The following is a 56768-nucleotide window of genomic DNA, read 5'->3' on the forward strand; positions in this document are numbered from 1 at the left end:
CAAGGGCGATCTCATCGAGGTCAAACTGGTCAACCACGATATCGACGACGGGGTGACCTTGCACTGGCACGGCTACGACGTGCCGTGCGGGGAGGACGGTGCGGCGGGAGTAACCCAGGACGTGGTGGTACCCGGTGGCGAATTCGTCTACCGGTTCCGCGCCGACCAAGTGGGAACCTACTGGTATCACACTCATCACGCGTCGCACATCGGCGTACGCCGGGGGCTCTACGGCACCCTCGTCGTGAAACCTCGCGAGGAACACGACACCGGACAACTGGATCTGACGTTGTCCGTGCACACCTTCGACGGCATCGCCACGATCGCGGGCGGCGCCGAACGCATCGCGCCGCCAGGCACTGCGGTACGGCTGCGGCTGATCAACACCGACTCCGATCCGCACCGGTTCGCGTTGGTGGGCACCTCGTTCCGGGTCGCTGCCGTCGACGGCCGCGACCTCGAGCAGCCCGGCGAGATCAGCCGGACCGGGTTGCGTCTGCCCGCAGCCGGGCGCTACGACCTCGTGTTCGTCATGCCGAGCACATCCGTGGCACTGGCACTCGACGACGACCGCGCCGCCACAGTGCGGTTGCGGCCCCGGGCTGGTGCCGCCACCGGCGAGCCGTCCACGCAGGACTCCTCGGGATGGCCCGAACTCGACCTGCTGACGTACGGAACCTCGGCCCCGGTCAGGTTGCGCACCGACGCTGCCGACCGGCACTTCACCATGGTGCTCGACCGTGGGGTGGCCATGGTCGACGGATCACCGGCGTACGCGCACACCGTCAACGGCCGCGGACACCCTTCGATCCCCGATCAGTTGGTCGCCGAAGGCGACATCGTCCGGTTCACCGTGGTCAACCGGAGCCGCGAGACCCACCCCTGGCATCTGCACGGCCATCCGGTGCTGATCCTGTCCAGGGACGGGACGCCGTCGTCGGGCAGCCCACTGTGGGTCGACACCTTCGACGTTCGCCCCGGCGAAGTATGGGAGGTGGCGTTCCGTGCCTCGAATCCGGGCATCTGGATGAATCACTGCCACAACCTGCCACACGCCCATCAGGGGATGATGCTGCAGCTGCGCTACGACGGTGTCACCACTCCATTCGGCGGTATGCACACCGTCGGCTCAGGCCACAACCACTGACGACCGCGCGACCTAGGCGCGCCGTCGACGACGCGAACCACCGCCCGGCGCGTAGTTCAGGCTGCCCGGCTGGGCGGGCGGCGCGCGGGATGGGACTGCGGTGACGCGGGTCCACGACCGAAGGCCCCGAACGGTGTTCGGTTCGGGGCCTTGGTGTTACGTCATCCGGCCGCCCTGGCGGGAGAGCCGTACCTGACCCGGCACGCCGTGTCACGGGGTCCGGAGAGGACCCCGGGACCAGCTGTGGCTGCGCGGGTCGACATCCCATCAAGCGGCGTCGAGGGCTGCGGTGATCTTGCGGGCCATCTCGGCCGTGGTGGGGCTGGGCTGGGCTTGGTGGGGGCGGGTGGTTCCTTCTACGGCGACCAGGACGGTGCTGCGGAAGTTGTCGGCCTCGGCAGGATCCTGCTTCTGAAGCAGGCTCATGGCTGCGGTCAGGGCGGGCAGTACGTGGTCGGCAAGTTCGGGTACGGACTTGCCGTTCAGGGTGATGTCCTTCGACTTTGCGGCGAGCACGTGGCCGACCAGGCCGGTCGCGGTGTACAGGGCGGTGGAGCCTTCGATGGCGGCCTTGTGGGGCGAGTTACCGGCGGCGGCCATCAGCGAGATGGCGCCGTAGGCGGCGGTGCGGAGGATGCTCTTGTCCTGGTCGGTGAGGGTGGTGGACATGGTGGTGCGCTCCTTGAAATCTGTTGTGGTGAACGGTGATTGAATGGATGGGCGGCGGAATGCGGTCGGGTTGATGGCCGGGTGGCGTCTGGATTGCTTATGGCTGGTCATTGGTCGCTGCTGTCTCGCGCACGGCCACGGCGATGGCGCGGAAGTCCTTGCGCAGCATGTGGGAGTGGTTGCTGGGGACCTTGGCGCTCACCGTGATGTTCGGGTTGCCGGCGAGCACGGGATCGAGTGAGGCCCGCACCGCGGCCATCACCTCCTCGCTGCCGCCGAGGTTGGAACCCGTGGCCAGGACGTAGCGCACCGGGCGGGTCGCGCGGTGCAGGACCGGGGCGAGGGCGGCGTGGAGTTCGTTGGCCTCGATGTTGATATCGGCATGCTGGTCGGCGGTCATCCGCGCGGCCATGCCAAGCGGGCGCGCCACCGGCATCAGAAACCGCAGCCGGCGGAACAGCTTCCGGATCTGCTCACGACCCTCCTCGCCGGTCAAGCCATAGGGCATGGCGCCGTCCACGGACACCACGCCCACTACGCGGTCCGGATTCCGGTCGGCCCAGTGCACCGCGAGCAGCGCACCGTAGGACCAGCCCACGACAATCGGGCGCTCGACGCCGGTCGCCTCGAGGACGGCATCGATGTCTCGCAGGCACGCCTCGAAGGAGTAGTCCGCTGACTTCTTCGACTTGCCGCGGGCCCGCTCGTCGAAGGTGATGTGCCGGAAGCCGGGGCCGAGTTCGGCGATCACGCGCTGCCAGTGCTTCTGGTCGGCGTAGGAGCCGTTCAGATAGATGACGGGCTGGCCCGGCCCGCCGGTGTCGGTCACGGCCAGCTCCGTGTCGTCGACGGAAACCACGCCGGTCCAGGGCGCATTGGTCGGGTTCGAGGTGGTCGTCATCTTGAATCTCCTTGCGTGCGGTGTTCGATCTGCGAGCCCCCCGTCTATGTTCGGGAATCTCTGAACAAGTACGACAGTACATTGCGTTTATAGATCGGTCAACATGCAATCTTCAGATATATGTCCAGCTAGAAGCAGTGAACGAGATCGGCTTTGCAATGATAGTGATGATAAATGCAATGAATGATCCTGTTCTTGCTTTGCAATGGACTGCGTGTGAATGCATACTGAGCAGCGGGTGCGCGGGCGCTGAGCTGCGCGCATGTCGACAGAGAGGAGACCGGCGCCGATGCCCGGAGGCAGACTCACCAATGAGGACCGTCAGCACATCGCTACGGGGCTGGCCGAGGGACTCGGATACGCGGAAATCGGGCGGCGTTTGGAGCGGCCCGCCTCGACCATCATGCGGGAGGTCACCCGCAACGGCGGGCCCGGTGATTACCGGGCGGACCGGGCGCAGAAGGACACCAGGCAGCGTGCGCGTCGGCGCAAGCAGGCTCAGCCGCCGGCGCCGCCGATTCCCGACAGCGGCTATGGGCGCGATCCCCAAGCGGTCCAGGACGTCTCGGAATCCTTCACCGACCTCCTCGTCGCGCAGGGGCTGCCCAAGATGGAGGCCAGGGTGCTGGCCTGCCTGCACATCACCGACTCAGGCGCTCTCACCGCCGCGGACCTGGTCCAGCGGCTTCGCGTCAGCCCGGCGTCGGTCTCGCACGCCGTCGCCTTCCTCGAACAGCAGGGAATAGTCAGGCGCGAGCGAGTTCCCGGCGGGCGGCGCGAACGCTACGTCATCGACGATGAGATCTGGCTCCGCAACCTTCAAGCGTCCGTGCAGATGAACTACGCCCAAGCGGCCGAATCACGGCGCGCCGCAAAGATTCTCGGGGCCGCGACCCCGGCGGGCGTCCGCTTCGAATCCTCCGCCGAACTCCTTATCCTCGTGAGCGAAGCCCTCGAGCAGGCCATGGAACAGTGGCGGCAGAACCTGGCCGCCCGCAGCGGCCGGGGGTTGCTCCCGTAAGGCATCGCGAGGGGATCCGTCGAACAGGACTGTCGAAGCCATTCGTCGGCGCGAAATCCGCAGCAGTGCAGCTACGTTGCGTCGACCGGATGGACGGCGCCAGGGGCTATGCCCGCGTGGCTCCGCCGCAATGAAGCGATCGGGATCGAAGACGCAGGGCCATACACGCGAGGAGCAGAACTACGGTCTCGGCGGTCACCGCCGCGATGGGCAGGTCGACCCGACCGACGAGTTCAGCGCCGACAAGGATTGCGCCGAGCAACCCAAGCGCACCCGCCACGCGCGCGCCCATGGCAATCGCGGGCCGGACACCGCCACCAAGAGCATTATCACGATGATCCGGATCATCGGGGCGGCATCGCGAACATGTAGGCCATAAACGCCTGGTGAAGTCGGCAGTTGGTGGTGAACCAGCGATCCAACCGTCGAGTCAGGGTTGAGACTCACCACGGCGGAGAGAAACGCAAGTACAGCTCCGGCGAATTCGCGGTGAAGTATTGCCCCATATATTCGATTGCCATTGGGGCGTAGATAAGGCACGCAACACCGATCGCCGCCCATGCTGCAACACGACCGATTTCGAAGACACCTTCATGTGAACCTGCCTTGCCTCAATCGGGGGCGTCCAGCAGCAGCTGCCAGGTGCCATCGAAGGTCCACAGTCGTAGCTGCTCATGCGCGGTCCCGCCGTCGGCCTGGCTGCCGCGTTTCCGCGGCACTGAGTGAACTCCCGCTACGGCCCAAACACCGCTAGCCGCGATAGATCTCGACGTAAGCGTTGGTGGTCACGGCGATGACGCCGGGACCCATACCCGTGCAGCCTGTGGTGATGCGCTGGCCTGCCGGCGTGAATGGGTAGCTGAGTACAGAATAGGAACCGACACCGTACAGCGGGAACGGCCCGCTTGCATACAGGCCGAAGCAGTCGACGTGCAAGACGTAGCTGCTTCCCCCGTCGGGTTGGCACGTCGCCGACGCACCGGAAAGATCTCGCTCGACTGTGCAATCCTGCGGCGCCGCTTGGGCGGCGCCGGAGCCGATAATTGCTACAGCGGCCAGACCCGAAAAGCCAGCGGTCGCGACTCGTGCGGCGGCAACAATTGTTTTTTTCATGGAACTCCTTCGGTGTCAGGTGATCTTCGGTTGAGAGCCGCTGAATGTTACGTTTCGTACGGCATGTCGACGTTCCAACGTCGCGTGAAGCCGGTCAGGTGTGGAGGATTCGGGAGAATTGCCAGGCCGCACCGAAGCCCAGCCAGTGAGAGGCGGGCTCAGGTCGAGCCGTCGGGGTCCGGAAACCCGGGCCGAGTGGGGATTTCAGTGCTAGATCCCACGGTCGCGCCCTCGAGCAGGGTGTGGCGACGACCGCACGTGCGTCATAGACCATAGCCCACCCTCAACCAAGGCCCCGCGAATTGCGGGTAGCCCTTGATGTCTCGTAGCCAGCGATAGGTGAGTCGGCGCACAGCGATCTGCGCGCGCCACCCCGAACGGTTGCAGACCCCCACGCAACGGGTTGTGGTACCGCCCGGGTGGTGTGGACGCTCCGAGTGAGTGCTGAGCCGCATCCAGCAACCACGGCCGAACATTATGGGGCGCAACTATTTCCGACGCCCGTGAATGCGGCACATCGACGTGAGACACAGTTTTGGCCGTGAAGTGCCTGCGCTGTCCGCCTTTCGGGTACACATCGGTCACGCACGACGGTTGGCGATCGACTGTCGATCTGCCCGTGTGAGACCCACAGGATGTATTCGGATTCATTGAGGAATCCGGGCTGTGGTCTGGCGTTGGTCTCGTGTGTCAGACCACAGCTCCGCGCCCATCGCCTACCCGCTGGCCTGCCCTAGCTGTCGGCGCGGCTAACCTAGGCCACCTGCGACAGCGTAGGTCGTGATAATCGCGCCCGTGCTGGTCACCTGGCTGTGAGTCAATTGCAGCGGTCGAAGCACACCGTCGTCGCGGAAGAGACGCTTGCCGCCACCCGCCACCACCGGGTCGATCATCAGCCGGAGCTCATCCACCAGGCCCAGGACCAACAGGCTCTGGACGAGCCCGGGACTGCCGATTACATGGAGGTCCTTGCCCTCCTCCGCCTTCAGTGCGCGCACGGCCGCACCGATATCGCCTTGCAGCAGTTTCGAATTCTGCCAGCCGAGCGGCCCGTCGAGAGTCGTCGAGGCGACATACTTCGGCAACGCGTTCAGGGGCTCGGCGAGCACCTGCTGATCCTGCGGCGCGTTCGGCCAATGAGCAGCGAAGATCTCATACGTACCGCGCCCCAGCAGGTAGCCACCCGCGCCGCGCACGTTCTCGATCACCCAGTTCATGGACGGGTCATCGAAGTAGCGAGCATGCCAGCCACCGTGCTCGAAGCCACCGGTCACGTCTTCATCGGCATAGCTGGGAGCCTGCACCACCCCATCCAACGTCATCCACTCGTTCGCGATCAGTTTCCGCATCCTTGGCCTCCATCTGGTCGTTGTCCACCGCTCCGCGTTCGCGTCGCGGAACAGCTCTGTCACTCACTGGGACGGAGCCAGGCGCCCATCTTCGACATGACTTGCGGACCGGTCGGAGCCAGACACCACCGACACCAAGCCAGGGCGTTGTCATCTGTGGAGCGAATGGGTCTCAGCTGTGCAGTGGAACGCCTTGGCCAAGTGGCCATCGAAGGGCTCAACTCGGCGGAATGATCCTGATGTTCGCCGCCCATCGGGGGCTCCAGGCGCTGTCTATGCGCCGGATTGGTTGTGTGAGTTGGTAATCCAGGTCCCGTCCGAGTAGCAATTCCAGCTCCTCGGGCCGGCTCGAGATGCCGCCCAGATAGATCCCCGGCGTTCCCGGGGGCACATCGAACGTCGCGGTTACATTCCGACTATCCAGATTCTGTATCACTTCTATACCATCACGGTGCATGGCCGTGCTCACGAAGTCGGGAAGTTTTCCGGTGTAGCCAGGGGTGATATCAGCGATGTTCCGGCCCGGAAACAGTCGGCTGGGCTGGATGGCTTTGGTGACCTGAACCCATTCGGGTACTGGCTTTTTCCGCAATATTTCGTCCAGCGCGAATACGCGCTCCTGCACAGAGGGCATAGACGGGAGCTGGCCGCGCAACATGCCGTTTATCATGCTGTAGTCGGACTCCGTGTATGTGCGCAGCAGCCTGATTTCGTCAGGATCGAGACGTTCGACCGTCTCGCCCCACACTCGTGTGCCGTAGGTGTGTGCCAGGCGTCCGGTGGCGAATGTCTTCGGTTCCGGCCGTGACTGCGCCGCAGACAGCTCACGATCCTTTTTCCCGGTCGCGTCGATTACTTCCTTGATTTCTTCGTCTTTGGCTCCAAATGTATGAGCCGCCTGCTCTGCATGGCTGCTGCCAGCCGTTCGAGACATCTTTGATGCGGCCTCACTGGCTTTTTCGATCTTCCCCGACAGAGAATCGCAAACTTCCTTCCATGCATCGCTGGCTGCGCTCACGTGGAATCCCGTCTGAACCGAATTCAGGCAATCGTGCCCTGTGCGTCTGCGGCCAGGTCGTCGCCGATCGCGCGCGTGTCGGGGACGGATCGGGCGAGCCGGTCGCGTTTCGGCACGACAAGGGTGTTGCCGGCAGGTACCGCCGCGAGGGCCTGATCAAACGCCGGGCGTTTGCGGGTGATGCCGGGCAGTCCGTGGTCGAGGTAGATGCGTTCCTCGGTGACACCGAGCTCGCGCAGCAGGTCGCGTCGGGCGGTGAGATCTCGGGTGCGGCGAGCGTAGCCGATCAACGTGCCGGACATGGCGGAAGCGTAACGGACAGCATCCCTTCGTTGAAGGAGCATGGCCAAGGTGATGTGCCGAACGGATCTCCTTCCGATCCTCGGGCCAGTGTGAGGCGACACGAAGTTGGCAGTGGCTGCGCGACATCGGAGTGTCATGTGGCTCTATCTCAGTGGAGTCAGCTGTGTTGGTGAGATCTGTCCGTGCCCGCGACTTTTTGCCCGGAATTGTCGATACTGAGAGACAGAAGTCCGCCAACTTCACAGCGCTACGTACGCCACGTGCGGCGGGGGGTGGCAGTCGGACCCCGTGCCGCAATTGATCGCGATGGCGTTGCCTAGGCCGATATCGACGCGAATTTCATCTTCGTGGGCATCACTCGGTAGCTACCGGCAGTGCATGCTGAATACAGGAACAGAGAGGCGATGTGATGGCGCAATTATCAGAAATGCTGTTCTACTACAAGGCGTCCCTCGGTGGCGGAGTATTCGGTACCGTCGATGAAGACAACAACCTCGCTGACTTCAAGAAGATCTCGCGTGGGAGTTTGGCCGTCGACTGGACGCAAATCACACCGGTGGGCTTCGATAACTACTTGTTTTACAGCGCGTCCAGCGGCCGCGGGTGCATCTGTAAAATCCAAGGTGACGACGACTCTCTCGCCATGGGGGATCGTAAGGTATTTCCCCCCGGGACTTTCTCGCGAGACTGGAACGTAATCGTACGTTTGAGCGGCGGTCGTAACCTGTACTATCGCCGGGCCACCGGCGAGGGTCTTGTCGGTACCGCTAACTCCGATGGCATGTTTGGGAATTTTACGTTCATCCCCCCAGGAAGCTTCGCCAACGACTGGACGGAGATCATCTCCCTGGACTCTGATCGCATCCTGTTCTACAGCGGGTCCGACGGCCGCGTGGCCATCGGTGCGATCGACGACAACAACTTCATCTCGGAAATATACGTTCCTCCTCCCGGGACTTTCGGTAACGACTGGACACAAATCACGAGGCTGAAGTTCGGCCGGTGGTTTTTCTACAGCGCGCCCACCGGCCGCGCGTGCATCGGCACCATCGACGATGACTTCAACTTCGGCGAGGACAAGGTCTTCCCTCCCGGAATTTTGTCCCCTAACTGGACACAAATCACGAGAGTGCGCGCGGCGATCACAGGAGATGGTTTGTGATCGAAGACGATCCATTCGTAGAACCGCTGCTCCGCGCCGTTCTCTCCGGGCCGTAGGACCCGGCGGCCTGACGCCCAAACGGCGGGGAAGCTGCGCCTATCCGCGGGCCATATCCACAAACCGGCTCAGGTGCAGCTGGTGCGCGACGGTGATGGTTGCGGTCGGGCCGTTACGGTGCTTACCGAGAATTAGATCGGCTTCGCCGCCGCGTGGGTCGTCGCGTTCGATTGCGTCGGGGCGATGTAGCAGGATGACCATATCGGCATCCTGTTCGAGCGAGCCGGATTCGCGCAGGTCGGAGACCATGGGGCGCTTGTCGGTTCGCTGTTCGGGACCACGGTTCAGCTGACTGATGGCGACGACGGGGACTTCGAGTTCTTTGGCGAGGAGCTTCAGATTTCGCGAGAAATCCGAGACCTCTTGCTGTCGGGATTCGACCTTCTTACCGGACGTCATCAGCTGGAGGTAGTCGACGACAACGAGTTTCAGGTCGTGGCGTTGCTTGAGTCGACGCGCCTTGGCTCGAATTTCCATCATGGTCAGGTTGGGTGAATCGTCGACGAACAACGGCGCCTCACTGATCTCACTCATTCGCCGCGCCAATTTGGTCCAGTCGTCATCACTCATCCGACCGGAACGCATATCACCCAACTTGATCTTCGCTTCGGCCGAGAGCAGACGCATCACAATCTCGGTCCGGCTCATCTCCAAGGAAAAGATGACACTTGGCAGCCCATGCTTGATAGAGCAGCTGCGCATAAAATCCATTCCCAGGGTCGATTTACCGACGCCGGGTCGAGCCGCGACGATGATCATCTGGCCCGGGTGGAGGCCGTTGGTGACCTCGTCCAGTTCGGTGAAGCCGGTGGGGACGCCGAGGGAGATGCCGCCGCGGCTTGCGATGGAGTCGATTTCGTCCATCGTGGGCTGGAGGAGCTCTTCGAGGGGGAGGAAGTCTTCGGTGGTGCGGCGTTCGGTGACTTCGTAGACCTCGGCCTGCGCGCGGTCGACCACTTCGGCGATGTCCTGGCCGTCGGCGCCCGCGTAGCCGTATTGGACGATGCGGGTGCCCGCCTCGACGAGGCGGCGCAGGATGGCCTTCTCGGCGACGATCTCGGCGTAGTAGCCGGCGTTGGCGGCGGTCGGGACAGTCTGGGTGAGTGTGACGATGTAGGGGGCGCCACCGATGCGTTTGAGTTCGCCGCGGCGGTCGAGGCCCGCGGCGACAGTCACGGGGTCGGCGGGCTCACCGCGACCGTAGAGATCGAGGATCGTGTCGAAGATGGCCTGGTGGGCGGGACGGTAGAAGTCACCTGGCCGCAGCGCCTCGATGACGTCGGCGATGGCGTCTTTGCTGAGCAGCATGCCGCCGAGCACCGACTGTTCGGCCGCCAGGTCGTGTGGAGGCTGCCTGCCGAAGTCCTCGCCAGGCGGTTCGGAATATTCCGCGTGTCCGCGGTCGTCGACGACTGCCACCAGACTCGACCGTCCTTTCCCCACGACCGGGATTCACACTATCGATGACTCGTTGTACTCCCGGGTACCGACACGTTCGGCATGCAGCAGCGAGTGCGGCTGACACCGTTCGCGGGCGCCGTCAGCGGGTTCCAGCAACCGTTTCGGCAGGTACCGAATCATGACGTTCCCGCTGGTTCGTCCATGACTTTGCGATGAACCTAGGCGACCGGTAGGGCGGTCACCAAACCGTACTGTGCACACACCTGTGGATAAGTTGGGGACTGTTTACCTAACGATGTGCACCCCCTGTGTACTACTTGGGGAAAACCCAGGTCACTGCATTCAAACGCGCTGATAGATATCGATTTCTGAATCTGTCCACGTGTGGATGAATGTCGTGACGGCGTGTCGGTCAAGTTGAACAGCCGGGCGTGTTGGGTAAAACAGTGTGGATTACCGATATGGCCTGCATCACATTTCGGGCGGTCGGTTTTCTCGATGATCCACAAGCGGAATAACCAGAGGTAGAACCGTTGCGGCGACTTGCCGAGCATGACCCAGATCACCATTTGCGTCAGGGGCAAATACTTAGCTATTACAGTCGAAGGCCACTCTCGTGCCGAACACGAGAGTGGCCTTCGGAGCGAACTCAGTTCGCGGCGACCTGAAGGTCGAACTTGGCGATCACGTCGGGGTGCAGGTGCACCACAACGTCGTGCTTGCCGATCGTCTTGATGTGCGACTTCGGCAGCTCGATGCTGCGCTTGTCGACAACGGGGCCGCCCGCCGACTTGATGGCCGCGGCGACATCCGCCTGGGTCACCGAGCCGAACAGCTTGCCGGTGCCGGCGGTCTTCACCGACAGCGACACGGCCTCGAGGCCTTCGATGGCCTGCTTCAGCTCGTTGGCGTGATCGAGGTTGCGCACCTTGCGGGCGTCCTGCGCCCGGCGGATGCCCTCGACCTGCTTCTGAGCGCCACGGCTGGCAACGATCGCCAGGCCGCGGGGCAGCAGGTAGTTGCGGCCGTAGCCATCCTTGACTTCCACGGTGTCGCCGGGAGCACCGAGGTTGTCCACATCAGCAGTCAGAATCAACTTCATTGCGATGCCTCCCTGTCTCAGCGAGCCGTGGACACGTAAGGCAGCAGTGCGACCTCACGCGAGTTCTTCACGGCAACGGCGACGTCGCGCTGGTGCTGCACGCAGTTACCGGTCACCCGGCGAGCGCGGATCTTGCCGCGATCACTGACGTACTTACGCAGCAGCTGCGTGTCCTTGTAATCGATATTGACGGTGCCGGTCTTGGCTTCCTTGCAGAAGGTGCAAGCCTTCTTCTTCAGCACCTTCTCGCGCGCTGGCGCTTTAGGCATGTCTTACTCCGTAATCATTGATGGCCCAAGTGAATCCGGGCCGATGAATGCCGTTCTCAGAACGGCGGTTCGTCGTCTACGCGGCTGTTGCCCCCGAAGGAACCTGCCGCAGGTGCGCTGCCCCAAGGGTCGTCCTCGGCGCCGCCGGAACGCGCTGCGCCACCACTGCCACCGGCAGGAGCGAAGTTGCCACCGCCGCCACCGCTGCCGCCGGAACCGAATCCGCCGCCACCGCCGCGGTTGGCCTTGGCGACCTTCGCGGTGGCGTAGCGGAGCGAGGGACCGACTTCGTCGACCTCGAGCTCGACGACAGTGCGCTTCTCACCCTCGCGGGTTTCGTAGGAGCGCTGCTTGAGTCGTCCGCTCACGATGACACGGGAACCACGAGTCAGGCTTTCAGCGACATTTTCCGCAGCTTCGCGCCAGATGTTGCAGCGCAAGAAAAGCGCTTCGCCGTCTTTCCATTCATTCGAATTACGGTCGAACACGCGGGGAGTCGAAGCGACGGTGAAATTCGCCACCGCTGCGCCCGCGGGCGTGAATCGAAGCTCGGGGTCGGCCGTCAAGTTTCCGATGACGGTGATGACCGTGTCGCCTGCCATGTGGTTCCTCCTGCTCGGTTGCAGTCCGCAATGCACTCGCTGTTGCGCTAGAGCCTAGAGATAGGCACCGACGCAATCGAGAGTCACTTGCCGTGGCGCAGAACCTTGGTGCGCAGCACCGACTCGTTGAGGCCCAGCTGGCGGTCGAGTTCTTTCACCGTGGCGGGCTCAGCGGTCAGATCGACCACCGCGTAGATGCCTTCGGCCTGCTTGGCGATCTCGTAGGCGAGACGGCGGCGGCCCCAGATGTCGACCTTGTCGACCTTGCCGCCCTCGGTACGAACCACGCCGAGCATGGTCTCCAGGGACGGAGCTACGGTGCGCTCGTCCAGGCTCGGATCGAGGATAACCATCACTTCGTAATGACGCACGGACCAATCACCTCCTGTGGACTAGGAAACGGCCACGGACTTTCCGTGGCAGGAGGGTCGTTGCGTCAGCAACCCGACAAGGCTACATGAGCAGCCCCTGAGCAGCGAAACTAGCCCCTCCTGGTTCTGGGCATGCCCGGCGAGCCACCCAGTGCGGACGAATCAGACGTCGCGACCTATGAACGCATTCACGGGGGACAAGGGCGGAGCGTGGCCCCGCCACTTAGGCTGGTCGTCATGCCGACCGGACTGGCCGCCAGCGACAGGATCGCAGGGCGGGTGACGCGTACAGCGGCGCTCGCTGCGGTTGTGGTGCTGCTGTGCGGGCTGACGCTGGCGCTCGCGTATCTGAACAAGGCGCGCTGCACGGGTGCGCCGTTCGGCGAGGACGGGCGCAGTGCGGTATTCGATGTGCTCAAGGATTCGGATGTCTGTTATTCCGATATCCAGTTCCTGTGGCTCGGGCGCGACATCGACAACCACGTCTTTCCGTACGTCGATGGTGGCATCACCGAGGACGGGACGCTGACCGGGGGAGCGGTCGAATATCCGGTGCTCAGCGGCGTGCTGATGTGGCTCGGCGCGGTCGGCGCCGACAATGACGCCGAATTCCTGTCGCACTCCGCCTTGCTGTTGGCGCCGTTCGCATTGCTGACCGCATGGCTGCTTGTTCGACTGGCCGGACGAGCGGCGCTGCTGTGGGCGGCGGGGCCGCCATTGGTGCTCTACGCATTCCACAACTGGGAGTTACCCGTGGTGTGCACGGCGGTAGCCGCCGTGTATGTGGTGACCGCCATGACCCGATATTCGTTGCGGACCAGGGGAATACTGGCCGCGGTGCTGCTCGGGGTCGGTTTCTGTTTCAAGCTGTATCCGGGCATCTTCGTGCTGCCGTTGATGGCCTATGTGCTCACCGGCGGCCGACGCGATATGGCCGCTGGCGCCGATCCGGAGCCGGCGCGGCTGGATGTGCGCGGCGCGCTGATGAGCGCCGCCGCCGCCGTCGGCACCGTTGTCGTGGTGAATCTGCCTTTCGCGCTTGCCGGTTACGAGGGCTGGCGGGCGTCGATCACCTTCCAGCAGTTGCGCCAGGCCGACATCACCACGAATTCCATTTGGTACTGGGGACTTCGGCAGCTGTTCGGGCAGGACATCGAGAGTGAGACAGCGTTCCAGCACGCGGTGTCGATCGCGTCGCCGACCTTGGTGCTCGCTTCCTTCGCACTCGCGATGTGGTTGGGCTGGAAGCGATGCACGATGGCCGGCGCCTTCCCGTGGATCGGGGTCAGTGGCGCGATGCTGTGCGGATTCCTGTTGTTCCACAAGGTGCATTCGCCGCAGTACACATTGTGGCTGATTCCGTTCCTGGTATTGCTCGAAGTGCCGTGGTCGGCGATCGGGGCCTACCTGGTGGCCGATGCGGCGATCGGTATCGGGGTGTTCCGATACTTCTATTCGATCGGTTCCGGCACCTCGGTGGACCAGATGGAGAGCGTGGTCCAGTTCGGCGTCTGGGGTCGCGCCATTCTGCTTGTGGTGTTCTTCTTCCTGTTCGTGCGGGCGATGCCGCGCGGATTCCGCTCCGCGCCGCCGCCGATACCGCATTTCGATCGCGGCGATATGGTGCCCGTTACCTAGCGGGTGTCCGCCGAACGTGCAGGTCGGGCTGGGTATGCGGTCAGTCCGCGGTCTGTCTGGCGCGGAATGCGGCGCTCTTGGCGCGATTGCCGCACAGCGTCATATCGCACCAGCGGCGCGACTTGCCCCGTGAGGAGTCGAGGTAGAGGCGGGTGCACTCGGGCCGGCCGCATTCCTTGATCAGCCCCCGATCGGGTCCGCCGAGCATTTCGACGGCGGCGCGGGCGACGGCGGCGAGGGCGGCATCGGGGGTGCCCGTGCGGATCAGTGTGGCATCGGATTGCAACGCGAGCCGGGGGAGTTCGCCGACTGCCAGCTCATTGACGGTTCCGCGATCCGCCTCGGCGAACGGTTCGCCGCGCGCGGCGGCGAGTGCCAGCCGGTATCCGGCCTCGCGCAGGCGTACGGCGCGGTCGAATATCGCTGTGTCGCAGAGTGGTTCGCCGTCGAGCAGGTCGGCGGCGACGAACCATTCGGCGAGATCCGCCGGTGTGCCGAGGTAGTCGTCGAACGTCGTGGCACGGGCTTTGACCGTGCCAGCGAAGTCCAGGGCGAGGTTACCGCTTACGAAGGCGAACACCTTCTCATAGTAACCGCCTTGACAGGTTAGGAGCGGAGGTGCAACGGTAGTAACCGCTTTAGCCGGTTGCATCGGGAGGGCCCGTGAAGGATCGAATCGCGACGGTGGCCATGCAGCCGCTCTTCGTTCTGTTGTGGAGTAGTGCGTTCATCGCGGGGATCGTCGGCGTTGGGGCCGCACCGCCGCTGATGGTGTTGTTCGCGCGGTTCACCGTCGCCGGACTGCTGCTCGCGCTGTACGTCCGAGCGGTAGGGGCCCGATGGCCGCACGGAGTCGAACTCCGGCATGTGGTTGTCGCTGGGCTGCTGATGCAGATCGTGCAGTTCGGGGCGTTCTACACCGCGATGAGCCACCAGGTCTCCGGCGCCGTCATCGCGCTGGTGCAGGGATTGAATCCGGTGGTCATCGCGTTGTTCGCCGGGTTTATCGGCGAAACCGTCACGATGCGACAGTGGTTCGGCTTCGCGATCGGCGGCATCGGTGTCGGGTTGGCCGTGCTGGACCAGTCGACCATGTCGATGGTCGGTCTGCTGCTGTGCGTGGTGGGACTACTCGGCCTGAGCATCGGGACCGTCTACCAGAAACGGTTCGTCCCGCAGGTCGATCCGCGCGCGGCGACCGCGGTGCACGTCACGGCGAGCGCGCCGATCGCGGGTCTGCTGGCCTGGGCCGGTGGCCAACTGCAGGTCTGGGACACGGTTCGATTCGCGGAGGCATTGATCTGGATGGTGCTGATGAACTCGATTGTCGCGTTCCTACTGCTGAACCACATGCTCCGGCGCTGGGACGCGACCCGGGTCGGCAGGCTGTTCTTCGCTACCCCCGTGGTGACCGCGATCCTGGCCTGGCTGCTCATCGATCAACCTTTGCGGCCCTTGACCGTTGCCGGACTCGCTGTCGGTGTGATCGGTATGGTGCTCGCGTCACGCCGACCTGCCGTTACGGTCGAACGGCGGCAGGTGGTGGCGGCGGACGTGCGCTGAGTTACTTGCTCGCGCCGTGCCAGTCCATGCCCCATCGGTAGGCCTCGTCGATGGCACGCTGGGCGCCGTCGACGTAGTGAACTTCCCGGTGCACGGTAATGCCGGTGCCTTGATTCTGTAGCAGCGCAACGGCACAGGAGCGAGCGCCGCTCACCGGGGAGTCGAGGCGGACCTCGATCTGCGGGCCCGAAGTGGGGAACAGCGTGACCACGCCGTCTGCGGCGGCCCAGTTCGGGACGCCGTCGTAGATGACGGCGAAGATGAGGATGCGCCGAAACAGTTCAGGCCGACCGAGATTGATGTGCATGTTCTCGCCCGCGCTCGCCGCTCCGCTGCGGTCGTCGCCGTCGAGGAAGATGTACGGCTCGGATTCCAGTGCTCCGAAGTTCTTTCCGATCGCCTGAACCACGCCCTTGGCGCCGTTGGACAGCTCATAGAGGCAACCGAGATCCAGGTCGACAGGCTTGGTCTTGCGGAAGAAGCCCTTCGATCCGGTGGACCAGTTGAGGTTGACCCGCAGTATTCCGTGCTGGTCACCGGGTTTGGTGAGGGTGGTGCTCGGCGTCGCCTTCGACAGCTTCACCTTCGGCAGGGCGAGGCCAGGAGTGTTGTCGTTCGCCATGAGCGCGATCCCCCTTGTACACAAAGAAAGCGGCAATGGCTGTATACAGCCATTGCCGCCCAAAGTTTTTCGGCTGTCTGCCGGACTCAGCCTACCGGCGTCGGCTCTCGCTCGCTCTTCACCTCTTCGGCGTCATCCTCGCGACGATTGCGAATGATGCTGGCGATGAACGCCGCGCCGATGAACGCGACACCGATCAGGCCGGTGATGGTTTCGTCGACGTGCACGCCGATCGAGACCATCAGAATGACGGCCAGCGCGCCGATCGCCCAGTGTGCGCCGTGTTCCAGGTACACGAACTCCGACAGTGTGCCCTTGCGCACCAGGTAGACCGTGATGGACCGGACGAACATGGCGCCGATCAGGCCGAGGCCGAGCGCGATGATGATCGGGTCGGAAGTGATGGCGAAGGCGCCGATCACACCGTCGAACGAGAACGACGCGTCGAGTACTTCGAGGTACAGGAACAGGAAGAACCCGGCCTTGCCCGTAGCTTTGGCGAGTTCCGAAGGACCCTCGGTGTGCTCCTCGGTGTGGAACATCGAGCCGAGCCCGTCCACCGCGATGTAGGTGATCATGCCGAGCAGGCCTGCGGCCAGAACGGTGGCGCGCTCGTGCTCGGTGGCGATGAGCTCCGCGGTGAGGATCAGCGCGACGCCGGAGACGACAACCGAAAGCATGTCGAGCTTGCCGATTCGGGCCAGCGGCCGCTCCAACCAGGACAGCCAGGTGATGTCGCGTTCCTCGAAGATGAAGTTCAGGAACAGCAGCAGCAGGAACATGCCGCCGAACGCGGCGATCTGCGGGTGCGCGTCGGTGAGCAATGTCTCATAGCTCTTGCTGCCATCCGGGAAGGTCGCGGCGCCGTCGGCGGGCGGATTAAGTGCCAGGTCGAAGGCTTGCACCGGGTCGAGGCCCGCGGTGATCCACACGATCGCCAGCGGGAAGACCAGCCGCATACCGAAGACGGCGATCACCACACCGATGGTGAGGAAGATCTTCTGCCAGAACTGGCTCATTCGTTCCAGCACAGTCGCATTGATGACCGCGTTGTCGAACGACAGCGAGACCTCGAGGATGCCGAGGATCGCGGCGAGCGCGAGCGCGGTCGGTCCGCCGTACAGGAACGCCACGATAAGCGAAACCACCGTGACGATGAAGGACATGCCGAAAATGCGCAGGACCACGCGGGGACCTTTCCTGTGCGGCGACTCGGACGTTCGTCCGAGCACGTGCGAATGATGAGACCGAGTTGGTGACGGCTAGTTCCAGCGTGGCTGCTGAATCGGCGGTTGTCCAACGGTGTGGCGTGCGCAACGGCGCGTTGCCACACGAACAGGGGGCCCGTCGCCGAGCCCCCTGGTACGCGAGGTGGTACTAGACGTTCACGCCGTAATCGCGGGCGATACCGGCCAGACCCGAAGCGTAGCCCTGTCCGATGGCGCGGAACTTCCACTCCGCCCCGTTGCGGTACAGCTCACCGAAGACCATGGCGGTCTCGGTGGAGGCGTCCTCGGTGAGGTCGTAGCGAGCCAGCTCGGTGCCGTTGGCGCGATCGACGACGCGGATGTAGGCGTTGCGCACCTGACCGAAGGACTGCTGACGGCCTTCCGCGTCGTAGATCGAGACCGGGAAGAAGATGCTCTCGATCGTCGGCGGGGTGGCCGCCAGGTCGACGTTGATCACCTCGTCGTCGCCCTCGCCCTCACCGGTGGTGTTGTCACCGATGTGCTCGATGGCGCCTTCCGGGGACTTGAGGTTGTTGAAGAAGACGAAGTGCTGGTCCGACAGCACCTTCTTGTCCGCACCGGTCGCGATGGCGCTGGCATCGAGGTCGAAGTCGGTACCGGTGGTCGACCGCAGGTCCCACCCGAGGCCGACTGCGACGGCGGTGAGGTTCGGCGCCGCCTTGGTCAGCGAGACGTTGCCGCCCTTGGACAAACTGACACCCATGCGGAAATCCCTTTCAATAGACGTATGAGGTTCCCAGCATGTCCGAATCGCCGGGTACGACATACGACAGTAGTAGGTTTCGACGAACTTGCGTAGGAACCCGTGTAACCCCCGTCCAACTGGAACATCTCCAGCCGCAAGCGAGTCCCGCGCTCGAGCGAGCGCAGGCGAGTTCACCGCCGGGTGCTGCGCAGCCGGACGGAGTCCGTCGACAGTCCCGCGCTTGAACGAGCGCAGGCGAGTTCACCGCATACGATCGGAACGTGGCAGGCCGCAGGCGTGGATGGTTCCGGTCGTCCGGGAGCAATGAATGGATTCAGCAGGCCCGGCCGGCCCTGACTGCTGCGTTCCTCGACATGGATCGGCGCCAGAGCGCCGCTGAGGCGGCCGTGCACGCCTCCGAGCAGGTGTTCCCCAATCGGCGGATGAGCGCGCGCTGGGAAACGGTGCGCAGCGGGTGCTACGACGCCGCGGGCGCGTACCTGGCGTTGAACGACGAGTTGGACACCGCGGAGCGGGACGGAACCCCGGTTCCGCACGGGCAGGCCCGCGCCGATGCCCTGGTCCGGCAATTGAACGCGGCGGCAGTGGTGGTGGACGACTTCTACGGCGGCAACCAGGCGCAGCTCGAGCATGCCGTCGCCGTCTACCGGACGGTGCCGCAGCTGGCCCAGCAGGTGAAGATCACTGCCGCGGGTGTCCGCAGGCAGGCGGCCGAGTCCGAATACGCCGACTACCCGTCGGTGCGCCGTCACGCCGACGCTGTCGATGAGGCTCTGATCACACTGGAAGCCGCCGGTTCCGATGCCACCGCCGCGACCGTCCGAGACGCTGCCAATCGCCTCGAAGCAGCGACCAAGGAACTGACGGAAGCGTTGGCGCAGGCCCCATCTCGCCAACAGGCCGCGACCACCGCGATCGGTTCGGCGAGCACCAGGCTGGCGGCCGTACGTACCAGGGCCGAACGGTTGGCGCCTACCTTCTCGACGCTGCTGCGCGAGTTCAATGCTGCAAGTTCGGCGGATCTGGCTAACAATGGGCGGGAAAGCCAACGGGCCATCGATGCCGCGGACGCAGCCCTCGTGCGGGCGCGCGTGGCATTGGCCAAGAACAACCCGGAGTCTGCACTTGATCTGACCACATCCGCGCGCGGGTCTCTGACCGAGGCCGAGCAGCAGGTCGACGCCGTTACCAAACGGCTGACCACGCTGCGCGAGGTCCGGGACAACCCGCAAGAGAAGGCCAAGGCCGTACGATTTCGGCTGCGGGACGCACAAATGCTCGCGGTGGGCCGGGGGCTCACCGCCGAATGGGGATCTGTGCTCGATGCACAGGTGGACCGTATCGACCGAATCGCCGAAACGCTGTCGGGGCGACACCCTGACTACTGGGCCTATGTGACCGAACTGAATTCCATCACCGAATTCATAGCCGGGGTAGTGGATCGAATGAGAAAACAAGCAGGACCACGACGACCATGAGAATGGGGCAACGATGACCGCAGGCATCGCCGTCCCGCAGGCGGTTTCCCTGCGGAAACGACTGCCGCTGCGCCATTTTCGGCAGTTACACGGCCCGGAGGCGCGGCACCTTTTTCACCGGCAGCCCGAACCGTTCGGCGACCACGCCGACCGGGAGCTGCTGGCGATCGCGCTCGGCGCCACGCTGTATGCGCCCGCCACCCGGCCGGATCTCGCCGTGACGATCAGCAAACGCGCCTTGCGCGGCGTGTGCTCGATGGTGATCGATCTCGAGGACGCGGTCGCCGACGACGAAGTGGAATTCGCCAAACAGCAGACGGTGGCGACGCTGGATCTGCTGTCGGCCAGCGAGAATCCGAATCCGCTGCTGTTTGTCCGAGTACGCGACGCGGACGCGATCACCGAGATCGTCGAGCAACTCGGGGCGGGCGCGGCGGTACTCACCGGATTCGTCTTCCCCAAATTCGACAGCACCACCGGGCCGAAATATCTGGACGCGCTCGAGCAGGCCGCCGAGCTGCTCGACCGGCCGATATACGGGATGCCGGTGCTCGAATCACCGGGGCTGGTGCATCGGCAGACCCGCGATGCCGAGCTGACGCAGATCGCGGCATTGCTCGCGGAGCACCGGGAGCGGGTGCTCGCGGTACGGGTCGGTGCCACCGACATGTGCTCGACTTTCGGTATCCGGCGCGACCGGGATCTGACGATCTACGACGTGCGGGTGGTTGCGGATGTCATCGCCGACATCGTGAATTACCTTGGGCGAGCGGATGGTACGGGTTTCGTGATCACCGGCCCGGTATGGGAGTACTTCGCCGATCACGAGCGGATGTTTCGGCCGCTGCTGCGCACCGCGCCCTTCGCGGAGTCGGACGCGGTGCCGTTCCGGCAGTATCTGGTCAGCCGGGATCTGGACGGGCTGCTGCGCGAGATCACGCTGGACCGGGCCAACGGCATCCAAGGCAAGACGGTGATCCATCCGTCGCACGTGGCCGCGGTGCACGCGTTGTCCGTAGTGACGCATGAGGAGTACTCCGACGCGCTCGACATTCTTCAGGTCGATGTGGGTGGCGTCGCGGCATCCGGATACCGCAACAAGATGAATGAGATGCGGCCGCATCGTAGTTGGGCACGGGAGACATTGCTGCGGGCGCGGGTGTTCGGAGTGGCTAATAAGGGAGTTTCGTTCGTGGATCTGCTGTCGGCGATGGTGAAGGTATGAGCGGCACCGCTGTCGAGGTGATCGGGTCCAGAATCCCCTGGGCGACGCGGACTCTCGGTATGGAGCTGTTGCACGACGATTCGTACGGACCGGTCGATCCCGACGCGGCGATCAGTGCGTTGCCGATAGAGCTGTCGATCGGGTCGCTGATCCAGCCGGGGCTGCGGCGTAACCCTCGACGCGCGCATCTACTGGTATCGACCGTGCTCGGCAAGCATCTGCCGACGGATCCGCGGGTCGTGATCGACGCGGGGAACCGGCTGGGCGACCTGGTGCGCGAAGTGCTCGGTGAGCGTGAGGCAGTGGTACTCGGGTTCGCCGAGACCGCAACGGGTCTCGGTCATTGCGTGGCGGTGCGGATCGGGGCAGGCTGCTACCTGCATTCGACACGGCGAGATGTTGCCGAGGCGCAGACGCTCACCGGATTCGAAGAGGGGCATTCGCACGCCACCTCACACCAACTGCAACCAGCACCCGCTGACATCTTTGCCAACGATCTCCCACTGGTACTGGTTGACGACGAAATCTCTACCGGTGCAACGGCACTCGATGCGATCCATGCGCTGCACGCATTCTCGCCGAGGTCGCATTACGTGCTTGCCTCGCTCGTGGACATGCGCACCGAGACCGACCGCGTCGCCTTCGAAGAGGCGGCGCGGCGCATCGGGGCACGGATCGAGACCGTGTGCCTGGCGTCCGGACGTACCGCGCTGCCGGACGGTTTGGTGGACGCGGTCGCCGCGCTACCCGAACCCGAGCTCAATCCGGTTGCCGAGCAGCGTGGTTCGTTCACTAGGGTCGAACTGCCGTGGCCCGCGTCGGTGCCGGAGGGTGGCAGGCACGGGATCCTGCGTTCGGACATCGCGGCTTTCGATACCGCGGTCACCGCGGCGACCGAGGTATTGGGGTCGAAGCTCGGTACGGACTTCCACGGCAGGCCCGTCATCGTGCTCGCGCATGAAGAGCTGATGTATATGCCGCTGCGAATGGCGGCGGAACTCGCCGAATCCGGTATGCCGACCAGGTATCAGACCACCACCCGGTCGCCGGCCTACGTGCTGGACGAACCCGGGTATCCGCTGCGTCGTGGATTCCGTTTCCTCGCTCCGGAAGCCGGTCAGGAGCAGCCTCGCTACCTGTACAACGCACACTGGACCGAGGAGTTTTCCGGCGAGCACGACCGAAAGCCCCCGCGCGGCGGGCAGCGGTCCGAACAACTCGTCGGCGCGGGCGAAGACCTCGCTCGAAATTCGGAAAATCCGTTCGCGGGTGGCGATCTCAACGGATCGATAGCCGATCCGGTCCTGGTCGTTGTCATCGATGCCCCGGCCGACACGGCGGAACTCATCGCGGACGATGGGCTGGTCGATGTGCTGACCGCATCGGGCGCGGATGTGGTGGTGGCAGTCCTTACGGGTGCCGATCCGCGCCTGCTGCACGCCGAGCGGATCGCCATCTCGCGATCGGAGTCGAGGCTACCTGCGCCGTTGCATGGCCCCGAATTCGGATCGTATGCGGCCGACGAGGTTTCGTGGCTGCTCAAGGATCTGTCCGACGTCGACCTCGAGGCCGATGTGGCCGAGCGGGAACACCGCATCCAGTCCGGTGTTGCGCATTACGCGGAGTCGCTACCGATCGAATACCAGCCGGATGCCGCCTACCGCGGCCTCTTCGATGAGGTGCTGGCCGATACTGCTGAGCGGCTGGCGCTGGCCGTTGCCACCGTATCGGAACTCGTGGTGGCAGAACGGGGCAACGACATCGTGCTCGTTTCGCTGGCGCGAGCGGGCACACCGGTCGGGATTCTCATGCGCCGTTGGTTGCAGTCCGATCGAGGTGCGGGCCTGCCGAGTCTCGACGTGCCGCACTACGCGGTGTCGATCGTCCGCGATCGCGGCATCGACTCTGTCGCGCTGGACTACCTTGCGCAACACCATGACCCGGCGTCTGTCGTGTTCGTGGACGGCTGGACCGGGAAGGGGGCTATCACCAGGGAACTCACCGAGGCCCTGGATGCGTACCATGCGGCAGGCGGTGCTCGTTTCAATGGTGAGCTGGCCGTACTCGCCGACCCGGGACATTGTGTCCGTACCTACGGCACCCGTGATGACTTCCTGATCGCCTCAGCCTGTCTGAATTCGACTGTATCCGGCTTGATTTCGCGTACGGTGCTGAACGATACGTTGATCGGACCGGGCGAATTCCATGGCGCCAAGTTCTACCGCGAGCTTGCGGGCGACGATGTATCGCTCCGCTTGCTCGAGACCGTGGATGCTGCGTTCGATGCGGTCCGAGACCGGGTTCCTGCCGAGATCGTGGCCATTCGCGACGGTGACCGCACGCCCACCTGGTCCGGCTGGACTTCGGTCGAGAAAGTGCGCGCGGAATACGGCATCGCCAGCGTGAATTTCGTGAAACCCGGTGTCGGAGAAACCACCCGGGTGCTGCTGCGTCGGCTGCCGTGGCGGGTACTCGTTCGCGAGGCCGAGGCTCCCGAGCATGCGCATATCCGGATGCTCGCCGCGGCCCGCGACGTTCCGGTCGAGGTCGTGCCCGACCTGGCTTACTCATGTATGGGACTTATCAAGGATGTGCAGTAGTGATTGATCTATCCAGGCCACGAAGACAAACGCTGGTTGCTACCGATCTCGACCGAACGATGATCTACTCGCGCAACGCATTCAGCGCCACTTCCGAAGTGCCGACGGTATGCGTAGAACATCTCGAGGGCGCGCCGCTGTCCTTCATGACGACTGCCGCGGCGCTCCGGATGCAAACCCTGACCGAACCGGCCGCGGTCATCCCCACCACCACCCGCACCATCAAGCAATTCAATCGCATTCAACTACCCGGTGCCCCTTGGCGCTACGCCATCACAAGCAACGGCGGAAACATCCTCGTGGATGGCGTGCCCGACCTGCGCTGGCGCATCGACATCGACGCCAAGGTCCGCGCCAACGGCGCTACCCTCTCGGAGATCGTCACCGAACTCCGTGCTCGCATAGACGACTCGTGGGTCACCAAGTTCCGCGTCGCCGACGACCTCTTCTGCTACCTCGTGGTGAAACCGAAGGCGGTCCCCGAGGGCTTCCTTGCCGAATGGGACGCCTGGTGTCGCGCCCGCGGCTGGTCCGCCTCCCAGCAGGGCCGCAAGATCTACGCCATGCCAACGGCCGTCTGCAAGAGCATCGCCGTCCAGGAAGTCCGCCGTCGACTGATGGAATCCGGTGAACTCTCCCGCGAATCCAAGACATTGGCAGCGGGCGACGGAGCCCTCGACGCCGACATGCTCCGCGCCGCCGATTCCGCCATCCGCCCGCGCCACGGTGAACTCGAACAACTCAACTGGACTCATCCCAACCTCACCATCACCCGCGCCTCCGGCATCCTGGCCGGTGAGGAAATCATCAACTGGTTTATCAAGGCAGCGCCACCGCAGTCCGAATAGGCAGGGCGATCGAAGTTTTGAGTGCTTCCGAGGCCGAGATCCGGACGGTGTGGCGACTGCCCGCCTCCGATACCTTACGAGGACGACGGGCGCTCTGGTGGAGTGTCGGCCCTGAGGGGGAGCTGGCGATCCTGCTGGTCCATCGGCGGCATCTGAACCACAGCGAATACGTCAAAGGGTGGGTCGGGTGGTGGCCTACCGCCATCCCGTTCGCGGGCGAGCTGGTCGTCATCCGAGGGCGGGAAGAGCAGCGTATATCGGTGCCGGACATCGGGGTTCGGCCCAGTCACTTGGCCCTGCTCCCGGACTCTCGATTCCTCCTGGCAGGTGGACGTACTCGGCGGACCGAGGCGCAAGACAGCTGGGAACCGAATGCCGTGGTGCTCTCCGGCTCGGGGGCACCGGAGGACCAGTTCTGTATCGGCGATGACATCCCGACTCTGGTCACCGACCGCAGCGGGGGTATTTGGACCGCCTATGGGGACGAAGGCATTTATGGGGGTCACCCCGAATCGGGCGCGGGCCTGGCGGGTTGGGACACCGAAGGCCGTGCGATATGGACTCCTCAGCGCCGGTTGCCCGATGTTCCGCTTGACGGCTGCACCGCCGCGACCGAAGGCGAGCAGGTGTGGCTGGCTTGGTATGCCGGTCCCCTCCGCGGCGGGGATCTGAGTCCAGGCCCGCCGCGCGGCGGCACTTTTCTGACCAGGATCACCCCTTCAACCGGCGACGTGTCCAGCTATCGCAGCCCCGTCTCGCAACCGGACGGGTTCGCGATACGTGACAACCGCGCAGTGCTGACCGTCCGCGACCACAACGAGCGGTCAACCGAACTGATCCGCGCCGAGCTGCACGACACCACCTGGACGGTGACCAGCCGCCACAAACTTCGGGTACCAGGCCGAGTCGTCATGCATTGCGGCCAGGGCCGCGACGGCTCGCTATACCTGCGTGCCGACGACACCTGGCTCACCACACAAGCCTGAAACCATGCCCCCAGCCCCATGGTGGTGCTAGTCGACCGCGCACCCCGTGTAGCAGCCGTACACCGTTTGTACGGGGTGTCCGGCTGTGACACGGGGTGCGGATCTCGCAGCCCTCGATAGAGAAATGCCCGAGAACGTGACCACAGCCATTCCGCACGCTGGAAGCTGTGTGCCTGCCTGCCTGGGCAGGCGGGCCCATGGCTTCCAGCTTGCTCGACTGGCTGTGGATGCGTTGGACGAGTCCAGGCGATGCAAGCGCGCCTCTGTTCTGGACTATCCGGTGCGTACCTCTGCGGCCGATGTGCAGCGCAGCGCCCGGTCGGCCGCTCGTCGGCATTCGGTCAGGTCCAGGTCGCGGACGGCGGCTTTGATGAGCGGGATAGCGGGTGGGGCGACGCTGAGTTCGTGCACGCCGAGTCCGAGGAGCAGGGCCGCTGCTACGGGGTCCGCGGCGGCTTCACCGCAGACCGCTACTCGTGCGGACCCGGCCGCCTCGCAGACCATGGCGATCAGTCGGAGTACGCCGGGGTCGAGGGGGTCGGCGAGGGCGCTGAGGGCTTCGTTGCCGCGTTCGGCTGCCAGTGCGTACTGGGTGAGGTCGTTGGTGCCGATGCTGAAGAAGTCGACATGGTCGGCGAATACCGCCGTTTTCGCCGCAGCCGCAGGTACTTCCACCATGATGCCCACTTCCGGGGTGATGCCCGGCGGTGCGACCTCGTCGAGGATGCGGCGGGCCGCGAGCAGTTCCTCCAGTTGCGTGACCATCGGGAACATCACGCTCACCGGATGGTCGGCGGCGACTCGGCAGATGGCGGTCAGTTGGTCGCGCAGCAATGCGGGGCGGGCGAGGGCCAGTCGGATGCCGCGGACACCGAGGAAGGGGTTTGCCTCGGCCGGCTGATCGATGTACGGAAGTGGTTTGTCCCCACCGACATCGAGGGTGCGCAGCACAATGCGGCGTCCGCCGAATGCCTCGGCCACTGACCGGTACGCCTGCTCTTGTTCCTCGATGGAGGGTGCGTCGTCGCGGCCGAGGAACAGGAACTCGGTGCGCACCAGTCCGGCCAGGTCCGCGCCGTTGCGCGCGGCTTCGGCCGCATCTGTATCGCCGCCCACATTCGCGGCGATGTGGATGGTCACCCCGTCGCGGGTGATCGCCGGTTTGTCGGCTTCGGCCTCAGCGGCTCGGCGTTGTTCGTGTTGCCAGATCGCCATCCCGGTGAATTCGGCGAGGGTTGCCGCATCGGGGTTCACCGCGAGCCTGCCGTTGCCGCCGTCCAGCGCGACAACGGTTCCCTCCGGGACGGTCAGTACCTGCGGGCCCGCACCGACTACGGCCGGGATGCCGCGCGAGCGGGCAAGGATGGTGCTGTGCGATGTCGGGCTGCCGTGTGCCAGCACGATTCCCGTGACGAGGTCGCGGTCGAGTCCGGCCGCTTGCGCGGGTGTCAGGTCGGCGGCAACGAGAACACCTGCACGACTGGTCATTTCGGTGGAGTGGCCGAGCAGGGCGGCGAGGACCTGGTCGCGCACTGCCCGCAGATCCGCGGCGCGAGCCCGCTGATAGTCGTCGGTCAAATGATCGAGCTCGACGGCAGCGGCCTCCAGCACCGCTGCCCACGCGGACGGTGCGGAGCGACCGGCACTCAGGCCCTGTTGGACCGCGCCGATCAGCTCGTCGTCATCGAGCAACAGCAGATGCGCCTCGAAGATATCGGCCTCCGCTCCCGCGAGCGCATGGGTGCGCTCGATGTCGGCGCGCACTACCGCGATCGCGGTGTCGAGCAGGCTCTGCTCGACTTCCGGTGGGCCGGAAGGGATTGCGGACACGGTGAGTTCGGTATGCCCGATCCGCCAAAGCGGGCCGATACCGATACCCGCGGATGCCGGCAACGGGCCCGTGCCGCGGTCAGCTGCGGTGGGAAGGCTGGCTGCGTGCTGTGCGGCGGCCTGGCCAGTGCTTGGTGCTGAACCAGTGCTTGGGGTTGAGCGGGTGTCCGGCGCGGATCGAGTGCTTGGCGTTGAGCGGGTGTCCGGCGCTGAACCGGTGCTCGGCGCGGATCGAGTGCTTGGGGTTGAGCGAGTGTCCACAAGCGTGGGAGCCTCGTCGAATCGGCGTGCGGCGAGGGCGAGCACGCGGTCCATTGCCTCTCGCGCGCCCGGTCCGGTCGCCAAAACCTCGATTTCATGCCCGGACAGCGCGCCGAGCGCGGCGATGCGGCTCAAACTCTTTCCCGACGCTGGTCCAGCACCGGTGGTCAGGTTTCGCAGACGGACAACGGCCGGGAGGCCGCGGACCTCGGCGACGAGGCGTGCCGCCGGACGGGCGTGCAGCCCATGTTCATTCGTGACGACGAACGTGCGGGTTGCGGTCTGCTCGACGCCATTCGTGCCCGGCGCGGCCGCAGCCGCTGTCTGGTCGCTTTCGGAAGCCGCTCCTGCGGGTCCCGCCCCGCCCGCGTCTGCTCCCGCCGCACCCGCGACCTGTCCGGTGTTCGCATTGTCAGGTGGTGAGATTTCCGGGCCGTGGAGATGAGTCTGCTTGCCCGCCAACGCATTCTCCGCCTCGTCCGCGGCTTCTTCCAGGTTCGCACCACCGGCCGCCGCGACCGCCGCGGCGATCAGACCCTCCACGAACGGTGCGGAGCACAGTCGGACCCGATGCGGCGAGGTGAGCAGATCCACCGCGAGCTCGGCGGAGAGCACGGCGCTGCCGAGGTCCATCAAAATCAGTGCGCCGTCACCGGAGTCGGCGTCCGCGATCGCGTCCGCGACGGCCACCGCATCGGTGCCGAGGGTGTGCTCATCGAGCCCGGCCGCCACTTCGATGCGGATCGGCTGATTGTGCAGCATCTCGGTGGCCAGCGCGACGGCGGCGGTGGCAAGGGCACGGCTGTGCGAAACGGCGACGATGCCGATCATCGGACCGCCTGTCTCGCGGCAAGCACCAGCAGTGTCGCGCTGGTCGCACCGGGATCTTGGTGTCCGACACTGCGTTCGCCGAGATAGGAGGCGCGGCCCTTGCGCGCGAGCATCGGGATGGTTGCGTCGCGTCCAGCCTCGGCCGCGACGACCGCGGCATCGAGCGCGTCGGCGAGGGAGTCCCCTGCCTCGAGATGCTCGTCGAGCGCGTCGGCGGCAGGGGCCAGCGCGTCGAACATCGTCTTGTCCCCCGACTCCGCCTTGCCGCGGGCCACGATCCCGTCGAGCCCGGCACGGAAGGCCTTGGCGAAACTCGGCGCGTCGAACCCGGTGTCGCCCGCCGCTGCGGCGCAGCGCAGGAAGAACGTGCCGTAGAGCGGACCGCTTGCGCCGCCGATTGTTCGAATCAGCGTCATGCCGACCTGTTTCAGCTGTTCGGTCGGCGTCGTCGGCGCGGACTCGGCAAAGGCGGCGACGACCGCCGCCGTCCCCCGCTGCATATTGCTGCCATGATCGGCATCGCCGATGGCCGCGTCGAGCTCGGTGAGTTCGTCGGTGTGCTCGTCGATCAGCTCGGCGAAGCAACGCACCCAGTGGATCGGATCGATCATCGTCACACTCCCCAGCGCAGGGCGGGCGTGCGCACCGGCGCATCCCACAGATTCAGTAGGTCGTCGTCGACCCTGGTCAACGTCACCGAGCACCCCGCCATCTCCAGCGACGTGATGTACGGACCGACCAGGGAGCGAGCGATCCCGATGCCGTGGCCGCCGAGGATGCGGGCCACCTCGTTGTACATCAGATACAGCTCGAGCAGGGGCGTGCCACCCATGCCGTTCACGAAGCAGATCACCTTGTCGCCCTTGTCGAACGGCAGATCCGTGAGAATGGGTTCGACCAGCATCGCGGCGATCTCCCGCGCGGGCGCCAGGGTTGCGCGATGTCGGCCGGGTTCGCCGTGGATGCCGACGCCGATCTCCATCTCGGTCTCGCCGAGCTCGAACGTCGGCTTACCGGCAGCCGGGACGGTGCAGGACGTCAGCGCCATCCCCATGCTGCGCGAGTTGGCGTTCACGGTGCGGGCGACCGTGGCGACCTCGGCAAGGGACCTGCCCTGTTCGGCGGCGGCGCCCGCGATCTTCTCCAACACGACGGTGGCGCCGACACCGCGGCGGCCTGCGGTGAAGAGGCTGTCCCGCACGGCCACATCGTCGTTCACCACGACCGCGGTGACCTCGACCCCGGTTTCCGCGGCGGCGAGCTCGGCGGCCATCTCGAAATTCATGATGTCGCCGGTGTAGTTCTTGACGATGTGCAGCACGCCCGCGCCGGAGTCGACGGCGGTGGTCGCGGCGAGGATCTGATCCGGGACCGGGGAGGTGAAGACTTCCCCCGCACACGCGGCGTCGAGCATGCCCATGCCGACGAAACCGCCGTGCATCGGTTCGTGCCCCGAACCGCCACCGGAGAGCAGCGCCACCTTGCCAGGGATCGGCGCGTCGGCGCGAAAGACGACTTTGTTCTCGACATCGACCCGCAGTTCGGGATGGGCTGCGGCCATGCCCGACAGCGCTTCCCGGACGACGTCGGCCGGATCGTTGATCAGTTTCTTCATCGGTTCTCCTGTTATGCGGCGGTTTCGAGCGCGCCGTGATCCGCGCGGGCCGAGGTCTTGATGTGGGTCAGAGCCCGGGCTGTCAGTGCGGCGGCGACACCCGCGAGGAGTTCGGCGGCGAGATACACCGGAGCCTGACGCCAGGCCACGTCCGCGCCCCACACCTGCTGTACGAGCATCGGCCCTAGCGTCCGTGCCGGGTTGATGGACGCGCCGGTGGCCGGTGCGACGGGGATGATCGCCGCGAACACCACGAGTCCGATGGCGACGCCGGCGAAGCCCGGCGTCGCGGCCCGGTGCACGACGAGCAGCACGGTCAGCACGAGAATGAAAGTGCCGACGAACTCGGCGATGAATGCCTGACCCGCGCCGACACCCTGGCCGTACGCGGCGACTCCGAGACCGACCTCGCTGGCGCGGTCGCCGAGCACGCCGATGATGGCGAATGCGCCCAGCACCGCGCCTGCGACCTGGGCGGCGAGGTAGGCGGGGACCTGTCGCCAGGGGAATTGGCCGTTCATGGCGAGCGCGAGGGTTACCGCCGGATTGATGTGATTTCCTGAGACGTGCCCGAAGGCGTACACGGTGGCGAGAACCACCGTGCCGAATGCCAGCGAGATCATGCCGAGGTCGGCCATGGTGAACGGTGCGTCGCCGTTCACCATGAGCGTGGCAGGTACCGATCCGACGCCGATGAAGACGAGGAACGCCGTGCCGAGCACTTCCGCCGCAAGTTTCTGCGGCGTCCGCAGTCCATCCATGGGAGACTCCCGAGATTGTTTCGAACGAGATTCGACAATGTCGAATGTGATTCGTAGAGTACGTGGATGTTGCGTAGGTCACAAGGGCCGATGGGAGAAATGGCCGCTTGCGACTGCTTGCAGGTCGCTCGAAAAGGCGCCGCTTGCGACTGCTCGCAGGTCGCTCGAAAAGGCGCCGCTTGCGACTGCTCGCAGGTCGCTCGAAAAGACATGGAAGGAAGTCGCGTGATCCAGTCGGTCGACCGGGCCGTTCGCATTCTGTTCGCGCTGCAGGGTGCGCGGCGGATGACCCTGTCCGAACTCGCGGCGGAGCTCGGTCTCGCGGCGACGACGGTGCACGGCATCGTCCGAACCCTCGCCGCCCACGGTGTCGTCGTCCAGGAACACGGCGGCGGGCGATATCAGCTCGGTCCGGCCGTGCTGCGGCTCGGCAACGTCTACCTCGACACCCTCGACCTCCGGGCCAGAGCCCTCACGTGGTCGCACGAATTGGCAAGGACCACTGGTCTTGCCGTGCGGGTCGGCGTGCTCTTCGGGGACGACGTGGTCATCATCCATCACGAACCCCGACCGGACGGCAGTCGGCAGATGCCCGAGGTGGGAATCGAAATACCCTCTCACGCAAGCGCTTTGGGTAAGGCCATGCTCGCATTCCTGGCACCGCTAGAGGCTGCCACGTTGCGTAGCATGACCGGTGAAACCATCACCTCGCCAGCAGACTTCCGCGAACACCTGCGTCCGGTCGCGTCCTCCGGTCTCGCGTACGAATGCGACGAGGCCGTACTCGGCGAATCCTGTGTGGCCGGAGCCATTTTCGACCGCACCGGCGCCGTCGTCGGCGCGGTCGGCGCGGTCATCCCGACACCGGATTGGCCCGTCTCCGACGCCACCGTCGACGCGGTACGGACCACCGCACGCACCATCTCCCGCGAACTCGGCTCCACTCGATGGCCTGCTACGCCAGATCGCTGAAGCACCGCGTGCACGGGCGGTCACGCCGCTGTACACCCCGCCCGTCTGGCTACCGAGTGGCGATTGGCGCTGGTATCCGAATGGCTTGGGCTTCAGAGGTTTCGAAGGTGCTCTTGAAGTCTGGGCATTCGACGAGAGGCTCGTGTGTACATGTCGATGCGTGGCGGAGGCTGTCGCGCATGCGGACGAGCCGGGCGATGTCTTCGTCGAGTTCTCGCGCTTTGTCCGCCATGCGTGCGCGCAACTCGGTGTCGCTGGGTGTGGCCCGCACGAAGCGGCCGATCTCGGCGATGGTGAAGCCCGCGCCGCGGGCGCAGGCGATGAGGGCGAGGCGGCCGAGGACGGCGGGGCGGTAGGTGCGGCGCAATCCGTTGCGGCCGTCCGACGTTACGAGACCGCGTTTCTCGTAGAAGCGCAGTGCCGATGGGGCGAGGCCGGCGCGTTCGGCTACCTCGGCGATATCCAGCAGGGCGTCTGCCATGGCTTCTCCTCGGCTCGAGGCACGGACTTGAATCGCGCTTCAAGTTGGAGGTTACTGCAACAATGGGTCTTTGTGCCGATCTCTTGCGCCGAAGCCGTCCTGTTCGATGTGGACGGAACGCTCGTCGACCACGACGCCGCCGCGGAGGCGGCGGTGCACGCTGGCTTCCCCTTTGTCCCCGATCGCGCTGGTCTCGCGCGCCGGTGGCGGGAGTTGGAAGCATGGGCGATGGATCACTACCTGGCGGGTGAGCTGACTTTCGCAGAGCAACGACGCCTGCGGATCACGCATCTCGCCGACGAGTTCGGCCAGGGCGTCTGGTCCGACGACCGGGCGGACGCGTGGTTCTCCGAATACCTGGTGCAGTACGAGGCGGCATGGCGGACCTATCCCGATGTGGCGCCCACCCTGGCGGCGCTCGCCGCCGAGCACGGGCAGTTGAGACTGGGCGTCATCACCAATGGCGATTCGGAACAGCAGCGCCGCAAGCTCACGAAGGTCGGTCTCGGTGGCCTGCTGGCGAACGTGACGATCTCCAGCGAGATAGGCATCGCGAAGCCGCATCCGGCGATCTTCCTGGCCGCATGCGATGCGTTACGGCTGCCGCCATCGCGGGTCGTCTACCTCGGCGACCGCCTGCGGACGGACGCGGAGGCAGCGATCGCCGCCGGGCTGCAGGGGGTTTGGCTCGATCGAGGCGATACCGGTGTCGCCACCGCAGCCCAGTGCGTCACGAGCTTGACCGAGCTCCCGGCGCTGCTGCGTGGTTAGCCTCAGCCGTACTGCTGCTGACCACCCAACTGCTGGGCGATGACGCCCTGCAGGCGTTGCAGGCCACCAACGGTCATGCCGCTCTGCAGCTGTCCCTCGATGGTGCGCACCAGCATGGAATCACTGAGCACCTTTTCACTGGATTGGATCAAAACCGTTCCGGCGCCGGTGAAGTCGAACTGTCGTTCCTCACCGGAGTTGACACCGAACCGGGCCGCGCCCGCCGCCAGAAAGTTCGACACCCAGCGCTGGTCGTAGTGATGGCTGGGGGAGGGGCAATCCGCCCAGCCGACAAGAGATTCCGGATCGACCCGCAGCGGCGGCTCGGCGAACATGACCGGGCCGTTGGACGAGGCGAGGAATTTGCCGGTGCCGATGAGGGTGAGGAAGCCGGGGACGATGGACTGGTTCAGTGACAGACCCGGCTCGAAGGCGAGCAGGTTCGACGCGCGGATGGTGAGGTTGCCGTTGTCCTCGAGGTCATAGGAATTTATGTCGTAGCCACGGTCGCCGATGATCAGCTTGCCGTGCCCCTCGGCGACCACATAGTCGCCGGTGAACAGCGGCGCGGAGAACTGCTGGGACACCATATTCAGCAGCCCGCCTTGCAGACCGTGGGTGAGCATCTGGAAGCGCATATCGCCGTAATAGGCGATCATCGCACCCTTGCGCATGAACCACGGCTTGGTCAGATCGATGCAGTAGGCGTAGCTGTTTCCCGGAATGTTGTCGCTCTCACCGAGATTCATCGGATTAAAAATCTGGGACATGGCTCACAACTTCTCTTCGGAGGCCTGCACATAGACGACACCCTGTCCGACGCAATGCAATTGCATCGCCTCACCGGCGCCGCGGCCCACCGCGTCGCGCCAGCTCATCGCCGTCTTCAGCTCGGTCTGCACATTGCCATAGGTAGCGACGAAGGCCTGCGGGTCGACCACGATCGGATTCGGCCCGCCCACTGGCAGTTCCAGGAATCCGCCGTGTGCGAGCAGCGCCGCCGAACCCTGCCCCGACAGCTGGGTGGTGAACATGCCCTGCCCGGTCAGCGCACCGCCCGCGGCGCCACGCAGCGCACCCATCAGACCGCCGCCGCCACCGCCGCCACCCGAACTCATCACCGAGACAATCGAACTCTGCAGTCCGGCGGTGTTGGCCAGCAGTCGCGAGGCCTCGACGCGCAGCATTGCCCCCTGCTGCATCTGAACCACGTGCACCTCGAGCCCGGCGAATCCGTAGTGCACCTCGCCGGTGCCCTGCGCCAGCATGGTGCGCTCGTGCTCGCCTGCCATCATGCGACCGGCCATCCGCATCAGACCGCCGCCACCGCCCATGCCCTGGCCGCCCGGAATCTGGTGCGGCGCAAAGGAAACATCGCCGGTGTAGAACAGCATCGCGCCGTTGCGGGCGACCACGCCGCCCGCCATGCCGACGTTGACCTTGACGACCTTGCCGTTGACCTTTTCGAACATCGCCGTCCCTACCGTTCCGCCGGCTGGATCAACACAACGCCCTGACCGTCCCAGCGCAGCGAAAATGCCTCGCCCGCATCCTGGCCGACGAAGCTGCGCCACGACACGTCGGTCACGAACGAGTGGTTGACATTTCCGCGCGCCGCGACGAACGCATCGGGGTCGACGACCAGCGGGTACTGCGGTGACACCTCGAGGTGGATCAGCGGCCCGCCCGCCGAAAGCAGCGCGACCTGACCCTGCCCCGACACCGTGGTGGTGAACAGCCCCGCTCCGGTGGAGGCGCCGCGCACCCCGGCGAAACGAACGTCGGTGCGCAGGTTCCCGGCAAAGGCGAGCAGCTGCTGCGATTCGACCTGCAGCGTCTCGTTGTTCAGGTTCACCACGGTGACGTGCTGGCCGTTCACCGCGAAGAAGACCCGGCCGTTCCCATTGCATTCCATCAGCGACAGCTTCTCGCCGGTGGCGCGCCGCTTGAGCCCCGCGATCACGCCGTCACCGCCGCCGAAACCGGCCGACTTGAACTGCACATTTCCTTCGTAAGCGATCATCGAGCCGGAGATCGCACGGATACTTGTTCCGGCGAGGTGGGCCTCGATCACCTTTTTCGACTGCTCGAACAGTTGCGCCATAGGAGAGTTTGCCTGCTGTCTCGATCGGGAACATGGGGATATCCGCCATATTCCATCTGCCTGCGGTCACCTTAACGGACACAGGCGGACACAGTCCGTCATTGCGTAGTCGGTGTCATGGCGGCGTCCGTTCGGCTCGTTTCTCGTAGAGTGGCACCGTACGCACCGACAAGCGAAGGGTCGACCTTGTCCGCAACACTTGCCAAGGGCCAGAACGGTCCACTGGCCACCAACGACGTGGTGATCTCCATCCAGCTGACGGCACCAGCGGATCTGTCCGCGCTGCTGGTCACCGAACGAGGCAAGGTCCGTTCCGACGCGGACTTCGTCTTCTTCAACCAGCCGAACGGGCCGGGCGTGAACCTGCAGCCCGCGCCCTCCGGGCAGCCCGCGTCGCTGGCGGTGTCGCTGAATGCGGTACCCGCCGATATCGATCAGATCCGCGCGGTGATCACCCTCGACGACGCGTCGAGCAGCTTCGGCCGGTTTCCCGCGCCGACCGCGGTGGTGTCGGATTCGGCCGGTAATCGGTTGTACGAGTACCAGGTCGATGGCCTGCAGAGCGAGTCGATCGTGATCGCCCTCGAACTGTACCGGCGGCAGGGTTCCTGGAAGGTCCGCGCCGTCGGACAGGGGTACGCGGGTGGCTTCGCGGCGCTGGTCACCGACCACGGTGTGACCGTCGACGAGGCGCCCGCCGCCGCGCCACAGGCCGCCGCGCCCGTGCCGCCCCCGCCGCCGCCGACCACACCTGCCTACCCGGCTCAGCCTGCGCCGCAGTACGCGCCGACCCAGGCGGCCCCGCCGGGACCCGGTTACCCGCCACCGCCCGGTCCGGGACAGGGTTACCCGCCGCCGCCCACCCAGCAAGCCGTGCCACAGCAGCCACCCGCCGAAATCAGCCTGAGCAAGGACCGTCCGGTCAGCCTGCAGAAGGGGCAGCGGGTCACCCTGCGCAAGGAGGGCGGCGCCGCGCTGACCTTCGTCAAGATGGGTCTCGGCTGGGATCCCGTGCAGACCCGCGGCATGTTCGGCAGCCGGACCGTCGACGTCGACCTCGACGCTTCGGTCGCGATGTTCGCCGACGCGAACCTCGTCGATGTCGCCTACTACGGGCAGCTGACCTCCAAGGACGGTTCGGTCCGGCACCAGGGCGACAACCTCACCGGTGAGGGCGAGGGCGACGACGAGATGATCCTGGTCGACCTGACCCGTATCCCGGCCCACGTCAGCACGCTGCTGTTCATGGTGACCTCGTACAAGGGGCACACGTTCGAGCAGGTCCAGAATGCGTTCTGCCGCTTGGTCGACGGCGCCAACAATGCCGAATTGGCCAGGTACACCATGGCGGGCGGCATGCGGTTCACCGCGATGGCGATGGCCAAGGTGTACCGCGTCGGCAGCGACTGGAAGATGCAGGCCCTCGGTGAGGGCTTCCAGGCCAAGCATCCGGGTGAGGCGGTTCCGCAGCTCGGCCGGTTCCTCACGGGCGTGTGACAGAGCAGCGCAGACAGCGGGGGCAGACAACGTGATTCAGCTCAAGGCCGGTCAAAACACGCCACTGACCGGTGATGTCGTTCGATTCAGCGCGAAAGCGGATGTCGCGCTGGATATTTCCGCGTTGGTGGTGGCGGAGAACCTGCGTGTGCTCGCGGCCGAGGACTTCGTGTCCTACAACCGGCCTCGGGCGCAGGGCGTCACGCTGTCCGACGGCGCGGTGGCGATCCGGCTTGCCGAGGTCCGCGCCGACGCCACTGCGGTGCTGCTGGTGGTCAGTGCCGATTCGGTCGCACCGGCACCGTCGGCCGGTCTGGGGCCGGTGACCGCCGAGCTCTTCGAAAACGATGTGGTCGCGGCGGAATTCGCGATCACACCGTTGGCGGGGGAGACGGCGCTCATCTGCCTGGAGGTTTATCGCCGCGGCACCGGCTGGAAGCTACGCGCGGTCGGCCAGGGCTACGCGGGTGGACTCGCGCAGCTGCTGACCGCGCACGGGGTCGAGGTCGATGGCGCGCAGGAGAATGCCGCTTCGGCCACGCCACAGGCCGGTGCCGGGTCGGCCGCCGCACGGCCCGATGGCCAGGACACCATCTCCGGGCCACGGGCCCAGGATCTCCGTGCGGGCGAACCTGTGCAGGTGGAGGTCGCGCACGGGCTCGACCGGCTGTGGATGATCTTCGAGGATGCCGCGCGCTCGGCCGCCGCGCTCATCTCGGCCCGTGACTACGCCGCCCAGCGGCTCGATCACGAATTATCCGCCGCGGTATCTGATCCCACCACGAGAAACACCCCTGCCGCCGAGGCCGCGCGGCAGGCCGCGCACCGGCGCAGCGACGAGCTGATCGCCATCGCCGAGGGCAACCACCACCGCGACAGCGAACATCTCATCCGAGAACTCGCCGACGCGGACCGGCTGCTGCCGCCGTCGCTGGCATCCTGGGAGTCGCCCGCGTGGGAGGGTCCCCCCGCGGCGAGCAATGGCATCCGACTCGGCGAACTGCATGCGATCGAGAGGGGACCGCTGCGGGTGCCGTACTGCGTGCCGGTGCCTTTGCACCGACCGCTGTGGATAGATACCGAATCCAGTAGTGCGGCAGCCCCGATCGTCGGCGCACTGCTCGCGCGACTGCTCGCGGCCGATCCCGATCGGCGCGTGCGCGTCGACATGATCGATCTGACCGGGGCGTTCCGTGGGCTCGTCGGCCCGTTGACGCCGGTGCTGAACGGACCACCGGTCACCGACCACACCGATATCTCGGCTCGGCTGCAAGCCCTCGTCGATGCCGCGGAATTGGCCGAACTGGCCTATGAAGGCGGGGTTTTCACGCCTCCGGTCGAACATCGAGTGCTGCTCGCCGCGGACTTCCCGCACGGCTATCAGGCCTCCGACGCGCAACGTATCGGGTCGCTGATGGTCCGCGGAGATCTGATCGGGCTGTCGACCATGATCGTCGGCAGCGACGAATCCGATTCCGGCGATCCCGTCGTGGCGACGCTGTCACAAGCCTGCAGGCATCTGCCGACGATCGACGGCACCCCGCTGTTCGATCCGTGGACCGGAAGCCCATGGCAGCTGGAGCTGGATCTGTTGCCGCGGGAGCCGGAGCGCCAAGCGCGCTACCTACGCGTGAACCACTGACGCCTCGGCGGTCCGCATCCGGCATGTTCAGGTGCGGACCACCGCAACCCGCGGGCGCAGCGATTCGGGCAGCCACGGCAGCAGTGGGTCCGGGGTTCGATCGACGATGCCGCCGGCCGGGTCGTCGATGAAGTCGCGGCGCACCAGGTCCTCGTCGGGCCGGTAGATCTGCCGAATGATCAAGACACACAGGGCGAGCACCGCCAGATCGCGCAGTAGAACGGTTCCGGTGAACCACTGCTCGGGTAGGCCCTTGCGGTCCAGGCCCAGGTAGTAGAACATTCGCGGCACCCACACCAGGGCGTCGACGGTCATCCACGCCAACAGGATCCGCCGGTGCGGCAGCGCAAGCGCGGCCAGCGGAACCAGCCACAGCGAATACTGCGGGCTCCACACCTTGTTCGTCAGCAGGAACGCGGCCACCACCAGGAAGCACAGCGGCGCGAGCCGGGGCCGTCGCGGCGCGGTGAGCGCGATGTAGCCGATCACGAGGCACGCGGCGACGAACACCAGCAGCGACACCACGTTGAGGATGGTCGGCTGCTGATTGTGGGCGAGATCCCCGTCGAAGCCGAGCCAACCGGTGAACGAGGTGATCACGTTGTAGATGGAGTCCGGATCGGCGTGCCGGGTGGTGTTGAGCCGGAAGAATTCGCGCCATCCGCTCGGATACAGCAGGGCGATCGGCAGATTCACCGCCAGCCAGGTCCCCGCCGCGGCCGCGACGGTGACGGCGGCCGCCCCGAGCGGTCGTGAGCTGAGTAGTTGCATGCGGTCACGCACCCAGGCCAGCGCGTCGCGCGGGCTGTCGATATCGCGAGCTCGGAGCCCGAGCTGGGCACTCGGCACCCGGTGCAGCGGGTCGGCGCGCATGCACAGCACCACGATCGGGCCGAGCAGCAGCAAAGGGTACAGCTTGGCCGCGCCGCCGAGACCGAGCAGCACACCGGCGAGCAGCGGTCGCCTGCGTGCCCAGGCGAGCAGGCCGGTCGCCGCGAATGCCGTTGCCAAAGCATCGAAATTGGTGAACGCGTGCACGATCACCAAGGGCGAGCAGGCGATCATCGCCGCGTCCCAGATCCGACGTCCGGCCAGCCTGGCCGATGCCCAGATGGTGACCAGCCACGCCATGGCAAGGCCGAATGCGACGACATTGAAATAGATGACCACCTGCAGCGCGCCGGGCAATGGCAGCGCGTCCCAAGTCTTGGCGATCTCCATGGAGATGTACTGGTACAGGCCCGACAGCACCGGATACTCCATGTACCTTGTCTCGGTGCCGCCATCGGGAGTCTGCTCGGTCCAGGACTTCTTGTACGGGAACGCGCCTTCGTTCAGGCGCTCCGCGCCATACAGCGGCACCGTGTCCGAGTAGCACATGGCTGTGTATTGGCGGCCGTTGTTCCAGTCGAGGGTGAGCGAGCCATCCGAGGCGGTGGTCTGCTGGATGCAGGGCGCCTTGGCTGTCCAGCCGAGGGCGAGGAACACCAGCGCGAGGGCGAGCAGCACCCGCATCGGGGTCCAGAACCGGACCCGGCCGATCAATGCGTGATCACCGACCGGGCCGCCGATGACGGTGCACAGCTGCGCTGTGAGGGAATCGTTGCGGCTCGGCCGATCTCGTCCGTCGGCAGACCGCAGATCCGGCGCGAGCGGTGCCGGGGCCGTGTAGTGCGTCCCGCCGGACTGCCCCCCACTGAACTTCGGCGCGCTCCCTATCGTCGCCTCGTCCATCAGTTGCTGATCGGTCACGGCATCCGAGGCTACCGGCCGTACCTCGCGGTCCGGATCGAGCGGGTCCTTTTCGCGCATTGCGGATCGCATCCGTCGCGGCTAGCCATGGCTGGGAAACAACGCTCTTGCGGCAGGTCCATGGATGTTAGTATCCCGTTGACCGGTCGGCGGTCTGAGGAGGAAGCCGGTCGCTCGAGGTGAAACAGATGCTCAGGATCAGAATGGTTTGCAGTGTGTGGGGTGCGTTTCTGAATACAACTCGTATCGAGCTGTAAATCTTACGAGATCTTGTAGCGAAATCAATGTAGATCGGCCGTTCGAGTTGCCGACTTTGTGTTTATGCGAAAACTGTCAGTGTTGCGATTATCGGGCAGAGTCCGGATTTCATGGGGCTGATCTCGCTCACGTATGCGCCGTGGCTATCAGTGGGTCACGGAGACAGAGGTTTGAAGGGGAAGCAATTGCGTTTGTCGCGCCGGTCGTTCGTGCGTTCCGCGGGAGTCGGAGCAGGAGTTGCCGCGACCGGGCTGGCCAACGCCGCGGTTTCGGCAGTGCCGCCGATCGCGCGGCGCGCTCCACAACTCCCCGACGCCGCCGGCATCGCGGCGACGGATCCCGCGATGCTCTCCGCGGTGGAAGCGGCCAGTCTGCTGCAGGCGCGAAAGCTGCATCCCGCCGAGCTACTCGACGCCTGCATGCGGCGAAGCTCGGCGTTCGACGGCGCGACCACGGCGTGGATCCGGACATATCCCGAGCTCGCGCACGAGCAGGCGAAGCGTGCGGCGGATCGGCTCTCGGCCGGGGGCGCACCGCTTATTTGTGGTCTCCCCATCGCGGTGAAGGACCTGTATGCCGTCGCTGGGCTTCCGCTCACCGCGTCGAGTCGCATCCTCGACGGCAACATAGCCGCAGGTGACTCGACGGTCTGGCGTCGACTGCGCGACAACGGCGCGGTCCTGATGGGGCATGTGCACCACGACGAGTTCGCGATCATGACCAACACCGTTCAGGTCGGGAATCCGTGGAACATCGACGAGACCGTCGGGGGATCATCGGGCGGCAGCGCTGCGGTACTGGCCGCCAGGTTCGCCCCATTGTCGATCGGGACCGACACGGGCGGTTCGATCCGAATCCCGGCCTCGCGCTGTGGCATCAGCGCGATCAAGCCGACCTTCGGGCGGTGCAGCAAATACGGCATCATCCCGGTGATATGGACCAGGGACCATCCGGGACCGCTCGGGCGCAGTATCGCCGACGCGTCGCTGCTGCTGTCCTACATGTCAGGGGCCGACCCATTCGACCCCGTTACCGGTGTCGCGCCGCCGGTACCGGACGGTGGGTTTCCGATTGCCGCAGTGGGTGGTGACAAACCGCTGGCAGGCAAGAGATTCGGGGTGCCGAGGGAGATTGCCGACGCGCTGCCCGACGCGCTCGGGACGTTGTTCGCGCGCTTTCTCGACCTGATCTCGAGGTTGGGGGGCGAGACACAGGACGTCACGATGCCCACCGAGCCGAGCGGGTTGCTCACTGGGGATGCCGTGGAAGTCGGTTTGTATCACCAACAGTGGGCTGATCGCCTCCCGGTGTACGAACCGCCCAGCGCTGCGGTTGTCGGGATGGGTCTTGCTGCACTGGCCTCCCCTGCCGTGGACTACTGGCAGCTCGCACGCGCTCGCGCGAAGTATCAGCGCGACTACAACCGGATGCTGGAAGAGAACCGATTGGACGCGCTGGTTCTGCCCGGTGCGATCACCGATAGTCAGAAGCGCACCGACGCCTCGGCCGCGTCGATTCTCGGACTGAATGTCGCCCCCGTCGTGTGGGCGAATTACACCGGTGCCCCGGTGATTTCGCTACCAGCCGGACGCTCCACCGTGACTGGTGTCCCTTTCGGTGTCCAGCTGGGCGGACGCCCGTGGGCGGAAGCCGAACTGATCTCGATCGGACTCGAACTTCAGGCAGCCGACCCGTCCTGGCGCGACATGCCGCCGCTACAGCCCAATCCACGCGCATTGCCCGAGACGCTTCTGCAGGCCCCGGGGCCGGGCCCCGACCCGACGAACACGGCCGCTGCGGCACCTTCGTTCAGCTTCGTTCCGACGACGAGCACCGCGGAGATTTAACGATCCGACGGCTCCACCGCTTCCGGTCGCCGTGACTGGTCGGTGCCGAACCACGTCGGCCGGAGCGACAGGCCGACCCCCAAGGGGCACGAACCTGTTCGCCACCGTCCTATACGTACTGCCGGTCGCGGACCGAACTACCGGCTACGCGTCGGCTGTGTCCCGTTACCCGACTGTCCCTCACCCGAGTTGCCGTTGCCGTTGCCGTTGGGGCGTGGTGCACCGGTGACCGTCGGTGCCGAGCCGTCGGCAGGCGCCACCGGCTGCCCGGGCAGCGGTCCCGGTCCGGTCTCCTGTTGTTGCTGCTGCGGGCGCTGCTGCGGCTGCGGCTGCACGCCGGGCACCGGAATGGTGATGCCGGGCAGGATCTCCACCTGGCTCGGTACGACCACGACGGGCGGCAGGAACGGCGCCTCGCTGATCGATGGCGCGGTGTAGGGCGCGCTCCACTCCGGCACGCCGGCCTGGCCCTTGATCGGGGCTGGCTTCGGGAAGGTCTCGTTGGGGGTGCCCTGCAGGGCACCGTCCATGGTGGCCTTCCAGATGTCGGACGGCAGGCCGGAGCCGTAGATCATGCCGCCGCTGTAATTGCGCAGCGGGGTGTTGTCGACACTGCCCACCCAGACCGCTGTCGACAGCGACGGGGTGTAGCCGACCATCCAGGTGTCCTTGTTCTCGCCGGTGTCGAGCAGCTGCGCGGTGCCGGTCTTGGACGCGGACTCGCGGCCGCCGGACAGGTTGTGGTTGCGCGACCAGGCCGCGATCGGCTTCATCGCGGCGGTCACGTTGTCGGCTACGGCTTCCGAGACGCGCCGTTCGCCTGCGACGTCACCGCGGTCGAGCAGGACCTGACCGTCGGCGGTCACGACCTTCTGCACGAAGTGCGGCGCGTGGTAGGTACCTGACGCGGCCAGAGTCGCGTAGGCCGAGGCCATGTCGAGCACCCGCGCCTGGTACTGGCCGAGCACGATGCCGTTGTTCGGGCCGGAGCCGTCCGGCTCGGTCAGGGTCTTGCCGACGCCGGGGATGGTCTCCGGGATGCCGAGCTTGTGCGCCATGTCGGCGATCTTGTTCGGGCCGTTCTGCATGTCTAGCTGCATGCGGTAGAAGCTGGTGTTGAGCGACCGCTTCAGTGCCTCGGCAATGGTGCACATGCCGCACTGCTCGCCCTCGACATTGGTGATCTTGATGCCGTTGACGGTCAGCGGCGCGCTGTCGTACATCTGCGACAGCGGGATGCCGAGCTCGAGGTTTTCCGCGAGACCGAAGACCTTGAACGAGGACCCGGTCTGCAGGCCAGCGTTGGCGAAGTCGTAGCCCTGGCCGTCGCTGCCGCCGTAGTAGGCGCGCACGGCACCGGTGCGCGGATCCACCGATACCACCGCGGTCCGCAGCTGGTCCGGTTCACCCTGCATTTTCTTGGTCGCCGCATCGACGGCGGCCTGCTGCGCCTTCGGATCGATCGTGGTGGTGATCGACAGCCCAGCGGTGTTCAGCTCCTGCTCGCTGATGCCCGCGGTGGACAGCTCCTTGAGCACCTGCGTCTTGATCAGACCCTCCGGCCCGGTGTCCAGGGTCTTGTCTTTGGTCGTCGACAACGGCACCACCTGCGGGAACTGCATGCCTTGGCGCTCGTCGGCCTTGAGGTTGCCGCCGGAGACCATGCCGTCGAGCACGTAATTCCAGCGGGTCTTCGCGCCCTCCGGATTCTTCTCGGGGTCCAAGCCGGACGGCTGCTGAATGGTGGCGGCGAGCACCGCACCCTCGGCCGCCGTCAGTTCCTGTACCGGCTTGCCGAAGTAGGCCTTGGCCGCTGCGTCGATGCCGTACGCACCGCGGCCGAAGTAGATGGTGTTCAAGTAGGCGGCGAGGATTTCGTCCTTGCTCCACTGCCGCGCCATCTTCGCCGAGATGACCAGCTCGTGCATCTTTCGGGTCAGCGAGCGTTCGTCACCGACCAGCGCGTTCTTCACGTACTGCTGGGTGATCGTCGAGCCACCGCCCGCGCTTTCCTTGCCGAGGATGTTGTCCCGTGCGGCACGCGCGAAGCCGGAGATGGAGAAGCCGGGGTTGGTGTAGAAATCCCGGTCCTCGGCGGCGATCACCGCGTTGCGCACATGCGGCGGAATCTGCTCGATGGTCACGTCGGTGCGGTTGCCCTCCGGCGGAACGACCTTGCTGAGCACCGTGTTGCCGTCGGCGGCCAAGATCGTCGCGACCTGGTTGGTGCGCAGATCGCCGGGCTGCGGCACCGAGACGGTCGTGTACGCGACCAGGAAGACGGCACTCGGCACCACGATGGCCAGTGCCAAGCAGACATAGAGCACCCGGCGCACGATCCGCCACGGCGACTTTTTCTTCGCGCCAGGACCGCGCTTGCCCGGTCCATCGGATCCACCGTCACCGCCGCCATGGCGGCGCGGCGGCGGTCCGGACGGCGGCGCGCCCGCGGTACGGGGCCGAGGTCCCGTACCGGGCCCGGCGCTTCGCGCACCGTCGGTACGAGCCGGCCGATCGATGGCGGGACGCGGTCCGGTGGCCGGTCGGGTCCCGGCCGGTGCCGTGGAGCGACGATTGCGCTCGGCCACCGCCTCGGTCAATGAACCCGGCCGCTGGATCTTCTGGGTGGGCTGGACCGGATTGGGCGCGCCTGGGGGCTGGGGACGACCCTGCGGCGGGCGCTGCGGGGGCGGTCCCTGGCGGCGTGGCGGCTGCGGGCCGCGCAGCTCACCCGGGTACGGGCCCGGAGGCTGCGGTCGCGGCCCGCCTGGCGGCGGGCCGGGCCGGGCACCGCCGGGTGGGGGACCGGCTGGACGCTGATTCGGGTAGGGAGGTTGTGAACTTCGCTGAGTACGGCCGCCGTGCGGTTCATCGCCGTAGGGGGAAGTCTCGTAGGGCGAATTCACTGACAAGATCTCCATAACTCGTAACGGTCTTCGGGGCTCGGTGCGGTCGTGATCACCGCGGCGGACGCGTGCAGGCTCCGCGTGTCATCCGACGGGCAGATGACCAGGCACATTATTCGGCAGCGCGCCGGTTGGCCCGGGTACCTGTGCGACGGCGCGTTGGCGCCGGAGCGGTACCGAGCACGTAGGACTGCACCAGATGATTCCAGCTGCAGCTCCGGCATACCTCGACGACATGGACCGAGAACTCTTCGCGAGTCTCGGCGAGGCGTATCAGTTCCTCTGGTGTTCGAGCCGAACCCGCCATCGCTCCGACGCCGTCGCCGTAGATCCAGGATACGAGCGTGAGCTGTTCTTTCCGGCAGATAGGGCATGTGACCTCGCTCCCCCGACCGTGGAACTTCGCCGCGCGCAGCAGGTAGGTATTCGCATCACATACCTCGGCGACATCGACACGGCCCGCATAGACGTCAGCGAGCAGCGATCGGCGCCGGAGCGCATAGTCGACCACCTGCCGCTGAGTTCGCACGAGAACCAGAGTAGCGGTGTTGCAAATGGTCCGCGCCGGGCTGTGCGGGATTGCCGGCACAGTAACAGGGTCCGATCAGGGGCGATGACCGGTCGGGCCGACTACTATTCGTCTGTGTCCACAGCAGCATCCGGGCGCACGCGAGCGCGTGACCTCGACCGCGCGAATACCTGCGGCGTGCTGGATGCCGCTTATGCCGAAGGGCAGCTCGGCGCCGACGAGTATCACGACCGAACGGCGCAGGTCACGGCGGCGAAGACGCTCGGCGAGCTGGAGCGAGTCGTCGGCGATCTGCAAGCGCCTACGGCCGTACGGGATCTCGTTGCGTCCCAGCCTGCCCAGCCGCGAAATCTGTTGCGTCGCCGCAGATCCGCGGATGGTTATCCGCGTCACACTCGCGCCCGCGACGCTGATCGCGCCACCACCGTCGAGCTGTTGGACAGTGGTCGCCGCGACGGCCAGCTCACCGAGGAAGAACACGAGACCCTCACCGAACTGGCGGCAGGGGCCGAGACGCTGGGCGACCTGGCCGGACTCGTCGACGATCTGCAGCGACCGGCCGACGCGGCGGCGCTGCCGCAACCGCCACACTCGAATCGTCGGCAGTGGTATCCGGCGGCCGTCGCGCTGGCGGCCGTCTGCGCGGCCGTTATCGCATTCGCGCTGACCAGTCGTGCTTCGGAGACCGAGTCACGCCCCATCGCGCCCGTCGCCGCGCCAATGCCGGACCTGGGTTCGGTGCAGCCGGTGGTGGTAGCGATGCCCAATCTGCTTACCCGCGAGGGGCTTACGCTGTTCCTGCGGAAGTATCGCGAGAAATTCGGCGATCTGCAGGTCGACGAACTGACCCTGTACGACGGCTATGCCCGCCTGTCGCGCCCGGTGCCCGGCCGGCCCAATCGCGTCGTCTCCTACGACTACCGCGGTGGATTCGTGCAGAGTGGCGACGTCACCAGCCGTAAGGCCGACCAACCCGCCGCCGACTTGGCCGACCTGAGCGTCCCGGCGATCTCGGCAGCGCTTGCCGGCGCGGCCGCCACGCTCCGGGTGTCGAACGGGGTCGTCTCGCATCTGGGTGTCGAGGTCAACGACTCCGGCTCCTACAGCAATTACGGGATCGCCAAGGACAAGCCGTTCGTCGCGATCTATGTGAGCAACTCGTTCAAAGAGTCCGGTCATATGGTGCTGAATCCGGCGGGCGAGGTTGCTCGCGCGTGGCCGTTCGAGGGGTGACCGAATAATGGCAACGACGCGCTACAGCGGAATCCGGGCCCGTGACACGGACCGGGCGGATGTCTGCGGCCTGCTCGACACGGCATTGTCCGACGGCCAACTCAGCGTTGACGAACACGCTGTCCGTGCCGCAAAGGCAATGCGGGCCAAGTCTTTCGGCGAGTTGGACGACATTGTCGCCGATCTGCAGATTCCCGACAACCTGGTCGACGCTCCGGTGATTCGGGTCGATCGTCGTCGTCCTCGGCGCTGGCTCGCACCGGTGGCGGTCGTCATCGTGGCCGCGGTGATCGGTGCCGCGGTAGGCGGCATCACGCGCTGTGCCACGGACTCGTCCGGGCTGTTCGGATCGAACGAGCACGTGCCGGTGCTCACCACGGGCGCGGGTCTCGCGTACTTCATCGACGAATATCGTGCCGAGTTCGGGGATACAAAGGCCGACGAGGTCACGGCGTACCCGGGGTATGTGCTCTTCAAGCGGCAGGCGGCGGACAACCCAACCGTCACCGCCAGCTACTACTACAACGGAAGTTTTCGGGAGCCGACCACCTCCAACGGGCGCAAACCCGATGTCCGCACCGTCGACCTCGCCACCATGGACCTGCGTGCCATCGCCGGGCTGCTGGCCGGTGCGCCGCAGACGGTGAAGCTGCCCGATGGCGTGGTGAGTCACGTCAGCCTGGAGTTGGCTTCCAGCAGTTCGATCGATCTCGGCCCCGTCGTCGAGATCCACCTGGCGAACCAGGCGAGTAGCTCCGGCTACCTGACCGCCACCTTCGCCGGGGAGCCACTGCGGGTCTCCCTACCCAGTCGCTGACACCCCTCTGTCACTGTGCAAACCTCTCGACTATTGGTTGAGACTATCCCTGGTTATATCGCTCCGATATAGTGGAAAGTCGCATCCATCGGTTAGGTCTGTACACAAGTCAGGGAGGTGAAGCCCGATGCTCGAGCTGGCAATCCTCGGGCTGCTCCTCGAATCGCCCATGCACGGGTACGAGCTGCGCAAGCGGCTGACCGGTTTGCTCGGGCCGTTTCGGGCCTTCTCCTACGGGTCGCTCTACCCGACGCTGCGCCGAATGCAGACCGACGGGCTGATCGCGGAGGAGAACGTCGCAGGCGTTGCCATGCGCCGTGCGCGGCGGGTCTATCAGCTGACACCGGCCGGGCGGGAGCGGTTCACCGAACTGCTCGCCGACACCGGACCGCAGAACTACACCGACGACGGCTTCGGCGTCCACCTGGCGTTTTTCAGTCGCACCCCCGCGGAAGCGCGGATGCGGATTCTGGAGGGCAGGCGGCGGCAGGTCGAGGAGCGCCGAGAGGGACTGCGGGAGGCGATCAAAAAAGCCAGCGGGTCGCTGGATCGCTACACCCGTCAGCTCCACCAACTCGGTCTGGAATCAAGCGAGCGCGAAGTGCGCTGGCTCAACGAGTTGATTGCAGCGGAGCAATCGACGAATGCGGCACCACAGAAAGAGGGAAACATCGGCCATGACTGAAACGAACCAGGCTGACACAGTTCGCGTGGCCATCGTGGGCGTGGGTAACTGCGCTTCTTCTTTGGTCCAGGGCGTGCAGTACTACAAGGACGCCGACGAAACCGCCACCGTGCCTGGCCTCATGCACGTCAAGTTCGGCAAGTACCACGTCCGCGACGTCAAGTTCGTCGCTGCCTTCGACGTCGACGCCAAGAAGGTCGGCTTCGATCTGTCCGAGGCGATCTTCGCCAGCGAGAACAACACCATCAAGATCTCCGATGTGCCGCCCAGCGACGTCGTCGTACAGCGCGGCCCGACCCTCGACGGCATCGGCAAGTACTACGCCGAGACCATCGAGCTGTCCGAAGCCGAGCCGGCCGACGTGGTCAAGGTGCTGAAGGACAACAAGGTCGACGTTCTGGTGTCCTACCTGCCGGTGGGCTCCGAGCAGGCCGACAAGTTCTACGCCCAGTGCGCCATCGACGCGGGTGTCGCCTTCGTCAACGCGCTGCCGGTGTTCATCGCCTCGGATCCGGAGTGGGCCGCCAAGTTCACCGATGCCGGTATTCCGATCGTCGGTGACGACATCAAGAGCCAGGTCGGCGCGACCATCACCCACCGCGTGATGGCCAAGCTGTTCGAAGACCGCGGTGTGCAACTCGACCGCACCATGCAGCTGAACGTCGGCGGCAACATGGACTTCAAGAACATGCTCGAGCGTGAGCGTCTCGAGTCGAAGAAGATCTCCAAGACCCAGGCCGTCACCAGCAACCTGAAGAAGGAACTGGGCGCCAACGACGTGCACATCGGCCCGTCCGATCACGTCGGCTGGCTCGACGACCGCAAGTGGGCCTACGTCCGGCTCGAGGGCCGCGCCTTCGGTGACGTGCCGCTGAACCTGGAGTACAAGCTCGAGGTGTGGGACTCGCCCAACTCCGCGGGCATCATCATCGACGCCGTGCGCGCCGCCAAGATCGCCCTCGACCGCGGCATCGGCGGACCGGTCATCCCGGCCTCGGCGTACCTCATGAAGTCCCCGCCGAAGCAGCTGGCCGACGACGTCGCCCGCACCCAGCTCGAGGCCTTCATCATCGGAGCTGAGTGATCTAACGCCCCCTTGGGCCGCGCGGATGTGGGCGATCGCGAAGATGGATAGGGCCCGGCACCACAAAGCAATTTGTGGTGCCGGGCCCTCTGTCGCCCCCACTCGGCACGATGATGCCTTTCGAGCGAAGCGAGATCGAGCATTAGAGTTCGCGGCCCGTCTCGCGTCCGAGTGGCCGAAGCGCATGCGCCGAAGGCGCGAGTCTCGGCCGCTCGGACGCGAGACCAAGGGGGCCGCGAACACGCGGCGCCGAAGGCGCCGCCAAAAAACACAGCTCAATCCAGCGAGACGTAGACCTCGACGGAGGCCGGGCCGGTGTAGCGCTCGATCTCGGCGGTGTGCGAGCGGGTGATGGTTCCCGCGTTCTCGGCCTTGCGTACCTGGGCCCACGCGGTGCGTAGCAGGTCGTAAGGCTTATCGGAGACAACGAACTTCGCGTAGCGGCCCTGGGGTAGCCGGGTCACCACGTCACCCGCGTCCATCTCCTCCATCGCGGCCACCTCGTAGCCGAGCACGGCAACCGCATGATCGTTCTGGCCGATATAGGCGGCGACGCGCGGCACGTTCTTCTCCCGTGCCAGGTACCTGTCCCAGGTGAAGTTCACCAGGTCCAGGTCGCGTGCGGTCACCTCGCGGCCGGCCAGCGGCACGGTGAGCCCGGCGACCAGGCTCTCATCCAATGTGACTATCTCGAAGTCCACAGCCCGTTCCTACTCGTCGACCTGATCGTCTGCCAGTGCCACGAAGACCTCGACCGTCCTGGCGTCCGGATAGTGCTCCGAATCGCCGGTATAGGCGCGCACGAATCGACCGGCGGCCTCCGCATCCCACACCGCGCGCCAGATCGACACGATGGTGTCCCCGAGGTTGTCCCCGCTCGCCGTGAATCGGGCGAACCGGCCCGCGGGCACTCGTGCGAGCACATCACCGGGCAGCAGGTCGGCGAGGGTGCGGCAGCGGTAGCCGACGATGTGGGTCAGATACGAGTTGATCTCGGGCGCGTGGTCGACATACGCGGTCGTCGGCGGCCCGGGCAGCGAGCGAGCCAGATTGCGCTTCCACGCCTCTTCGACCTTCGTGCGACGCGGCCCCTCGACCGCGAGCGCCGGGCTGCGAAGCACTGTTCCCGCCACCAGCGTCTCGGGACGGTCAACGACATTGAAATCCACCGGCGTAGCCCCTATGTCTAGTCTTTCGTCGTCGCTCGAGCGCATATCCTTCCGCATGGGTTGCGCGGCATCGGTGCCGACCCAGTTCGGTTCCCGGGCCGTTTTGCTCTCACTCTGGCAAACGATGCTGCCACGTCATCCGTTCCCGGTGGGAGCGTGGGCGCAGATTCGACATCATCCCGGTACCGGGATGCTCAATCCTGGGAAAATCTCCACCTGTTTGGGTTCCTGCGGCGCGGGTGGAATCACGATGGCCGGGCTCTGTGCGGGACTCTTCGGCGGGTTCAGGATGTCGTAGCTACCGCCCGATGGCTTGCCGGCCTCCTGGCCGCCTGCCGCCGGGAATTGCTCGATGGGGGTGTCTTCGAGCGCGCCGTCCATCATCTGCTTCCAGATGTCGGCGGGCAGTCCGGAGCCGTAGATGTCGGATCCGCGTGCGGTCCGGATCGGCTCGGACTGTTCGGTACCGATCCACACCGCTGTCGACATGGACGGGGTGAAGCCGATCGTCCACGCGTCCTTGTTCGACTTCGTGTCGTTGAGCTGGGTGGTGCCGGTCTTGGCGGCCGAGGGGCGGCCACCGGCCAGATTGTGGCCGTTCGAATACGCCGCGATCGGTGTCATCGCCTGGATGGTGCTCTCGGCGATCGCGCGCGGAATGCGCTGCTGTCCTGGCGGCTGCTGCTTGCCGACCTGGTGTTCGGGCGCACCGCGATCCAGCAGCACCCGGCCGTCGCCGGTCACCACCCGCTGCACGAAGTACGGCTGGTGGTAGACACCGGAATTGGCGATCGTCGCATAGGCAGAGGCCATATCGATGGGGCGAACCAGATACTGCCCCAACACGATTCCGTTCAGCGGCCGTCCGTCCTCCTCTGCGAGCGTCTTGCCGGCAACACCGGGGATCTCCTCTGGGATGCCCGCCTGATGGGCCGCGTCCGCGATGGCTTGCGGTCCGTCGAACATTGTCATCGTCAGCCGGTAGAAGCTGGTATTCAGCGACCGCTTCAACGCCTCGGCCATGGTGCACCTGCCGCACGATTCGCCGTCCACATTGGTGATCTTGGTGCCGCGATCGGTCACCGGGGAACTGTCGAGCATGCGCGAGAGCGGAATGCTCTGTTGCTGCGCGGCGATCACCGCGAACACCTTGAACGCCGATCCGGTCTGCAGCGGCGCCTGCGCGAAGTCGTAGCCGACTCCGTTGCTGCCGCCGTAGTAGGCGCGCACCGCCCCGGAGCGTGGGTCGATCGAGACCACCGCGCTGCGCAGCTCGGGCGGCTGCGGATCGAGCCGGTCGTGCACCGCGCCGAGCGCGGACTGCTGGGCCCGCGCATCAATGGTGCTGGTGATCTGCAGCGCGCCGGTATTCAGCTCCCGCTCGCCGATCCCGGAGGAGCGCAGCTCGCGCAACACCTGCGCGCGGATCAGACCCTCCGGGCCGCGGGCCACGTTCTCGTCGGGAATCTCGGAGATCGGGACGATCGGCGGGAATACCGTCGCGTCGCGATCGCCGGGCGCGAGCACCTCCATCTCCACCATGCCGTCCAGCACGTACTTCCAGCGTGCTTTCAGCTCGGTGAGATGGGTTTCCGGGTCCAGGATCGAGGGGGTGCGAATGACCGCGGCCAGCACCGCGCCCTCAGCCAGGGTCAGCTGTGGCACCGGCTTGTCGAAATAGGCTTTCGCCGCCTCCGCGATGCCGTAGGCGCCGCGGCCGTAATAGATGGTGTTGAGGTAGGCGGCGAGGATGTCGTCCTTGCTCCACTGCCGCGCCATCTTCGCCGCGATGACCAGCTCGCGCATCTTCCTGGTGAGGGTGCGTTCGGAGCCGAGGAAGGCGTTCTTCACATACTGCTGGGTGATGGTGGAGCCGCCGCCCGCGTCCCCGCGCCCGAACAGGTTGTCACGGGCTGCTCGCAGGAATCCGGAGGTCGAGTATCCGGGGTTGGTGTAGAAGTTGCGGTCTTCGGCCGAGAGCACCGCGTCGCGCAACGATTTCGGTACGTCGCTCAGCGGTATCGGGGTCCGATTCCCTTCTGGGGGAACAACCTTGGCGATAACGGTGGTGCCGTCCGAGGCGAGGATGGTGGCGATCTGATTGGTCTGCACCGACGTCGGATCGGGGATCTCGGCGCTCCAGTAGACGAGCACGCTGAGCGTCGACGGCACGGCGACGAAAATGATGAACAGTGCGAGCAGCAGCCGCCGGAGTCGTTCGCCGCGGGTGCGTTGCGGCCGATCGGCAGTGGTGGGCGCGGGCTTGGTCGGCGTGGCCGCGCGGCGTGGTCTCGCAGGTCGGGTGGACCTTTTGCGATCCGCGGGAGTGGTCTTCCGCTCGTTCCATCCGGCGACGGAGGCATAGGGTGCGGCCGACGGTGTGCCCCGCGCGCGCCGAGGATTACCGCGTTCTCGCCGCTTGCCGAACGAGCTCACGATCATCTCCTCCCGGAGCGTCGGTAAAACTCACCTGCACGGACAACGATCGGAAACCGCGTCTTTCGACGGGCTCGAATCTACCGCGTCGAAGTGACCCAGGATCGTATCACCGTCGCCCCGGCAGAAGCCGGGATACACCGCGTAGCCCCGGCTTTGGCCGAGGCTACGCGAAGGAAAGGACCGCAGAGGCGCTGGTCAGCTCTTGACGCCGCCCGCGGTGAGGCCGGAGATGATGCGACGCTGGAACAGCAGCACCATGATGACCAGCGGGATGGTGACCATCGTGCCCGCGGCCATGATGGCGGCGTAGGGCTGCACGAGGGGATTGTTTCCGGAGAAGCGCGCGATCGCGACGGTCACCGGTTCGGTCTTGTCGCTGGAAAGCAGTCGCGCCAAAAGGTATTCGTTGACCGCGGCGATGAACGCGAGGATGGCGGTGGTGAATACCGCGGGTGCGGCCAGCGGCAGCATGACGAGCCGGAATGCCTGCAACTTGGTTGCTCCGTCGATGCGCGCGGCTTCTTCGAGCTCCCACGGCAGCTCCGCGAAGAACGACGCGAGGATGTAGACGGTCATCGGCAGCACGAACGAGATGTTCGGGATGATCATCGCCTGGTACTCGCCGATCCAGCCCAGATTGGTGAACAGCTGGAACAGCGGCGTGACCAGCACGACCACCGGGAACATCGAAGCGCTCAGGATCAGTCCCGACACCAGGTACTTGCCCTTGAAAGTGAGCCGGGCCAGCGCGTAGGCGGCCATCACGCCGAGCACCAGGGCGAATACCGTGGTGGCCGCACCGATGACCACGCTGTTGAGCAGCGCCTTACCGAAATCGTTTCCGCGGCTGGTGTCGAAGGCGTTGCGGAAGTTCTCGAACGTGACGTGGGTGGGCCACGGGGTGTTGTCGAAGGTGTAGTCCGGGTCCCGGAACGCCGTGACGGCCATCCAGTAGAACGGACCGAGCCCCCACAGCAGCACGATCAGCGCACCGAGGTACAGCCGTACCGTACCGAGCCGCTTGGTCCACGGGGTCGTGGTGGTCGTGGTGGCCATCAGTGCGCCTCCCGCTGTTCTTCCTGGGTCCGAACGGCATTGGCGCCCAAGACCTTCACCAACAAGAACGCCACCGCGAAGATCAACAGGAAGGTGATCGTCGACAACGCGGCCGCACTATTCGGGCCTTGCCGAACCTGCTCGACCACCAGCGCCGAAATCGGGCGGGTGGCCGGGTTGCCCAGCGTCATGATCGCGGGCAGGTCGTACAGGCGCAGCCCGTCCATCGTGCGGAACAGCACCGCGACCAGCAACGCGGGCTTGAGCAGCGGCAGGGTGATCTGGGTGAAGCGCTGCCAGGCCGAGGCTCCGTCGACCTTGGCGGCCTCGTACACGTCGGCCGGGATCACCTGCAGTCCGGCGAGCAGCAGTAGTGCCATGAACGGCGTGGTCTTCCATACGTCGGCGGCGATCACCGCGAACCGCGCGGGCCAGGCCTCGGAGGTCCACAGGATGTGCGTGCCGAGCAGCCGGTTCACCACCCCGTCGTACTGGAACATGAACTCCCACAGCCGCGCTGTGACCGCGGTCGGGATCGCCCACGGAATGAGCACCGCGGCCCGCAGCAAGGCCCGCCCACGGAAGGTCTTGCCCATCACCATGGCCATGCCGAGGCCGAGTGCCGCCTCGAGGGTCACGGTGATCACCGTGAAGAACAGCGTCACACCGATGGCCAGCCAGAACTGCGAGCCGAGGTTGCCGGTGGGGCAGGACACCGTCTCGCCGCCGGCCTGACACTGCTGTAGCAGCCAGTGCGTGTAGTTCGAGAACCCGGCGCTGCCGCCCTCGACGAACATGCCGGTCGCCGGGTCAAGCCCCGCATCTTTCTGGAACGACATGTAGATCGCCCGGAATACCGGGTAGCCGACGACGACGGCGAGTGTTATCAGCACCGGCGTGACGAATAGCCACGCCTTACCGGAACTTCGCAGTTGCAAAGCCAATGTTCCACCGAATCCGCGTTTGGGCGGCAGAACGCCGTCGCTCGACACGCGGGTGGCCGTTCCCGAAGGATCCGACACCGTTTCTCTCTCCTACAGGGCTTGATGGTCCGGCGCGAAATACCTGCTACGAACCGGCTGTCTCGATGCCCTTCTGCATACCGATGATCGCGTCGTCGACGGACTTGTTTCCTGTCAATGCCGCGTAGGCGTTGTCCTGGATTGCCTTCGACACCGCCGGATAGAACGGAGTCACCGGGCGGGGCACCGCGCTGGCGATCGAGTCCTTGAGGGCGGGCAGGTACGGCATCTTCGCGATCAACGCCGGATCGTCGTACATCGACGCGCGTACCGAGGGCAGCGCGCCGGAGGCGACGATGTGCTGTGCGTCCTCGCTGATCAGGAAGCGCAGGAAGTCGAGCGCGGTGGCCTTGTTCTTGGAGAACGCGCTGATGGCCGCGTTGTAGCCGCCGAGGGTAGAGGCGCCGACGCCGTTCTCACCCGGCAGCGGCGCGACCGCGAACTTGTCCTTCACGGCTGAGGATTCGGAGCCCGCGTCACCGAAGGTGGACGGCCAGGCGCGCACGAACATCAGCTTGCCCTGGGTGAAGGCGGCGCCGCTCTCCGGCTCCTTGAAAGTGATGGCTTCCTTGGGGATATCGCCGCTCTTGTAGGCGTCCACCAGCTGCTTCAGTCCGGCGCGGGCCTGCGGGGTGTTCACCGTCGGGGTCTTGCCGTCGGCGCCGACGAAGGTGCCGCCGAAGCCATTGATCACTTCGGCGCTGTTCACCGTCAGGCCCTCGTACGGTGCGAACTGGCCTGCGTAGCAACCGATGTTGTTCTGCTTGGCGATCGGACACTGGGCCAGCATTTCGGTCCAGGTCTTGGGCGGGTTGGGCACCAGGTCCTTGCGGTAGAACAGCAGGCCACCGTTGGTGTTGCGGGGCGCTGCGTAGAGGACGTTGTTATAGGTGGCGCTGGCGACCGGCGGCGAGAGCAGCGCGGAGGTGTCGATGGCGAAGGAGTCCTTCAGCGGCTGGATCCAGCCCTTCGCGGCGAACTCGGCGGTCCACGGCACGTCCATGGCGAAGACGTCGTAGTTGGACTGCTTGGAGCGCATGTGCTCGACGAGGTCGTCGTACTGCTGCGACGCGTCGTTCGACTGCTCCTTGAACGTCACCTGCTCGTCGGGATGCGAGGCGTTCCAGCGCTCGATCAATTGCTTGACCGCGCCGGTCTCGGTGGTGTCCTTGCCCTCGACGTAGGTGATCGGGCCGCGACCAGTCAGGTTCTGGCCGGTCGGGTTGCCCCCGCTGTCGCTGGAGCACGAGGCCGTGAACGTTGCCGTCAGCAGCGCCACGGAGGCGGCAGCCAGCGCCGCTCGGGGCACGAGCGACGTACGTAGGGACGACACCTTCTTCAAAGCCATCGCGAACACTCCAAGGGTCGAGACGTGAGCAGCAGCACACCAGTGGTGCACAACGCAAGATACATGGTGTTCATGTGAGACGCCGGAATACGCCTGCCGTTTGTCCGGTTCCACGACCGCCGGGCCCGCGCGCGTCGGAGTGCGGGTCCGCGGTCGTACTACGTCTGGAAATGCCTATTACGCTTGCGGGCGATGACTTCGCCGAATGCGGTTCCCGACCGGATGCTCACCCGGATCGGTGGGCTGCTGCGCAAGGCCGAATCCACCGATAACGAACACGAGGCCGAGGCGTTCCTCGCCGCCGCGCAACGGCTGGCGACCAAGTCCTCGATCGACCTGACGGTGGCTCGGTCGCATGTGGCGGGGCGTGAACGCAGGCCGACGCCGGTGCAGCGGATCATCCCGATCGGCGAGCCCCGCAAGAAGGGGCTGCGCACGTACGTGCAACTGTTCGTCG

Annotated in this window: 53 protein-coding genes (2 of these 53 running past the window's edge); 21 read left to right on the plus strand and 32 right to left on the minus strand. The window is 65.6% G+C overall.

The window, feature by feature from the left end; genetic code table 11:
- Positions 1-1147, plus strand: partial view of a multicopper oxidase family protein gene (locus ACFQZZ_RS03470; protein ID WP_378673738.1) — the 3' portion only. Its footprint begins 821 nt before the window's first position; only the last 1147 of its 1968 coding nucleotides appear in the window; its start codon lies off the left edge, out of view; it ends in the stop codon at positions 1145-1147.
- Between the two features lie 267 nt (positions 1148-1414).
- On the opposite strand, the gene ACFQZZ_RS03475 is transcribed toward ACFQZZ_RS03470, so the two are convergent.
- Both ACFQZZ_RS03475 and ACFQZZ_RS03480 read right to left on the minus strand, forming a co-directional pair.
- Entirely contained in the window at positions 1415-1816 is a 402-nt protein-coding gene (locus ACFQZZ_RS03475) for a hypothetical protein (RefSeq protein ID WP_378673741.1), read from the minus strand.
- A gap of 97 nt (positions 1817-1913) precedes the next feature.
- The gene (locus tag ACFQZZ_RS03480; RefSeq protein WP_378673744.1) at positions 1914-2717 is read right to left on the minus strand and encodes an alpha/beta fold hydrolase; all 804 of its coding nucleotides are present in this window, start codon (positions 2715-2717) and stop codon (positions 1914-1916) included.
- Between the two features lie 289 nt (positions 2718-3006).
- On the opposite strand from ACFQZZ_RS03480, the gene ACFQZZ_RS03485 reads away from it, so the two are divergent.
- Entirely contained in the window at positions 3007-3738 is a 732-nt protein-coding gene (locus ACFQZZ_RS03485) for a helix-turn-helix domain-containing protein (protein ID WP_378673747.1), read from the plus strand.
- Between the two features lie 130 nt (positions 3739-3868).
- On the plus strand, positions 3869-4117 hold the full coding sequence (locus ACFQZZ_RS03490; protein ID WP_378673749.1) for a hypothetical protein: 249 nt from the start codon (positions 3869-3871) through the stop codon (positions 4115-4117).
- Between the two features lie 371 nt (positions 4118-4488).
- On the opposite strand, the gene ACFQZZ_RS03495 is transcribed toward ACFQZZ_RS03490, so the two are convergent.
- The 4 genes from ACFQZZ_RS03495 to ACFQZZ_RS03510 form a co-directional block, all read right to left on the minus strand.
- On the minus strand, positions 4489-4851 hold the full coding sequence (locus tag ACFQZZ_RS03495; RefSeq protein ID WP_378673752.1) for a hypothetical protein: 363 nt from the start codon (positions 4849-4851) through the stop codon (positions 4489-4491).
- Positions 4852-5600: 749 nt separating this feature from the next.
- Complete coding sequence (locus ACFQZZ_RS03500) at positions 5601-6200, minus strand: dihydrofolate reductase family protein (RefSeq protein ID WP_378673755.1); 600 nt, start codon at positions 6198-6200, stop codon at positions 5601-5603.
- Between the two features lie 217 nt (positions 6201-6417).
- A complete protein-coding gene (locus ACFQZZ_RS03505; protein ID WP_378673757.1) occupies positions 6418-7218 on the minus strand; it encodes an ADP-ribosyltransferase in 801 nt (266 codons plus the stop codon).
- A gap of 23 nt (positions 7219-7241) precedes the next feature.
- Positions 7242-7520, minus strand: a complete 279-nt coding sequence (locus ACFQZZ_RS03510; RefSeq protein ID WP_378673759.1) for a recombinase family protein — start codon at positions 7518-7520, stop codon at positions 7242-7244.
- A 410-nt stretch (positions 7521-7930) separates the two neighbouring features.
- Between ACFQZZ_RS03510 and ACFQZZ_RS03515 the strand changes: the two genes are divergently transcribed.
- A complete protein-coding gene (locus ACFQZZ_RS03515) occupies positions 7931-8683 on the plus strand; it encodes a hypothetical protein (protein ID WP_378673761.1) in 753 nt (250 codons plus the stop codon).
- Positions 8684-8779: 96 nt separating this feature from the next.
- On the opposite strand, the gene dnaB is transcribed toward ACFQZZ_RS03515, so the two are convergent.
- From dnaB to rpsF, 5 genes are all read right to left on the minus strand, one after another.
- Entirely contained in the window at positions 8780-10159 is a 1380-nt protein-coding gene (gene dnaB / locus ACFQZZ_RS03520; RefSeq protein ID WP_366530188.1) for a replicative DNA helicase, read from the minus strand.
- Between the two features lie 631 nt (positions 10160-10790).
- Positions 10791-11243, minus strand: coding sequence for a 50S ribosomal protein L9 (rplI, locus tag ACFQZZ_RS03525; protein ID WP_378673763.1), 453 nt, complete (start codon positions 11241-11243; stop codon positions 10791-10793).
- Between the two features lie 17 nt (positions 11244-11260).
- Positions 11261-11512, minus strand: a complete 252-nt coding sequence (gene rpsR / locus ACFQZZ_RS03530) for a 30S ribosomal protein S18 (RefSeq protein WP_328407495.1) — start codon at positions 11510-11512, stop codon at positions 11261-11263.
- A gap of 56 nt (positions 11513-11568) precedes the next feature.
- Positions 11569-12114, minus strand: a complete 546-nt coding sequence (locus ACFQZZ_RS03535) for a single-stranded DNA-binding protein (protein WP_378673766.1) — start codon at positions 12112-12114, stop codon at positions 11569-11571.
- Positions 12115-12197: 83 nt separating this feature from the next.
- Positions 12198-12485, minus strand: coding sequence for a 30S ribosomal protein S6 (rpsF, locus tag ACFQZZ_RS03540; protein WP_328407491.1), 288 nt, complete (start codon positions 12483-12485; stop codon positions 12198-12200).
- Positions 12486-12722: 237 nt separating this feature from the next.
- Between rpsF and ACFQZZ_RS03545 the strand changes: the two genes are divergently transcribed.
- Positions 12723-14123: a hypothetical protein gene (locus ACFQZZ_RS03545; RefSeq protein ID WP_378674073.1), complete on the plus strand. Its 1401-nt coding sequence runs from the start codon at positions 12723-12725 to the stop codon at positions 14121-14123.
- Positions 14124-14163: 40 nt separating this feature from the next.
- Here ACFQZZ_RS03545 and ACFQZZ_RS03550 read toward each other — a convergent pair whose 3' ends face one another.
- Positions 14164-14703 (minus strand): CGNR zinc finger domain-containing protein, encoded by a 540-nt coding sequence (locus ACFQZZ_RS03550; protein ID WP_378673770.1) that lies wholly within the window; start codon positions 14701-14703, stop codon positions 14164-14166.
- Between the two features lie 83 nt (positions 14704-14786).
- Here ACFQZZ_RS03550 and ACFQZZ_RS03555 point away from each other — a divergent pair, with 83 nt between their 5' ends.
- Positions 14787-15686: a DMT family transporter gene (locus tag ACFQZZ_RS03555; protein WP_378673773.1), complete on the plus strand. Its 900-nt coding sequence runs from the start codon at positions 14787-14789 to the stop codon at positions 15684-15686.
- Between the two features lies 1 nt (position 15687).
- On the opposite strand, the gene ACFQZZ_RS03560 is transcribed toward ACFQZZ_RS03555, so the two are convergent.
- From ACFQZZ_RS03560 to ACFQZZ_RS03570, 3 genes are all read right to left on the minus strand, one after another.
- Positions 15688-16308, minus strand: coding sequence for a Tellurium resistance (locus ACFQZZ_RS03560; RefSeq protein WP_378673776.1), 621 nt, complete (start codon positions 16306-16308; stop codon positions 15688-15690).
- Positions 16309-16394: 86 nt separating this feature from the next.
- Positions 16395-17495, minus strand: a complete 1101-nt coding sequence (locus ACFQZZ_RS03565) for a DUF475 domain-containing protein (protein WP_378673779.1) — start codon at positions 17493-17495, stop codon at positions 16395-16397.
- 190 nt (positions 17496-17685) lie between these two features.
- A complete protein-coding gene (locus tag ACFQZZ_RS03570; RefSeq protein WP_378673781.1) occupies positions 17686-18261 on the minus strand; it encodes a TerD family protein in 576 nt (191 codons plus the stop codon).
- Between the two features lie 263 nt (positions 18262-18524).
- On the opposite strand from ACFQZZ_RS03570, the gene ACFQZZ_RS03575 reads away from it, so the two are divergent.
- The 5 genes from ACFQZZ_RS03575 to ACFQZZ_RS03595 are packed head-to-tail and all read left to right on the plus strand — an operon-like array spanning position 18525 to position 25401.
- Positions 18525-19742 carry a hypothetical protein gene (locus ACFQZZ_RS03575; protein WP_378673782.1) on the plus strand — a complete coding sequence of 406 codons (1218 nt, stop codon included), beginning with the start codon at positions 18525-18527 and terminating at the stop codon, positions 19740-19742.
- A 13-nt stretch (positions 19743-19755) separates the two neighbouring features.
- Complete coding sequence (locus ACFQZZ_RS03580) at positions 19756-20967, plus strand: HpcH/HpaI aldolase/citrate lyase family protein (protein WP_378673784.1); 1212 nt, start codon at positions 19756-19758, stop codon at positions 20965-20967.
- Positions 20964-23567, plus strand: coding sequence for a phosphoribosyltransferase (locus ACFQZZ_RS03585; protein WP_378673787.1), 2604 nt, complete (start codon positions 20964-20966; stop codon positions 23565-23567). The genes ACFQZZ_RS03580 and ACFQZZ_RS03585 overlap by 4 nt, the downstream gene beginning before the upstream one ends.
- 59 nt (positions 23568-23626) lie before the next feature.
- Positions 23627-24415, plus strand: a complete 789-nt coding sequence (locus ACFQZZ_RS03590; protein ID WP_378674075.1) for an HAD family hydrolase — start codon at positions 23627-23629, stop codon at positions 24413-24415.
- Positions 24416-24432: 17 nt separating this feature from the next.
- Positions 24433-25401: a hypothetical protein gene (locus tag ACFQZZ_RS03595; protein ID WP_378673789.1), complete on the plus strand. Its 969-nt coding sequence runs from the start codon at positions 24433-24435 to the stop codon at positions 25399-25401.
- A gap of 273 nt (positions 25402-25674) precedes the next feature.
- Here ACFQZZ_RS03595 and ptsP read toward each other — a convergent pair whose 3' ends face one another.
- The 4 genes from ptsP to ACFQZZ_RS03615 are packed head-to-tail and all read right to left on the minus strand — an operon-like array spanning position 25675 to position 30699.
- On the minus strand, positions 25675-28323 hold the full coding sequence (gene ptsP, locus ACFQZZ_RS03600; protein ID WP_378673791.1) for a phosphoenolpyruvate--protein phosphotransferase: 2649 nt from the start codon (positions 28321-28323) through the stop codon (positions 25675-25677).
- On the minus strand, positions 28320-28934 hold the full coding sequence (gene dhaL / locus ACFQZZ_RS03605) for a dihydroxyacetone kinase subunit DhaL (protein ID WP_378673794.1): 615 nt from the start codon (positions 28932-28934) through the stop codon (positions 28320-28322). The genes ptsP and dhaL overlap by 4 nt, the downstream gene beginning before the upstream one ends.
- A gap of 2 nt (positions 28935-28936) precedes the next feature.
- Positions 28937-29938 carry a dihydroxyacetone kinase subunit DhaK gene (gene dhaK / locus ACFQZZ_RS03610; protein WP_378673797.1) on the minus strand — a complete coding sequence of 334 codons (1002 nt, stop codon included), beginning with the start codon at positions 29936-29938 and terminating at the stop codon, positions 28937-28939.
- Between the two features lie 11 nt (positions 29939-29949).
- Positions 29950-30699, minus strand: coding sequence for an MIP/aquaporin family protein (locus tag ACFQZZ_RS03615; protein WP_378673799.1), 750 nt, complete (start codon positions 30697-30699; stop codon positions 29950-29952).
- A 225-nt stretch (positions 30700-30924) separates the two neighbouring features.
- On the opposite strand from ACFQZZ_RS03615, the gene ACFQZZ_RS03620 reads away from it, so the two are divergent.
- On the plus strand, positions 30925-31671 hold the full coding sequence (locus tag ACFQZZ_RS03620) for an IclR family transcriptional regulator (RefSeq protein ID WP_378673802.1): 747 nt from the start codon (positions 30925-30927) through the stop codon (positions 31669-31671).
- A 49-nt stretch (positions 31672-31720) separates the two neighbouring features.
- Here ACFQZZ_RS03620 and ACFQZZ_RS03625 read toward each other — a convergent pair whose 3' ends face one another.
- Positions 31721-32152, minus strand: a complete 432-nt coding sequence (locus ACFQZZ_RS03625; protein WP_378673804.1) for a MerR family transcriptional regulator — start codon at positions 32150-32152, stop codon at positions 31721-31723.
- Positions 32153-32224: 72 nt separating this feature from the next.
- On the opposite strand from ACFQZZ_RS03625, the gene ACFQZZ_RS03630 reads away from it, so the two are divergent.
- Entirely contained in the window at positions 32225-32923 is a 699-nt protein-coding gene (locus ACFQZZ_RS03630) for an HAD family hydrolase (protein ID WP_378673806.1), read from the plus strand.
- 2 nt (positions 32924-32925) lie between these two features.
- On the opposite strand, the gene ACFQZZ_RS03635 is transcribed toward ACFQZZ_RS03630, so the two are convergent.
- Genes ACFQZZ_RS03635 through ACFQZZ_RS03645 form a run of 3 tightly spaced genes read right to left on the minus strand, consistent with a single transcriptional unit; the run spans position 32926 to position 35027 of the window.
- Entirely contained in the window at positions 32926-33693 is a 768-nt protein-coding gene (locus ACFQZZ_RS03635) for an AIM24 family protein (RefSeq protein WP_378673809.1), read from the minus strand.
- A 3-nt stretch (positions 33694-33696) separates the two neighbouring features.
- On the minus strand, positions 33697-34395 hold the full coding sequence (locus ACFQZZ_RS03640; RefSeq protein ID WP_378673812.1) for an AIM24 family protein: 699 nt from the start codon (positions 34393-34395) through the stop codon (positions 33697-33699).
- An 8-nt stretch (positions 34396-34403) separates the two neighbouring features.
- Positions 34404-35027: an AIM24 family protein gene (locus tag ACFQZZ_RS03645; RefSeq protein ID WP_378673815.1), complete on the minus strand. Its 624-nt coding sequence runs from the start codon at positions 35025-35027 to the stop codon at positions 34404-34406.
- 186 nt (positions 35028-35213) lie between these two features.
- On the opposite strand from ACFQZZ_RS03645, the gene ACFQZZ_RS03650 reads away from it, so the two are divergent.
- Together ACFQZZ_RS03650 and ACFQZZ_RS03655 are read left to right on the plus strand one after the other, a co-directional pair.
- Positions 35214-36524: a TerD family protein gene (locus tag ACFQZZ_RS03650; protein WP_378673818.1), complete on the plus strand. Its 1311-nt coding sequence runs from the start codon at positions 35214-35216 to the stop codon at positions 36522-36524.
- A 31-nt stretch (positions 36525-36555) separates the two neighbouring features.
- A complete protein-coding gene (locus tag ACFQZZ_RS03655) occupies positions 36556-38166 on the plus strand; it encodes a TerD family protein (protein ID WP_378673820.1) in 1611 nt (536 codons plus the stop codon).
- Between the two features lie 27 nt (positions 38167-38193).
- Here the strand turns inward: ACFQZZ_RS03655 and ACFQZZ_RS03660 are convergent, their stop codons facing one another.
- Entirely contained in the window at positions 38194-39978 is a 1785-nt protein-coding gene (locus ACFQZZ_RS03660; RefSeq protein WP_378673823.1) for a glycosyltransferase family 87 protein, read from the minus strand.
- Positions 39979-40520: 542 nt separating this feature from the next.
- On the opposite strand from ACFQZZ_RS03660, the gene ACFQZZ_RS03665 reads away from it, so the two are divergent.
- Positions 40521-42023: an amidase gene (locus ACFQZZ_RS03665; RefSeq protein ID WP_378674078.1), complete on the plus strand. Its 1503-nt coding sequence runs from the start codon at positions 40521-40523 to the stop codon at positions 42021-42023.
- Positions 42024-42160: 137 nt separating this feature from the next.
- Here the strand turns inward: ACFQZZ_RS03665 and ACFQZZ_RS03670 are convergent, their stop codons facing one another.
- Positions 42161-44623 carry a transglycosylase domain-containing protein gene (locus tag ACFQZZ_RS03670; protein WP_378673826.1) on the minus strand — a complete coding sequence of 821 codons (2463 nt, stop codon included), beginning with the start codon at positions 44621-44623 and terminating at the stop codon, positions 42161-42163.
- Positions 44624-45041: 418 nt separating this feature from the next.
- Positions 45042-45458 (minus strand): DUF5318 domain-containing protein, encoded by a 417-nt coding sequence (locus ACFQZZ_RS03675; protein WP_378673829.1) that lies wholly within the window; start codon positions 45456-45458, stop codon positions 45042-45044.
- 114 nt (positions 45459-45572) lie between these two features.
- Between ACFQZZ_RS03675 and ACFQZZ_RS03680 the strand changes: the two genes are divergently transcribed.
- The 4 genes from ACFQZZ_RS03680 to ACFQZZ_RS03695 all read left to right on the plus strand — a co-directional run bounded on the left by ACFQZZ_RS03680 (position 45573) and on the right by ACFQZZ_RS03695 (position 49277).
- Complete coding sequence (locus tag ACFQZZ_RS03680) at positions 45573-46691, plus strand: DUF1707 domain-containing protein (RefSeq protein WP_378673831.1); 1119 nt, start codon at positions 45573-45575, stop codon at positions 46689-46691.
- 7 nt (positions 46692-46698) lie between these two features.
- Positions 46699-47508: a DUF1707 domain-containing protein gene (locus ACFQZZ_RS03685; RefSeq protein WP_378673834.1), complete on the plus strand. Its 810-nt coding sequence runs from the start codon at positions 46699-46701 to the stop codon at positions 47506-47508.
- Positions 47509-47635: 127 nt separating this feature from the next.
- A complete protein-coding gene (locus ACFQZZ_RS03690; protein ID WP_378673837.1) occupies positions 47636-48193 on the plus strand; it encodes a PadR family transcriptional regulator in 558 nt (185 codons plus the stop codon).
- A complete protein-coding gene (locus ACFQZZ_RS03695; protein WP_378673840.1) occupies positions 48186-49277 on the plus strand; it encodes an inositol-3-phosphate synthase in 1092 nt (363 codons plus the stop codon). Before ACFQZZ_RS03690 ends, ACFQZZ_RS03695 begins: the two co-directional genes overlap by 8 nt.
- Before the next feature lie 275 nt (positions 49278-49552).
- On the opposite strand, the gene ACFQZZ_RS03700 is transcribed toward ACFQZZ_RS03695, so the two are convergent.
- The 6 genes from ACFQZZ_RS03700 to ACFQZZ_RS03725 form a co-directional block, all read right to left on the minus strand.
- The gene (locus tag ACFQZZ_RS03700) at positions 49553-49978 is read right to left on the minus strand and encodes a GyrI-like domain-containing protein (protein ID WP_378673842.1); all 426 of its coding nucleotides are present in this window, start codon (positions 49976-49978) and stop codon (positions 49553-49555) included.
- A gap of 9 nt (positions 49979-49987) precedes the next feature.
- Positions 49988-50446, minus strand: a complete 459-nt coding sequence (locus tag ACFQZZ_RS03705; RefSeq protein WP_378673844.1) for a GyrI-like domain-containing protein — start codon at positions 50444-50446, stop codon at positions 49988-49990.
- 174 nt (positions 50447-50620) lie between these two features.
- A complete protein-coding gene (locus ACFQZZ_RS03710; RefSeq protein ID WP_378673847.1) occupies positions 50621-52888 on the minus strand; it encodes a transglycosylase domain-containing protein in 2268 nt (755 codons plus the stop codon).
- A 192-nt stretch (positions 52889-53080) separates the two neighbouring features.
- The gene (locus ACFQZZ_RS03715; protein ID WP_378673850.1) at positions 53081-53941 is read right to left on the minus strand and encodes a carbohydrate ABC transporter permease; all 861 of its coding nucleotides are present in this window, start codon (positions 53939-53941) and stop codon (positions 53081-53083) included.
- A complete protein-coding gene (locus tag ACFQZZ_RS03720) occupies positions 53941-54915 on the minus strand; it encodes a carbohydrate ABC transporter permease (RefSeq protein WP_378674081.1) in 975 nt (324 codons plus the stop codon). The genes ACFQZZ_RS03715 and ACFQZZ_RS03720 overlap by 1 nt, the downstream gene beginning before the upstream one ends.
- 94 nt (positions 54916-55009) lie before the next feature.
- The gene (locus tag ACFQZZ_RS03725) at positions 55010-56311 is read right to left on the minus strand and encodes an ABC transporter substrate-binding protein (RefSeq protein ID WP_378673853.1); all 1302 of its coding nucleotides are present in this window, start codon (positions 56309-56311) and stop codon (positions 55010-55012) included.
- A 192-nt stretch (positions 56312-56503) separates the two neighbouring features.
- On the opposite strand from ACFQZZ_RS03725, the gene ACFQZZ_RS03730 reads away from it, so the two are divergent.
- A protein-coding gene (locus tag ACFQZZ_RS03730) for a DUF2786 domain-containing protein (RefSeq protein ID WP_378673856.1) crosses the window boundary here: on the plus strand, positions 56504-56768 show its 5' portion. Its footprint extends 584 nt past the window's final position; the window shows 265 of its 849 coding nt (coding positions 1-265); the start codon lies at positions 56504-56506; its stop codon lies off the right edge, out of view.

The sequence above is a fragment of the Nocardia sp. GCM10030253 genome (genome assembly GCF_042675075.1).
In the GTDB taxonomy this organism is placed as follows: Bacteria; Actinomycetota; Actinomycetes; order Mycobacteriales; family Mycobacteriaceae; genus Nocardia.

Bases quoted from the DNA above. Each gene is read 5' to 3' on its own strand.
- ACFQZZ_RS03475 (WP_378673741.1), bottom strand. From the start codon at position 1,816: ATGTCCACCACCCTCACCGACCAGGACAAGAGCATCCTCCGCACCGCC.
- ACFQZZ_RS03480 (WP_378673744.1), bottom strand. From the start codon at position 2,717: ATGACGACCACCTCGAACCCGACCAATGCGCCCTGGACCGGCGTGGTT.
- ACFQZZ_RS03485 (WP_378673747.1), top strand. From the start codon at position 3,007: ATGCCCGGAGGCAGACTCACCAATGAGGACCGTCAGCACATCGCTACG.
- ACFQZZ_RS03490 (WP_378673749.1), top strand. From the start codon at position 3,869: ATGAAGCGATCGGGATCGAAGACGCAGGGCCATACACGCGAGGAGCAG.
- ACFQZZ_RS03495 (WP_378673752.1), bottom strand. From the start codon at position 4,851: ATGAAAAAAACAATTGTTGCCGCCGCACGAGTCGCGACCGCTGGCTTT.
- ACFQZZ_RS03500 (WP_378673755.1), bottom strand. From the start codon at position 6,200: ATGCGGAAACTGATCGCGAACGAGTGGATGACGTTGGATGGGGTGGTG.
- ACFQZZ_RS03510 (WP_378673759.1), bottom strand. From the start codon at position 7,520: ATGTCCGGCACGTTGATCGGCTACGCTCGCCGCACCCGAGATCTCACC.
- ACFQZZ_RS03515 (WP_378673761.1), top strand. From the start codon at position 7,931: ATGGCGCAATTATCAGAAATGCTGTTCTACTACAAGGCGTCCCTCGGT.
- rplI (WP_378673763.1), bottom strand. From the start codon at position 11,243: ATGAAGTTGATTCTGACTGCTGATGTGGACAACCTCGGTGCTCCCGGC.
- rpsR (WP_328407495.1), bottom strand. From the start codon at position 11,512: ATGCCTAAAGCGCCAGCGCGCGAGAAGGTGCTGAAGAAGAAGGCTTGC.
- ACFQZZ_RS03535 (WP_378673766.1), bottom strand. From the start codon at position 12,114: ATGGCAGGCGACACGGTCATCACCGTCATCGGAAACTTGACGGCCGAC.
- ACFQZZ_RS03545 (WP_378674073.1), top strand. From the start codon at position 12,723: ATGCCGACCGGACTGGCCGCCAGCGACAGGATCGCAGGGCGGGTGACG.
- ACFQZZ_RS03560 (WP_378673776.1), bottom strand. From the start codon at position 16,308: ATGGCGAACGACAACACTCCTGGCCTCGCCCTGCCGAAGGTGAAGCTG.
- ACFQZZ_RS03570 (WP_378673781.1), bottom strand. From the start codon at position 18,261: ATGGGTGTCAGTTTGTCCAAGGGCGGCAACGTCTCGCTGACCAAGGCG.
- ACFQZZ_RS03580 (WP_378673784.1), top strand. From the start codon at position 19,756: ATGACCGCAGGCATCGCCGTCCCGCAGGCGGTTTCCCTGCGGAAACGA.
- ACFQZZ_RS03585 (WP_378673787.1), top strand. From the start codon at position 20,964: ATGAGCGGCACCGCTGTCGAGGTGATCGGGTCCAGAATCCCCTGGGCG.
- ACFQZZ_RS03590 (WP_378674075.1), top strand. From the start codon at position 23,627: ATGATCTACTCGCGCAACGCATTCAGCGCCACTTCCGAAGTGCCGACG.
- ptsP (WP_378673791.1), bottom strand. From the start codon at position 28,323: ATGATCGGCATCGTCGCCGTTTCGCACAGCCGTGCCCTTGCCACCGCC.
- dhaL (WP_378673794.1), bottom strand. From the start codon at position 28,934: ATGATCGATCCGATCCACTGGGTGCGTTGCTTCGCCGAGCTGATCGAC.
- dhaK (WP_378673797.1), bottom strand. From the start codon at position 29,938: ATGAAGAAACTGATCAACGATCCGGCCGACGTCGTCCGGGAAGCGCTG.
- ACFQZZ_RS03615 (WP_378673799.1), bottom strand. From the start codon at position 30,699: ATGGATGGACTGCGGACGCCGCAGAAACTTGCGGCGGAAGTGCTCGGC.
- ACFQZZ_RS03625 (WP_378673804.1), bottom strand. From the start codon at position 32,152: ATGGCAGACGCCCTGCTGGATATCGCCGAGGTAGCCGAACGCGCCGGC.
- ACFQZZ_RS03635 (WP_378673809.1), bottom strand. From the start codon at position 33,693: ATGTCCCAGATTTTTAATCCGATGAATCTCGGTGAGAGCGACAACATT.
- ACFQZZ_RS03640 (WP_378673812.1), bottom strand. From the start codon at position 34,395: ATGTTCGAAAAGGTCAACGGCAAGGTCGTCAAGGTCAACGTCGGCATG.
- ACFQZZ_RS03645 (WP_378673815.1), bottom strand. From the start codon at position 35,027: ATGGCGCAACTGTTCGAGCAGTCGAAAAAGGTGATCGAGGCCCACCTC.
- ACFQZZ_RS03660 (WP_378673823.1), bottom strand. From the start codon at position 39,978: ATGCGCGAAAAGGACCCGCTCGATCCGGACCGCGAGGTACGGCCGGTA.
- ACFQZZ_RS03665 (WP_378674078.1), top strand. From the start codon at position 40,521: ATGCTCTCCGCGGTGGAAGCGGCCAGTCTGCTGCAGGCGCGAAAGCTG.
- ACFQZZ_RS03685 (WP_378673834.1), top strand. From the start codon at position 46,699: ATGGCAACGACGCGCTACAGCGGAATCCGGGCCCGTGACACGGACCGG.
- ACFQZZ_RS03690 (WP_378673837.1), top strand. From the start codon at position 47,636: ATGCTCGAGCTGGCAATCCTCGGGCTGCTCCTCGAATCGCCCATGCAC.
- ACFQZZ_RS03695 (WP_378673840.1), top strand. From the start codon at position 48,186: ATGACTGAAACGAACCAGGCTGACACAGTTCGCGTGGCCATCGTGGGC.
- ACFQZZ_RS03710 (WP_378673847.1), bottom strand. From the start codon at position 52,888: ATGATCGTGAGCTCGTTCGGCAAGCGGCGAGAACGCGGTAATCCTCGG.
- ACFQZZ_RS03715 (WP_378673850.1), bottom strand. From the start codon at position 53,941: ATGGCCACCACGACCACCACGACCCCGTGGACCAAGCGGCTCGGTACG.
- ACFQZZ_RS03725 (WP_378673853.1), bottom strand. From the start codon at position 56,311: ATGGCTTTGAAGAAGGTGTCGTCCCTACGTACGTCGCTCGTGCCCCGA.